The sequence below is a fragment of the Streptomyces sp. NPDC037242 genome (assembly GCF_055604165.1).
In genome coordinates, this window is record NZ_JBVJUY010000045.1 from 1 (window position 1) to 56088 (window position 56088).

Consider the following 56088-nt stretch of genomic DNA (forward strand, 5'->3'; position numbering starts at 1 on the left):
CGGGGCTCCTGGCCTCCGGCCGAGGGTTCCTGGCCTCCGGGTCCGGGGCTCCCGGCCTCCGGGTCCGGGGCTCCTGGCCTCCGGCCGAGGGTTCCTGGCCTCCGGGTCCGGGGCTCCTGGCCTCCGGCCGAGGGTTCCTGGCCTCCGGGTCCGGGGCTCCCGGCCTCCGGGTCCGGGGCTCCTGGCCTCCGGCCGAGGGTTCCTGGCCTCCGGGTCCGGGGCTCCCGGCCTCCGGGTCCGGGGCTCCTGGCCTCCGGCCGAGGGTTCCGGACCTCCGGGTCTGGGGCTCCTGACCTCGGGTCCAGGGTTCCGGACCTCCGGGCCGGGGCTCCAGGCCTCCGGGCCCAGGGCTCCGGAACTCCGCCCAGGGTTTCGGGCTCCCGCCCCGCGGCACACAGACCATCTCCCTACGGCCGGGCCCCGCTTACCCTCCCCCCTCCGCGGGGCCCGGCCCCCTTACCGACCACCACCCGTGCTCCCCCGGACGGCACCCGGCGGGGCCCGGAGCCCTACCGACCACCCCCGCTCCGCCGGACGGCACCCGGCGGGGCCGGGACCCCCCTTCGTTCGTCTTCCTCCGCCGCACTAGGAGAACCATGTTCGAGACCGTCCGCGAGGACCTCCGCACCACCCTCGACGAGATCCGCGCCGCAGGCCTGCACAAGCCCGAGCGCGTCATCGGCACCCCGCAGAACGCCGCCGTCGCCGTCACCGCGGGCGGCGCCCCCGGCGAGGTCCTCAACTTCTGCGCGAACAACTACCTCGGCCTCGCCGACCACCCCGAGGTCGTCGCGGCCGCGAAGGACGCCCTGGACCGCTGGGGCTACGGCATGGCCTCGGTCCGCTTCATCTGCGGCACCCAGGAGGTGCACAAGGAGCTGGAGGCGCGCCTGTCGGCCTTCCTCGGCCAGGAGGACACGATCCTCTACTCCTCCTGCTTCGACGCCAACGGCGGAGTCTTCGAGACCCTGCTCGGCGCCGAGGACGCGGTCATCTCCGACGCCCTCAACCACGCCTCGATCATCGACGGCATCCGCCTCTGCAAGGCCCGCCGCTTCCGCTACGCCAATCGCGACATGGCCGAGCTGGAGGCGCGCCTGAAGGAGGCCACCGAGGGCGGCGCCCGCCGCAAGCTGATCGTCACCGACGGCGTCTTCTCCATGGACGGCTACGTGGCCCCGCTCGCCGAGATCTGCGACCTGGCCGAGCGCTACGACGCCATGGTCATGGTCGACGACTCGCACGCCGTCGGCTTCGTCGGCCCCGGCGGCCGCGGCACCCCCGAGCTGCACGGGGTCATGGACCGCGTCGACATCATCACCGGCACCCTCGGCAAGGCCCTGGGCGGCGCCTCCGGCGGCTACGTCGCGGCGCGCACCGAGATCGTGGAACTGCTGCGCCAGCGCTCGCGCCCGTACCTCTTCTCGAACTCCCTCGCCCCGGTCATCGCGGCGGCCTCCCTCAAGGTCCTCGACCTGCTGGAGTCGGCCGGTGACCTGCGCGAGCAGCTCGCCGCCAACACCTCGCTCTTCCGTACGAAGATGACCGAGGCCGGCTTCGAGATCCTGCCCGGTGACCACGCCATCGCCCCCGTGATGATCGGCGACGCGGCCGAAGCGGCCAGGATGGCCGAGCTTCTGCTGGAGCGCGGGGTGTACGTGATCGGCTTCTCCTACCCGGTGGTGCCGATGGGCGCGGCCCGGATCCGCGTACAGCTCTCCGCGGCGCACTCGACGGCGGACGTCGAGCGTGCGGTGGCCGCCTTCGTGGACGCCCGCGCGGCTCTCGTCGCTGCTCAGGGCTGACATCATGGGGGTGTGATCGACCCCCGCCGGCTGCGCATCCTGCGGGCCGTGGCGGACCACCGTACGGTGACCGCCGCGGCCGCAGCCCTGTACCTGACCCCCTCCGCCGTCTCCCAGCAGCTCGCGGCGCTGGAACAGGAGACGGGGCACGCGCTCTTGACCCGCAGCGGCCGCGGCGTACGGCTCACGGCGGCCGGGGAGATCCTCCTCGGCCACGCCCACGAGGTGCTGGCCCAGCTGGAGCGCGCCGAGGCGGAGCTCGCCGCCTACGCGGGCGGCACGGCGGGCGAGGTGACGGTGGCGGCCTTCGCCACCGGCATCGCGGAGGTACTGGCGCCGGCCATCGCCCGGCTCGCCCACGACCACCCCGGGATCCGGCTGCGCGTACGGGACGCGGAGGGCGACCAGAGCCTGCCGCTGCTGCTGGACGGGGAGGCGGACCTCGCGCTGGCGGTGGAGTACCGGGGCGCGCCGGGCGCGGACGACGGACGGCTGTCGGTGCTCCCGCTGTACGCGGAGCCCTTCGACGCGGTGCTGCCCGTGAACCACCCGCTGGCGAGCCTGCCCGCCATCGAGCTGGCGGACCTCGCGGACGCGGAATGGGTGGGGCAGTACCCCGGGAACCCGTGTCACGACGTGATGCTGCTGGCCTGCGAACTGGCGGGGTTCCAGCCCCGGTTGGTGCACTCCTCCGATGACTTCCGGGCGGTCGTGGCGCTGGTCGGCGCGGGAGCCGGAGTCGCGCTCGTGCCCCGCTCGGCGCTGCGCGGCATGGACCTCAAGGAGGCCCTGGCCCGGCCGGTGACCGGTCCGGCGGCGACCCGGAGGGTCTTCGCGGCGACCCGCCGCGGCGCCGAGTCGCACCCGCTGATCGCCCCGGTCCTGGCGGCGCTGGCCCGCGAGGCGGACCGCCTGCCGACGTACTGACCCCGCCGCGGGCCCGGCACCCGGGCGGACGGGCGGGTCGGACGGCCGGGCCGGGCCTGCGGGTCAGACCCGCAGGACCTCCACGCCGGCCTGTTCGAAGGCTTCGGCGACCTCCGCCGACAGGCCGGTGTCGGTCACCAGCACGTCCACCGCCGAGGTGTCGCAGATCCGGGCGAAGGCGCGTACGCCGAGCTTGCTGGAGTCGGCCGCGATCACCACGCGGCGGGCCCGCTCGCACAGCAGGCGGTTCATCGCCGCCTCGTCCTCGTGGCGGGTGGCCGCCCCGTCGGCGGGGTCGAACGCGTCCACGCCGACGATCGACGTGTCCACCGTGAGCTGGCCGAGCACCCCCTGGGCCAGCGGACCGGTCAGCTCGTAGGACTGGGGCCGGGCCACACCCCCGGTCAGCACGATCTTGAACTGCGGTCTGATCACCAGCTCGCCCGCGATGTTGAGCGCGTTCGTCACCACCGTCAGGGCGGGCGAACCGGTGCTGAGGTCCGCGCGGGCGGCGAGGGCGCGGGCCACCTCGGTGGTCGTCGTGCCGCCGGTCAGGCCGATCACCTCGCCCGGCGTCACCAGGGCGGCCACCGCCTCGCTGATGCGCCGCTTCTCGGCCGCCCGCCGGGAGGTGCGGTAGCGCAGCGGGAGTTCGTACGAGACCCCGTGCAGCACCGCTCCGCCGCGGGTGCGGACCAGCAGCTGCTGTTCGGCGAGCTGGTCGAGGTCGCGGCGGATCGTCGCCGCGGACACCCCCAGTGCCTCCGCGGCCGGCTCCACCTCCAGCTCGCCCCGCTCCACCAGCAGGTCCAGCAGTGTCTGCCAGCGCTCCTTGCGGGTCATCGAGCCGCCCCCTTCGGTCTTCCGCCGCTCTTCCGAGTGTTCGGTTACGCCTGTCCTCCGAAGAGATTAACTCAGGCGATCAACCCGTGGATGCTTGAAGTTGCGTGAAACTGCCCGCTATCTTGCAGGAAAACGCACACAGAACTCACGCACCGCGCTAGGAGCCGCCATGAGCCACGTCGCGTACGAGTTGGGCACACAGCCCGAATGCTGGGAGCGGGCCGCCGAACTGGCCCCGGCCCGGCGGGCGGTGCTCCCGCAGCCGGGGGAGCGTACCGCGATCGTCGGGTGCGGGACCTCGTACTACATGGCCCAGGCGGCCGCCGTGTTGCGGGAGGAGGCCGGACAGGGCGACACCGACGCCTTCCCCGCCTCGGAGTTCCCCCGGCACCGGCGCTACGACCGGGTCGTGGCCCTGACCCGGTCCGGCACGACCACCGAAGTGCTGGACCTGCTCGCCGCCCTGCGCGACGCGGGCGTGCCCACCACCGCCGTCATCGGCGACCCCGCGACCCCGGTGATGACCCTGGCGGACGAGCTCGTCGTACTGGACTTCGCCGACGAGCAGTCCGTCGTACAGACCCGCTTCGCCACCACGGCCCTGACCCTGCTGCGCGCGCACGTCGGCCTGCATAGTGCCGGGGTCGTCGCCGACGCGCGGACCGCGCTGGCCCAGCCGCTGCCCGAGGGGCTGGAGAGCCGCGGTCAGTTCACCTTCCTCGGGCGGGGCTGGAGCGTCGGGCTCGCGAACGAGGCCGCGCTCAAGATGCGCGAGGCCTCCCTGTCCTGGGCCGAGTCCTATCCCGCCATGGAGTACCGGCACGGGCCGATCAGCGTCTCCGCCCCCGGTACGGCGACGTGGTCGCTCGGCGAGGCCCCCGAGGGGCTGGCCGAGCAGGTGCGGGGCACCGGGGCCCAGTGGGTGGCCGGGCGGCTCGACCCCCTCGCCGAGCTGGTACGGGTGCACCGGCTGGCCATCGCCGTAGCCGCCCACCAGGGGCTGGACCCGGACGCGCCGCGCAACCTCACCCGCTCGGTGATCCTCACCGCCGGAGAGGAGGCGGTCCGATGAGCCTCGTCGGCGCGGGCGCACTCGTCCTGGAGGCCGCCACCGCGGGCCGGGCCGTCGCCGCCTTCAACATCATCACGCTGGAGCACGCCGAGGCCGTCATCGCGGGCGCCGAGTCGGTGGGCCTGCCGGTGATCCTCCAACTCAGCGAGAACGCCGTGAAGTTCAGGGACGGACGGCTGCTTCCCATCTCCCGGGCCGCCGTCGCCTGCGCCGAAGCCGCGGCGGTACCGGTCGGCCTGCACCTCGACCACGTCAAGAGCACCGAACTGCTGAGGCAGGCCGTGGATGCGGGGTTCGGCTCGGTGATGTACGACGCCGCGCACCTCGCCTACGCCGAGAACCTGGAGGCCACGCGTTCGGCCGCCGACTGGGCACACGCCAACGGGCTGTGGATCGAGGCCGAGTTGGGGGAGGTGGGCGGCAAGAACGGCGAGGCCCCGCTCGACCCGCACGCGCCCGGTGCCCGTACCGACCCGGACGAGGCGCGGCGGTTCGTCGCCGACTCGGGGGTCGACGCCCTCGCCGTGGCGATCGGCAGCAGCCACGCCATGACCAGCCGGACCGCGGCCCTGGATCACGTACTGCTCGCCCGGCTGGCCAAGACGGTGGAGGTACCGCTCGTCCTGCACGGCTCCTCCGGCCTGCCGGACGCCGAGCTCGCGGCAGCCGTCGCGGGCGGCATCCGCAAGGTCAACATCGGCACCGCGCTGAACGTGGCCATGACCGGGGCCATCCGTGAGCACCTCACGCCGGCGGATCCGCGGCCCTACCTGGCGGCCGCCCGTACGGCGATGGCGGCCACGGCCGCGGCTATGATCAGCGCCCTGAACTGACCGGCACCGGGGGCGATCGTGGACATGCAGCGGGGACGTACGAGCCGGCGGAGGTTCCTGCTGGCCGCCGGACTCCCGCTGCTGGCCGTCGGCGGCGGTGTCACGTACCTCCTGTGGCCGGAGCCGACTGCGCAGACCCGGGTCCGCGCGGACGTGGAGCCGCTGAACGCGCGGTTCAGGCCGTACTTGGGCGAGTTGAGCGACGCGCACTGGCTCGGCTACGACCTCGACGAGGCCAAGTACGGCAACCGGAGCATCCCGAGCCAGGACTCCCGGATCCGGGTGGTCGGCATCGCCCGCCTCCAGCCGGGCGTCGCGGCGGGGATCCTGCGCGATCCCGAGTACGCCTTCGAGACCACCGCGCTGTCGGCACTGCCGGACCGGCTGGGGCCGCACGCCCCGGCCGGGGCGAGCTGGCAGCGGAGCTCCGCGTTCAACGCGCACGCGAACCGGTCGGACTCGTCCGGACAGGTCTCGGGGGAGTACGCCTTCGACGCGCCGCGCGAACTCGTCGCCTTCGACGTGCTGTTCCTCTCCACCTGAAACCAATCCCTTCCGGATTCTTGTAACAGGTTCTAGTCTGCCCTCCGCAACCACAGTCACCGGCTGGACCGCGAGACTCCCGGAGGGGCCGTGCACCTCGAATACACGCCTGAGCAGCAGCAGTTGCGCACCGAGCTGCGCGCCTACTTCGCCGAGCTGGTGCCCGCGGACGTCTACGCCCGGTACGAGGACCCGGCCGCGCAGAAGCGCTTCTACCGGGAGACCATCCGCCGGCTCGGCGCCGACGGCTGGCTCGGGGTCGGCTGGCCGAAGGAGTACGGCGGGCGCGGCATGTCGCCCATGGACCAGTTCATCTTCTTCGACGAGGCCGCGCAGGCCGTCGTACCGCTTCCGCTGATGGCGCTCAACACCGTCGGGCCGACCATCATGCAGTTCGGAACCGACGAGCAGAAGGCCCACTTCCTCCCCAGGATCCTCGCCGGGGAGATCGACTTCGCCATCGGGTACAGCGAGCCCGACGCGGGCACCGACCTCGCCGCCCTCAAGTGCAAGGCGGTGCGCGAGGGGGACGAGGAGAGCGGCACCTACGTCGTCAACGGACAGAAGATCTGGACGACCAACGGCGACACCGCCGACTGGGTCTGGCTCGCCGTCCGCACCGACCCGGACGCGCCCGCGCACAAGGGCATCACCATGCTCCTCGTGCCGACGAGTGACCCCGGCTACTCCTGCACCCTCATCAACACCCTCGCCTCGCACGACACGACGGCCAGCTACTACGAGAACATCCGCGTCCCCGCGAGCCGCCGCGTCGGCCAGGAGAACAAGGGCTGGCGCCTGATCACCAACCAGCTCAACCACGAGCGCGTCACCCTCGCCGCCCACGGCACCATGGCCATCCGCGCCCTGCACGACGTCCAGCGCTGGGCCGCCGAGACCAAGCTCGCCGACGGCCGGCGCGTCATCGACCTCTCCTGGGTCCGCGCCCGCCTCGCACGCACGCACGCCAGGCTCGACGCCATGAAGCTGCTCAACTGGCAGATGGTCAACGCCGTCCAGGACGGCACCCTCACCCCGCAGGACGCCTCCGCGGTCAAGGTCTACGGCTCCGAGGCGCGCCGGGACGCGTACGCCTGGCTGATGGAGGTGGTCGGCGCGGCCGGCTCCCTGAAGGACGGCTCCGCCGGCGCGGTCCTGCACGGCGAGCTGGAGCGCGGCTACCGCAGCGCGGTCATCTTCACCTTCGGCGGCGGCAACAACGAGATCCAGCGCGAGATCATCTCCTGGATCGGCCTGGGTATGCCCCGCGTCCGCCGCTGAACCACTGTGACTCACAACGATAGTCGGCACATAACAGCCGTTGTTGTCACCGGACATGCGTGCGAACGCCCGGTGGGCTCAGATACCCCCGTCCGCCCTTGCTGGCACCCCTTCTCGGCTGGCATCTGCGCGAACCTCGGGTGGTCAGTTCAGTGGCGGGGACGCCTCCTGTCCGTCTGATGACGGGAGGAGTCCCTCGCGAGCGCGGCTGACCGGTGCGACACCGTCGAGTCCATCACCGGCCTGAACGTCAGCGAAAGGAATCGCTCTGCAGCCGGCCTGGTCATCATGCGTACGGCCCGTGGGGTCTATGCGCTGAGTTACGGAGTGGGGCACCACATGCTGGATCCCAAGACTTCGGTACGCTCCGCGTGGTCTTCGGCATCCTGCTGAAGGACGGCGAGGATGTTGCCGTCGACTCTCTCTTCGCCTTCGCCTTCGCCTTCGCTCAAGTCTCGCTGCTACAAGCGGTGCGGAGGCTGCGCGCCATGAACGCGGACGTCGAGGTGATCGCCATCCGGCGCTGACCCGCAGGGCTTTGCTCGTCGCTGCGCTCCTCGTCGGTACGGGCTCTGCGTGGCATCGTCCCGGCACGGCTCGGCGGTCGGACTTCACGCCTCGGCCGGTGCGTCCAGTCGGCAGTGGACGTCGACGATGCCCTCGACGGAGTGGGTGAGGCGTTCGGCCACGGGGATCAGGTCGCCGTCGCGGACCTCGCCGGTCAGGGTGGCGATCCCCTGGAACACGGTGACCTTGACCGCCTCGTGGGAGAGGGGGAAGAGGCGGTCGACGACCGTTCGGCGGATCTCGGTGGCGAGTTCCTCGTCGGTGCGGAGGAAGACCTTGAGGAGGTCGGCGCGGCTGACGATGCCCTGGAGGGCGCCGTCGGCGTCGACGACCGGGAGGCGCTTGATGTGCCGGTCGGCCATGAGGCGGGCGGCCTGAGGCAGGGTGGCGTCGGGGCGGATCGTGACGGCCGGGGTGGTCATCATGTTCTCGGCGCGGGTGGAGCCCGCCTTGGCGGTGTCGCCCAGGCGGCGCATCTGTTCGATCAGGCCCGGGCGGTGCTCGTGGAACTCCTCCTTGGGGAGGAGATCCGCCTCGGAGACCACACCGACGACGTGGCCCTCGCCCTCGATGACGGGTAGGGCGGTGACCTTCCACCGTTCCATCGCGGTGGCGATGTCTTTGAAGCCGGTCGATGGGGTGACGGCGATGACCTTGGTGGTCATGACGTCGGCGACGGTGTACGGGGTGGAGGTCATGGCGGGGTCCTCAGCGTGCGTAGGCGAGCGGGGTGCCGCTGCCGTGAGGGGCGAACAGGTCAAGGAGCCGGGTACGGGCGGAGTCGAGCCGGTCGGCGATGACCGCGCCCACGGCAATGGAGACGGACCGGCCGACGGCCGAGTCCTCGTTGCACAGCTCCCGTACGGCCGCTGCGTCGAACTCCAGGGCGCGCACTTCGCGGGAGGCGGTGGCTCCCAGGTGCCAGCTGTAGGGAGGGAACATCCAGGACCAGCCGAGGAGCTCGCCGTAGCCGAGGGTTTCGACGACCACGTTCTTGTGCCCGGGGACGTGGGTGTCGAGATCCACGGTGCCGCACTGGATGATCCAGAACTTCTCGGCCCGCCGGCGTTCGTTGAAGATGCGCGTGCCGGCCGGGAAGGTCACCTGGTGGGAGTGGGCGAGCAGGGCTTCGCGGGCTTCGGGTGCCATCGCTTCGAGGATGGTGTGCATGGTGCTCATGGAGTGCCTCCAACCCTTCGCATCCACCCTGCTCGGAGGGCCGCCGTGCCCGGGAGGGCCGCGGGGTGCACACCGAGGGGACCGTCCGGCCCCGGTCAGCGGACCAGGACGGCCTCCCCGGACCTGGGTACGACGGCCGTCCATTTCAGCTCGTGGTCGATGCGGTCCCGCAGGGTTTCGGCTGCGGTCTCCTCGCCGTGGACCAGGTAGGTGGTGTGGGGGGCCGGGGCGTTGCGCAGCCAGTCGATGATCTGGTCGGCGTCGGCGTGTGCGGAGAAGTGCGGTACGTCGGCGACCTCGGCGCGTACGGGGACGTACTCGCCGAACATCTTGAGCGTGCGGGCGCCGTCCACGAGGTCGCGAGCCCGGGTGCCGGCGGCGGCGAAGCCGACGATGACCACGGCGTTGCGGGGGTCCGGCAGGGTCCGGTGGAGGTGGTGCAGGACGCGGCCGCCGGTGGCCATGCCGGCGGACGAGACGATGATCGCCGGGCCGGTGGCGTTGTTGATGTCGATCGACTCCTGGACGGTCCGGGCGGCCAGGAAGGGCTCCGGGCTGATCGCCGCCTCGCCCTGGGCGAGGATCTCGGGCCGTAGTTCGGGGGAGTGGCTGCGCAGGGCGTCGCGGTAGACGTCCAGGGCGGCCAGGGCCATGGGGCTGTCCACGTACACGGGCACGTGGCGGGGCAACGTGCCGTCGCTGCGCAGGGCGGCCAGCTCGTGCAGGACGACCTCGGTGCGGTCGATCGCGAAGGCGGGGATGACCACGGTCCCGCCGCGGGACAGCGTCCGCGTGATCACCGAGGCGAATTCGCGCTGGGCGCTTTCGTGGTCGTGGTGGCGGTTGCCGTACGTCGACTCCATCAGCAGGACGTCGGCGCCGGAGAACGGCTCGGGCGGCAGGAGGAGAGGGTGGCCGGGGCGGCCGAGGTCGCCGCTGACGGCGAGAGTGTGGCCGTCCTCCAGCGTCAGGTGCGCCCAGGCGGAGCCGAGGATGTGCCCGCCGTGGTGCAGCATCAGCTTCGTTCCGGCCATGATCTCGATCTCGCTGCCCACCGCGACCGGGTCGAAGTACTTGATCGTGTGGTCGACGTCGTCATCGTCGTACAGCGGCTTGGCGGGGCGGTGCTTGGACCAGCCGTGCTGGTTGGCGTGCTCGGCGGCCTCCATCTGGAGGCGGGCGCTGTCGCGGAGCACGATCTCGGCGAGGCGTGCGGTGTGGGCGCTGGTCAGGATCGGGCCGCGGAAGCCGTGCCGGACCAGTCGCGGCAGGTAGCCGCAGTGGTCCAGGTGGGCGTGGGTGACGACGACGGCGTGGATGTCCGAGGCATCGCAGGGCAGCTTGTCCCAGTTGCGACGGCGCAGGTCAGCGACACCCTGGAAGAGTCCGCAGTCGACGAGGATCCGGGCGTGGTCGCTCTCGACGAGGAACTTGCTGCCGGTGACCGTCCGGACTCCGCCGAGGAACCTCAGCAGGGCCGGGCGGGCGGAAGCAGGAGACGGGACTGACTGGGACATGGCAGCAGCCCTCCTTTCGGAACGGATGCCGGTCTCCACCGTCGCACCGGAACGCCCTGTCCGCTGGGGACCGACCGGTCCCGGGCAAGGGCCGACCGGCCCAAGCGGGACGGAGGGACATGGGCGCAGCCTGACGGTGACCCCCTCCCGCACAGCACACAGAGAGAAGGCCGCGCCATGAAGGCACTCGTCTTCCACGGGCCCGGGCAGACGTCCTGGCAGGACGTCCCGGACCCCGCGATCAAGGACGCCGCCGACGCGATCATCAGGGTCGACGCCGTCACTATCTGCGGCACCGACCTGCACATCATCAAGGGCGACGTCCCCGAAGTGACCCCCGGCCGGATCCTGGGCCACGAGGCCGTCGGGACCGTCGTCGAGACCGGCGGCGACGTCCGCAGCGTCCGCCCCGGCGACCGCGTCCTGATCTCCTGCATCTCCGCCTGCGGCCGCTGCCGCTTCTGCCGCGAAGGGCACTACGGACAGTGCCGCGGAGGCGGCGGCTGGGTCCTGGGCCACACCATCGACGGCACCCAGGCCGAATACGTACGCGTCCCCTTCGCCGACCTCTCCGTGCACCCGCTGCCCAGCGCCCTGGCCAGCCACGACGCGGTCCTGCTCGCCGACATCTTCCCGACCTCCTACGAGGTCGGCGTGCTCAACGGCAACGTGCGCCCCGGCGACACCGTCGTCGTGGTCGGAGCCGGCCCCATCGGCCTGGCCGCCATCGCCACCGCCCAGCTCTACAGCCCCGGGCGCATCATCGCCGTCGACCTCGCCGCTTCCCGGCTCGCTGCCGCGCGCGACCTCGGCGCCGATGCCACCGCGAGTGCGGACGAGGAGCCCGAGCGGCTGGTGGAGGACCTCACCGACGGGCTCGGGGCCGACGTGGTCATCGAGGCCGTCGGCGTGCCCGAGGCGTTCGAGATGTGCACCCGCATGGTCCGCCCCGGCGGACGGGTCGCCAACATCGGCGTCCACGGCAAGCCCGCCGTCCTCCACCTCGAAGACCTGTGGATCAAGGACGTCACCATCACCACCGGCCTCGTCGACACCCACTCCACCCCCATGCTGTTGCGCATGATGGCCGCCGGACGCCTCCCCGGCACCGCGATGGTCACCCACCGCTTCGAGCTGGACCAGATGGAAGAGGCGTACGACGTCTTCTCGCGCGCCGGCGAAACCGGCGCCCTCAAGGTCGTGCTCGGCGGACCGCAGCACGACACGCTCGCCGTACCGCCCCAGGAGCAGTGAGTGCCGTGAAGAGCACACCGAGCACCCACCCGCAGCCATCCGGCGAGATGGCCGGACACACCGACCTGGGCCGCCGTCTGGCGGCCCGCCGCGAAGCCCTCGGCCTGAGCCGCGACGAACTGGGCCAGAGGTGCGGCGCCGACGGCACGTACATCGCCTACCTCGAGGAGCACGCCGCCAGTCCTGCCATCGGCACCCTCGTCCGGGTGGCAGATGCCCTCGGCCTCACCGTCGACGACCTGACCGGAGCCAGCGCCCACCGCGTCGCCGGCCGAGCCACCGCCCGGCGCGACAGTACGCTCGTACCGCTGGACGAGACCGAATGCCGGCGGCTGCTGAACACCCACGGCGTCGGCCGCATCGCCATCTTCACCTCCGAAGGCCCGGCCGTCCTCCCCGTCAACTACCTCGTCGCAGGACCCGATATCGCCTTCCGCACCTCAGCAGAAGCCGTCACGGCCAGAGCCGCCGGAACCGAGGTCGCCTTCGAGATCGACAACATCGACGACGTGACCGCCACCGGTTGGAGCGTCCTGGCGGTGGGTGAACTGGCAGCCGTCACGGACCCGGACGAGATTCGCCACCTCGACACCACGGCCCGCTCCCAGCCCTGGGCCGGTGGTCCGCGCAGCCACTGGATGAAGCTCACCCCGGATCGGATCACCGGCCGCCGCGTGGTGCACGACTCATGAGCGACCTGCACGCGGTCGTCTTTGACACCGACGGAGTGCTCCTCGCCACGGCGGACCGCCACGCGGCCGCCTGGAAGGAGACCTTCGACGGCTGCCTCACCGAATGGCAGCCGTCGCCCCCCGGCGCACGACCACGCCCGTTCGACGCCGTCCGCGAATACCGGGACCTGGTCGACGGCAGGTCCCGCCTCGACGGCGTACGCGCCTTCCTCCGCGCCCGTCACATCGACCTCCCACCCGGAACGCCCGGGGATCCGCCCGGATGCACCAGCGTTCACGCGGTCGCCGCCCGCAAGGAGGCGGTCTTCTCCGCGATGCTGCGGACCGACGGCGTCCGCACCTTCGATGACGTACGGCCCGCGCTCCAGCGACTACGGGAGACGGAGGTGCGATGCGCAGCCGTCTCGGCTTCGAGGCACGCCCGCCCCCTCCTGGAGTCCGCGGGGCTCATCGGCTACTTCGACACCCTGGTGGACGGCCAGGACGCGGCCGCACTCGCCCTTCCGGGCAAACCCGACCCTGCCCTCTTCCTCGAAGCTGCCGGCCGTCTCGGCGCGACCCCCGCGCACACCGCCGTGGTGGAGGACGCACTCGCCGGCGTCGAAGCGGGACACCGAGGCCGTTTCCGGCTGGTGGTGGGACTCGACCGAGAGGACGACCCGCACATGAGGGACGCCCTGCGCGCGCACGGCGCCCATCTCGTCCTACCCGACCTCGCCGGCCTGCCCGCCGCACTCGAAGGCGACCGCCCGTGACCACGGCCTGGCGCTGGGAGTACCCCCACTACGACCCCAAGGCCGAGCGGCTGGTCGAGTCCCTGTGCACCCTGGGCAACGGCCGCTTCGCCACGCGCGGTTCAGCGCCCGAAAGCGTCGCCGACGACATCCACTACCCGGGCACGTACCTCGCCGGATGCTACGACCGGCTCGACTCCGCCGTCGGCGGACGCACGGTCTCCAACGAGGACATGGTCCGGCTGCCGGACTGGACCGCGCTGCGGTACCGCTGCCTGCCCGAGGGCGCACCGCCCAGCGACTGGCTCACACCCGACCACCCGACCCTGCGCCACAGCCGCGTGTCGCTGGACCTGCGTGCCGGAACGCTCACCCGCCGCATGCTCTTCCACGACGCCGACGGCCGCCGCCTGAGCGTCACCCACACCCGCCTCGTCCACATGGGAGTTCCGAACCTGGCCGCGCAGAACACGGTGTTCAGAGCGCACGGCTGGAGCGGCCGGATCGAGATCGAGTCCGTACTCGACGGTGACGTCACCAACGCGGGAGTCGACCGCTACCGCGCCCTGGCCGGGCTACATCTCGTCGAGCACCGGGCCGGAGTGGAGGCGGAGGGCACCGCCTGGATCGCCTGCACCACGACCACCTCCCGGGTGAAGATCGGGCTCGCGGTCCGGACAGCGGCACGTCCTCTGGCACCGGTGGGCCGGACATGCACAGCCACCACCGCCACGCAGACGTTCGTCCTGCCGATCAAGCGGACCGCCCCGGTCGTCGTGGTGAAGACAGCCGCCCTGTGTACCTCGCTCGACCGTCCCCCGGCCGATCCGCTGCGGCGGAGCATCGACTGCGCCACACACGCCCCGGACTTCCCTTCCTTGCTGAACTCTCACCGGGCGTCCTGGCAACGCCTCTGGAGCGAAGGTGAGTTGAAAGTACCCGGAGAGACGGGCAAGGTTCTGCGGCTGCACGCCTTCCACGTCCTGCAGACCCTCTCGCCGCACACCGCCGAGCTCGATGCCGGCGTCCCTGCCCGCGGCCTTCACGGCGAGGCGTACCGGGGCCACGTCTTCTGGGACGAGCTGTTCGTCCTGCCCTACCTGGCCCTCCACCTGCCCGAGACCGCTCGTGCCCTGCTGATGTACCGGCACCGACGGCTCCCCGCGGCCCGGGAGGCCGCTCGCCGGGCCGGGGTGAAGGGAGCCATGTTCCCCTGGCAGAGCGGCAGTTCCGGCACCGAGGAGACGCAGCGACTGCACCTCAATCCGCGCTCCGGCCGCTGGCTGCCGGACCACTCCCACCTCCAGCACCACGTGGGGTCGGCCATCGCCTGGAACGTGTGGCGGTACGGGCTGGCCACCGGCGACGCCGGGTTCATGCACGGCCCGGGCGCCGAACTCCTGCTGCACACGGCCCACTTCTGGGCGGACACGGCGACGTGGGACACCAACCTCGGCCGCTACCGGATCCGCGGCGTCGTCGGCCCGGACGAGTACCACGACGCCTACCCGGACGCCGCCGCCCCCGGCATCGACGACAACGCCTACACCAACGTCACCGCCGCCTGGGTGCTGGCCCGCGCCCTCGACCTGTACGGGGAACTTCCGGCAGCCCGACGCGCCGAGCTCCTCACGCAACTGGGCATCGGCCCCGACGACCTCACCGTCTGGGAGGACGTCTCGCACCGCCTGTACGTGCCGTTCCACCGCGATGTGATCAGCCAGTTCCACGGCTACGGGGACCTCGCCGAGCTCGACTGGGGCGGCTACCGCGCCCGCTACCACGACATCCGCCGCCTGGACCGCATCCTGGAAGCCGAAGGCGACACGCCCAACCGCTACCAGGCGTCCAAGCAGGCCGACACTCTCATGCTCGGCTACCTCTTCCGCCCCGCAGAGCTCGAGCAACTCTTCCTTCGGCTCGGACACCGCCTCGACGACGGCCTCTGGCGCAGGACGGTGGACCACTACCTGCGGCGCACCTGCCACGGCTCCACGCTGAGCAGCCTCGTCCACGGCTGGGTCCTCGCCCGGGAGCAGGGCGCGGACGCCTGGCGCTACTGCCAGGAAGCCCTGCTCAGTGACATCACCGACGTCCAGGGCGGCACCACCGGCGAGGGGATCCACCTCGGCGCGATGGGCGGCACCCTGGACCTCGTCGAGCGCGGCATCGTCGGACTTGAGCCCCACGGCGACGGCCTGCACATCGACCCGGTACGCCTCTCCGAAGTGCCCGGCTCCGCGTTCTCGATCTCCTACCTGGGGCACCGGGACATCCGCATCCGGTTCCGGCCCGGCCGGCTCGGCATCAGCGTCCCTCCGTCACTTCTGGGCCCGGTGCCCGTGGTCCTGCCCGGAGACCGGCACGAACGCATTTGCGCAGGCCAGGAGCGGTGGTTCCGGCTGCCCAAGGGCTGACCGGCAGTCGCTGCATGCTCGCGTGGCGCTGTGTTCGTAATGCGCACACTGTGGATGTATCAGCCGTCGGAAGGATGAGCGGAATGGACAGGCAGCAAGAGGCTCCGCGGATCGTGGTGGGCGTCGACGGATCGCCCTCGTCCCAGGCCGCGCTGCGCTGGGCGGTCCGGTACGCAGGGCTGGTGAGCGGGCGAGTGGAGGCGGTCGCGGCATGGGACCTGCCCGGTGCCGCATCATGGTCGGCTCCAGCGGTGGACACCACGTTCGACGAGGAGGAGGCCGAGCGGCGTCTGGTCGAGGAGGTCCGCGCGGTGCTCGGTGAGGACGGTGCCTCCTCGGTGCACCAGCGCCTGGTACGCGGCAATCCGGTAGACGTCCTGGTCGATGCGGCAGACGGCGCGGACATGCTGGTCGTGGGCAGCCGCGGTCGCGGCGGCTTCAGCCGAGCCCTGCTCGGCTCGGTGAGCCATCAGACGGCGCTCCACGCACCGTGCCCGATCACCATCGTCCGGGCGGACATCCCCGTCGAATAGCTCCACCTCGGGCTGGCGCATAGCCTCACGGAATGGTGCAGAGCAAGGCAGCTGTGCCGTGAAGGCCTCGGCTTCGCCCGCCCAGCACTCCCGCTCCGACAAGGGTCCCGAGCTGGGGCCAGAGCACGCCGCCTTCGGCCAGCGCACCTGCTGCTCCAACGCCGAGACCTCGCGCCGTGAGCGCAGCTGCGGTGGAGAGGCCGGAGCATCGGCCGACCCCGTGCCCGAGTCCGCGGTGTGCTCAGTACGGCCAGGACCAGTCCTCGACTTCCGGCAGGTCGGTTCCGTGCGCGCGGATCCAGCTGTGGTGTCGGATGCGCTGGTCGGTCATGGCCTGGCGCAGGCCTTCGGCGCGGGCGGCGAGGCCGGGGACGCGGTCGATGACGTCCATGACGAGTCGATAGCGGTCGAGGTCGTTGCGTACGACCATGTCGAAGGGGGTGGTCGTCGTGCCGGATTCCTTGTAGCCGCGGACGTGCAGGTTCGGGTGGCCGGTGCGGCGGTAGGCGAGGCGGTGGATCAGCCACGGATAGCCGTGGTACGCGAAGACCACCGGTTTGTCGGTGGTGAAGAGGGCGTCGTACTCGGTGTCGGTCATGCCGTGCGGGTGTTCCTCGTGGGGCATCAGGCGGGCGATGTCGACGACGTTGACGACGCGAACGGCCAGCCACGGAAGGTGTTCGCGGAGCAGGGCCGAGGCGGCCAGGACCTCCATGGTGGGCACGTCGCCGGCGCAGGCGAGTACGACGTCCGGCTCGCGGGAGCGGTCATCCGTACCGGCCCATTCCCAGATGCCGGCGCCGCGGGTGACGTGGACACGGGCCTCGTCGATGGACAGCCAGTCGAAGGAAGGCTGTTTCCCGGCGACGATCACGTTGACCTGGTCACGGCTGCGCAGGGCGTGGTCGGCCACGGCGAGGAGGGTGTTGGCGTCCGGCGGGAAGTAGGCGCGTACGACCTCGGGGCTCTTGTTGAGGACGTGGTCGACGAAGCCGGGGTCCTGGTGGGAGAAGCCGTTGTTGTCCTGGCGCCAGACGTGCGAGGTGAGCAGGTAGTTGAGGGAGGCGATGGGTGCGCGCCAGGGGAGGTCGCGCGAGGTCTTCAGCCATTTGATGTGCTGACCGACCATGGAGTCGACGATGTGGGCGAAGGCCTCGTAGGTGGAGAAGAGTCCGTGGCGGCCGGTGAGGAGGTAGCCCTCCAGCCAGCCCTGGCAGACGTGTTCGGACAGGATCTCCATGACGCGGCCGTCCCGGGAGAGGTTCCGGTCCGTGGTCTGCGTGAGGCCTTGCCAGGCTTTGCCGGTGGCGTCGTACAGGTCGTCCAGCCGGTTGGAGGCGGTCTCGTCCGGGCCGACGACCCTGAAGTCCCGGCGCTCGGCGGTGTCGCGCATGATCCGGGTGAGGAAGCGCCCGAGAACACGGGTCGGTTCGTGCAGGCTGCTGCCCGGCTTGTCGACGGGGACGGCGTACGCGTCGAGGGCGGGCAGCGGGAGAGGCCGCAGCAGCCGGCCGCCGTTCGCGTACGGGACGGCGCCCAGCCGCCGCTCGCCTTGCGGGACGCAGGCGAGAACCCGCTCGGAGGGCCGCCCGTCGGCGTCGAAGAGCTCTTGCGGCCGGTAGGAGCGCAGCCAGTCCTCCAGCTGCCGCAGGTGTGCGGGGTTCTCGCGCACACCGGGCAGCGGGACCTGGTGGGACCGCCAGGTGCCCTCGACCGGCTGGCCGTCGACGGTCGCGGGGCCGGTCCAGCCCTTCGGGGTGCGTAGGACGATCATCGGCCAGCGTGCGCACTCCCGGCCCGGATCGGTGCCCGCCGCGCGCGCCTCCTGCTGGATGGCGGCGATGCGGTCCAGGGCCTGGTCCATCGCGCGGGCCATCGCCCGGTGCACCGGCACGGGGTCGTTGCCGGTCACGTACAGAGGCTCGTGCCCGTACCCCCTGAGCAGGGCGTCGAGTTCGGCTTCGGGGATGCGTGACAGCACGGTCGGGTTGGCGATCTTGTATCCGTTGAGGTGCAGGATCGGCAAGACGGCGCCGTCGTGGACCGGGTCCAGGAACTTGTTGGAGTGCCAGGAGGCGGCCAGCGGCCCCGTCTCGGCCTCGCCGTCCCCGATGACGCAGGCGACCAGCAGGCCGGGGTGGTCGAAGGCGGCTCCGTAGGCGTGGGCCAGGGCGTAGCCGAGCTCGCCGCCCTCGTGGATGGAGCCGGGCGTCTCGGGGGCCACGTGGCTCGGCACGCCACCGGGAGAGGAGAACTGCCGGAACAGTTTGGCCATGCCGGCCGCGTCCCGCGTGATGTCCGGGTAGGTCTCGGTGTACGTGCCTTCCAGCCAGGAGTTGGCAAGGACGGCGGGGCCGCCGTGGCCCGGACCCCAGACGCACAGGGCGTCCAGCGACCGGCCCTTGATCACGCGGCCCAGGTGGGTGTGGACGAGGTTCAGGCCGGGAGAGGTGCCCCAGTGGCCGAGCAGTCGCGGCTTGATGTGCTCCGGCCGCAGCGGCTCCGTGAGAAGGGGGTTGTCCATGAGGTAGATCTGGCCGACTGCAAGGTAGTTGGCGGCGCGCCAGTGCGCGTCGAGTTCCGAGATGGGGTAGGAGGCCATGCCCGCTCCTGAGTGCGACGGTCCGGGACGTTCGTCGACTGAGCCGATTCCTCCACACTGCCCTCGCCGAGGCGGCGCCGCGAGGGGAGGACCGGCCCTGGGGGAGGGACTGTTGGCCCCTGTGTGCCACGGCGTCCAGCCGGGAGGGTGAGTTCAGCGGTGCCGGTCCCCCCGGCCGGCGCCGCTCCCTTGGCGACCGACCTCGATGCCCCGGCATCGGTACGGAGGACAGACTCGTGAAGCGCACCCTGGTTGTCGGAGTGGACGGATCCCCGCAGAGCCGGGCCGCGGCGGACTGGGCCGCACGAGAAGCCGTACTGCGTGAGCTGCCCCTGCTCGTGGTCCACGCCTGGTTCTGGGCGCCGCTCGCCGGCCCGGTCGTCCAGGACCGGGACACCGAAGCCAGGCGGGCCGATGACGTCCTGAAGGAGGTGGAGGGCGAGCTCACCCAGCGGTACCCGGGGCTGGATCTCACCGCGGAAGTGCTCGCTGAGGCGCCGGTGCCGGCCCTGCTGCACGCGGCCAAGGGTGCCGAGATGTTGGTCGTCGGCTCGCGCGGGTACGGAGCCCTGGTCGGTTTCCTGATGGGTTCCTACGGTCGGCAGGTGATCGCCGCCGCCGAGTGCCCCGTCGTCTCCGTACGCTCCGCGCACGGCAGGCCGGTGGCCGTACCGGAGGAGGGTGAGGTCGTCGTCGGGCAGCAGGGCGGCGTGGAGGAGTCCGCCGAAGTACTGCGCGTCGCCTTCGAGGCGGCCGCGGCACGGAAGGTACCGCTCCGTGCGGTCCGCGCCTGGAGCCTGCCCCCGGTCTACGGCTACAGCCCCGGGTCGATGTGGATCGCCGACCAGTTCGGTGGCCTGGAGCCGTACGAGAAGGCCGCGCTGGAGCAGGCGCTGGAGCCGTGGCGGCTGAAGTACCCGGCGGTCGAAGTCGTCGCCCACGTGGAGCAGGGCAGCGGTGGCCAGGTGCTGCTGAGCGCCGCGTCGGACGCGCAGCTGCTCGTCGTGGGCCGCCGGGTCCGCGAGTCGGCGGTGGGGGCGCACATCGGGTCCGTGGCCCATGCGGTCCTGCACCACGCGGTCTGTCCCGTCGCGGTGGTCCCGCACGCCTGATCCGCCCCGGGTCAGGCGGGAGGGTCGGGCACGCGGAGGTACGGCGTGCCCGGCCGCCTGCTATTCCGTGGTCGGGACGGGGTGCTGGCTCGGCGGGATCAGCGTGTGGCTGGCGATCACGGCGGCTTGGACGCGGCGCTCCACGCCCAGTTTGGTGAACAGGCGCGAGATGATGTTCTTGACGGTCTTCTCGGCGAGGTACATCCGTTTGCCGATTTCGCGGTTGGTGAGCCCCTCGCTGACCATGACGAGGATCTCCTTCTCCCGGTCGGTGAAGCCGGGCAGGCCCGGGACCTGGTCCTCCTTGGGCACGTCGCCGCGCATGCGGGCCATCAGCCGGGTCGTGGCTCCCGGATCGAGCATGGACTGGCCGGCCGCGACGGTGCGGACGGCGGTGACCAGGTCGGTTCCGGTGATCTGCTTCAGCACGTATCCGGAGGCGCCCGCCATCACGGCGTCCAGCAGGGCTTCCTCGTCGTCGAACGAGGTGAGCATCAGGCAGGCCAGCTCGGGCATCCGCGAGCGCAGCTCGCGGCACACGCTCACGCCGTCGCCGTCCTGGAGCCGTACGTCGAGGACCGCCACTTGAGGACGCAGCGCGGGGATGCGGATCAGCGCCTGTTCCGCCGTGCCCGCCTCACCGACGACGTTCAGGTCGGGCTCCGCGTCCAGCAGGTCGTGAACCCCTCGGCGTACGACCTCGTGGTCATCGAGGAGGAAGACCGTGATCGGCGTCCTGGTGGGGGAGGGGGCACCGCTGTCGGTCATGACGCAACTCCTTCGCCTGGGTTCGCCCTGGAAGGACGAACTCCCGCATCCTGCCTGCCGAAGGGGCCGACCGGACAGGGCCGATCGGCCCTCATCCGACCCTTCCCGCGCGATGGAGCACCCAGGAGCAGGGACCTTCGGCCCTGCGCGCGGGGCATGTGGACCTTCCCGGGGCCGGACCGCGTGCGATGAGCTGGTGCCGCATGGGGAGGGGCGCGGCTCGACCGCAGAGCCGCACGCAGCGTGGAGGTTCCATGACGACTACCTTGATCGATCTGAAGACCGCGGTGAGGAGCGACGGCGACGTGTGCGTCACCTTGGCCGGAGAACTCGACTTCCACACGGCGCGGCAGGTGGAACCCCGACTCGCCGCCCTCGCCGCATACGGTCACCGCAGCCTCGTCCTCGACCTGTCCGGGATCTCCTTCTGCGACAGCGCGGGCATCGACCTCTTCCTGCGCGTGCACCACCGCTGCTACTCGGCAGGAACCCGGCTCCGCCTGTGCGGCGTGCCGCCTCTGGTGGCCAAGTCGATGCGGGTGCTCGGCGCCGACCGCGAGCTCCGGCCCGTGGTGGCTTGACCAGGGCGGTGTCCGAAACCGGTGCCCGGTTCGGGACCGTTGGGCCCTGGTTCTCGTGGTGATCGAGAGAGAGGCTGGTGACTCGGAAGCCCCAAGGCCCGATCGATACCGGATGAAGGTGCGCAGCATGGACCAGGCCGGCGGCATACGGCGCACCGACGGTCAGGCCGGCGACGTGACGGCCACCCGGCGCATGCGCGAGCTCGACAGGGCCGAGGCGCTCAGGCTCGTGGCGACGGTGCCCCTGGGGCGCATCGTCTTCACGCAGCAGGCGCTGCCCGCCGTGCGCCCGGTCAACCATCTCGTCGAGGGCGGGGACATCATCGTGCGGATCCACGACGACGGGGCACGCGCCTTCCTCGCGGCCCCGGCCGATGTCCCCGGAATGGTCGGCGCCTACGAAGCGGACGCCGTCGATTCCGTCACGCACCTCGGCTGGAGCGTCGTCGTCACCGGCTACGCCTGCCCGGTGACCGACGCCGATGAAGCGGCCCGCTTCGCTTCCCTGCTGCGCCCCCGGGTGGGACGCCCCATGACCCGCGCCCTGCGGATCCGCCCCGACCTCGTCGCCGGATTCCGGCTGGAGGCGGAGCGGACGCTGCCGGAGCCGACTGCCCGGGGATGATCGTGTCGGGGCCGTCAGCTCCCGGTGGGGAGCGGCGCCCGCCAGACGAGTCGGCTGCCACCCTCGTCGGGGGTGTCCACGATGAAGGACCCGCCCAGGCTCCGCGCCCGGTCGTCGAGGTTGAGCAGGCCGCTCCTGCGGCCCTGGGGCGGGATGCCCCTGCCGTTGTCGGAGACCGTCAGTACGACCTCGCCCGGTTCCGCCTTGAGGGCCACGGCGACCCTGGTCGCCCCCGCGTGGCGTGCGGCGTTGCTCAGGAGCTCGCCCAGCACCGCCATGACGTGGTCGGCCACCTCGGACGGGACGTCCGTGTCGAGCAGGCCCTCCATGTTCAGGCGCGGCGGATGGCCGAGGGTGGTGGCCGCGTCGCCGACCGCCCGGGCAGCGCGAGCCCGCAGACCCTGTCCGCTCTCACGGTCCTTGGTGCGCAGACCGAAGATCGTCGATCGGATGATCTTGATCGTCTCGTCCAGGTCATCGACCGCACGGCTGACGCGCTCGGCGGCCCCTTCGTGCTCGACGAGCCGTGCCGCGCTCTGAAGGGTCATGCCCGTGGCGAAGAGCCGCTGGATGGCCAAGTCGTGCAAGTCCCGTGCGATCCGGTCCCGCTCCTCCAGCAGCGCTATCTGCTCCGCGTCCCGGCGCCGCTCCGCCAGTTCCAAGGCGATGGCCGCCTGACCCGCAAAGGCGACGAGTGGCTCCAACTCGTTCTCGCCGAAGACGGGCTCGCCGGCTGCGCGCACGAGCAGGAGTACACCCCTGCTCTCTCCGCCGGCGGTGCCCAGCGGGACCGCGACGGCGGGGCCCAGCCCGCCCTCAGTCTGGGCATCGTCCGGGTAGCGGTCGTCGTCCGAGGCGTGCACGACCGTGACGGGTTGCCCGGTCCGGTGGGCTGTCCCGGAGAGAGTTCCCGCGATGGGGACGACAAATCCCCGCCTGGCCTTGCCGTCCGCACCCGCCGCGAACTCCACGAACAATCCCTCGGCGCCGGGAACCGGCACGCAGATGTCCGCGATCCGGGCCCCCGTGATCTCCTGGGCCCGAAGAGCGATGAGCTCCAGCACCGCCGGACGGGAACTGCCCGACAGCAGGCTTTCAGTGATTTCCGCGTTGGCCTTCAGCCACCGCTGCTGGCGCTGGGACCCCTCGTAGAGCCGGGCGTTGTCGATCGCCACGCCCGCCGCCACCGAGAGGGTGGAGATCACCGTCTCGTCCTCGGTGTCGAAATCGAACCCGCCCCGCTTGTCGGTCAGATAGAGGTTCCCGAACACCTCGTCCCGCACCCGGATCGGCACACCGAGGAACGTGCGCATGGGCGGGTGGTGCGGCGGAAACCCGTACGACGAGGAGTGCGCGCCGAGATCGGTGAGGCGCAAGGGCTCCGGGTGACGGATGACCTCTCCGAGCAGACCGTGGCCGGCCGGCAGGGGACCGATCTCGGCGATGGCCGCCTCGTCGAGCCCCACGGTCAGGAACTGCGACAACGTGCGGCCGTCAGGGCCGATGACCCCCAACGCCCCGTACTCGGCGTCGACGAGCAGTGCCGCGGCCTCCACGATCCGCCGCAGCACCTGGGCCAGATCCAGCTCCCGGCCCACCGAGACGACGGCCTCCAGCAGGCTGTGCACCCGATCGCGGGTGCCGCGTACGGCGTCGATGCGCACTTGGAGCTCGTCGAGCAGCTCGTCCAGCCGCATCCGAGGCACTTGCGTCAACGGATCCCCCACACTCACGTGATTCCCCTTCGCTGCCCGCCCCGTCCGGAGCCAGCGTATCGACAGCCCGGCCTTGCGGGGCGGGGAGCGGGAACGCCGGCAGGACGACGGGATCGCGACACTCCGAGGCGTGAGCGGCGTCGTTGCGCACGGCCGCCGGCCGTGACTGACTTGATCGCAGAACCGGACGGCAGAGGGGCGGAGACGGCCATGGGCCTTAAGAAGGCGGTCTACGAGAGAGAACTGCTGCGGCTCCAGACGGAGCTGGTCAAGCTCCAGGAGTGGACGCGCGCGGAAGGCGCCCGCCTGGTCGTCGTCTTCGAGGGGCGCGACGCCGCGGGCAAGGGGGGCACGATCAAGCGCGCCGCCGAACACCTCAATCCCCGTGTCGCACGCATCGCGGCGCTGCCCACGCCGACTGAGCGGGAGCGTACCCAGTGGTACTTCCAGCGGTACGTCGAGCATCTGCCCGCCGCCGGCGAGATCGTCCTGTTCGACCGCAGCTGGTACAACCGCGCCGGGGTCGAGCACGTCATGGGCTTCTGCACGCCCGCGGAACACCAGCTCTTCCTGCGGCAGTGTCCGGTCTTCGAGCGGATGCTGGTGGAGGACGGGATCCTGCTCCGCAAGTACTGGTTCTCCGTCAGCGATGCAGTGCAGGAAGAGCGGTTCCGCGCCCGTGCGGAGGACCCGTTGCGCCGGTGGAAGCTCTCCCCGATGGATCTGGAGTCCCTCACGCGCTGGGAGGCGTACTCGAGGGCCAAGGACGAGATGCTCGTCCACACGGACACGCCGGATGCCAGGTGGTACGTGGTCGAGAGCGACGACAAGCGCAGCGCGCGGATCAACATGATGGCCCACCTGCTGTCCACGGTTCCCTACGCGGACGTGGCCGTACCCTCGGTGACCTTGCCGCCGAGGCCCCGCTCAACGGGCTACGAGCGTCCGTCCAAGGAGTTGCAGACAGCCGTACCCGACCATGCCGCCACCCTCGGGAGGACTGAACCGCAGTAGGCGCCGGTGGGTCTACTCCCGGATTTCCAGGACCTCGGTCAACGGGCGGCGGGGCGTGTCGGGCCCTGCGGGACCGTAGCCGAGGCGGAAGACCATCTGTACGTGTCCCATGGCCGCGACCGGGTCGCGGACCGTCCAGCGCAACTCCGTCCATTCCAGGGGATGGGACGTCATCGACGTGGCGAGGCCGTCGGCCGTGGCCTGCAGAAGGACCCGCTCCATTGCCTGGCCGGCGCGCAGCCAGTCTGCCCTCGTGTCCCCCGAGGTGCTCAGCAGGGCCAGCTGCGGCCGCTTCTCGAACACGGCCCAACCGCGATCCGGTATCGGGTTGGCCCAGCCGAAGTCGCGTACAGGGGTGCGGCCGCCGGAACCCTTCGGTCCGAATGCGGCGGAGGGAATGCCATCACCACGCGTGCCCGCAGCATCCTGCGTGTGGGAGGTCCAGGCCGCGGTTTCCGCTTGGGCAAGCGGATCGATCTCCTCGCGATGTTCTGCGTCCCGTACCAGCCCCAGCACGGTGTCGATGTGCCAGGTGTCCGGAACGGTCAGCATGCAGCCTTCCAGGTGGGCAGCAGCCCACAGACCGTCCAGGAGCGCGGTCGGTACCGGCTCCTCGCTGAAGGGGTACCGGCTGGTGTGCCGACGCCGGACGGCGTCGTGCAGGGAGGCCAGCTCGCGGTCCGCCCCCGCGGTTTCGTCGATGGTCACCGTGGCGAGCAGCCACGGTTCAGCGTCGTCGGGCAAAAGCTGCACGCGGACGGGGAGACCGATCCAGGATGCGGACACGCGCAGGTTGAACAGTGCCGCGGCGCAACCGAGGTGGAGGCTGCGGTGAACCGGGTCGGTTCGGGTCATGGCACGTTCCGGATCGCCGTACAGGGAAAGTGCACCGGCGCCGACATGGAAGACGAACCTCCACGGCTGGGCGTTGTGCATGGACGGGGCAGTGACGGCGTCGCCGACGAGCCGGACGACGGTGTCGGGGTCGAAGTGTGTTGCGGTCACGGGACTGTTCCTGTCTGTGCGGCCTCAGTCGTGTGCCACGACGGCGACCGGTGAGGTGGCGTGATGCATCACCGCGTGGGTGATGGGACCGATGCGGGCACCGACTGCCGGACGGCGGATGCGCCGGCCGACCACGACGAGTGCCGCGCCGGACGCGGCGTCCAGGATCTGGATGGCGGGTTGGCCGATGACGATGCGTGCGTCGACGGCGAGTTGTGGGTACTTCCGCTCCCAGGGGCTCAGCAGCTCGCGGAGCGTGCTGTCGAGTCCGTCGGCCATCTCCTGCTCGACACCGGGATCGAGGGCCGGAGCGTAGGAGAAGACCGGTGGGAGCGACCAGCCGTGTACGACGACGAGGGAGCAGGACCGCCGGTCCGCTTCCTCGCAGGCGAAAGCGAGGAGCCGGTCGCAGTCGCTGCGCAGGTCCACTCCGAGCACCACCGGTCCGGCATCGTCCGCGTGGCCGGGCGGACGCTCTTCGCCGTCGATCGAGCGCACGAGCACGACGGGTGTCTCGGTCTCGGGGATCGTCGCCGAGCCGGTCGAGCCCACGATGAACCCGGCGACGGTGCCGAGACCTCGTGAGCCGAGGACGAGCAGGTCCGCCTCGGCTGCGGCGGAGGCGAGGACCTTGGAGGCCGCGAGGCCTTTCGTGCCGCGGGTGCTGATGCCGAGCGTGGGGTGGTCGCGCAGCAGCCGGTCCCGCGTGAGCGAAAGGAGGTCCTCGGCCCACTGGGGACGCGGTTCGGGGAGCGGAGCGGCGAAGGGCCCGTACTGTGCCCAGTCCTCCGCGTGGACGAGCTCCAGAGCCGCGCCCCGTAGTTCGGCCTCGTCGGCGGCCCAGTCGGCTGCGGTCCTGCCGGCGCCCGATCCGTCCAGACCTACCGTGATCAGGTTCGACATGTTGTTCCTCCCGGGGTCGTACGGTCGGCTTCTCTCAGCCTCTTCCGCTTGCCGTGTCGCTGGGAAGGTCCGAGCGGCCCAACCGGGGACCGTTCGGCCCTCCTCGCCCGGTCAGCTCTGTTCGACCTCGGGGCAGGTGAGTCTGTCGTCGACGTCCACGACCCCGTCGACGCTCTGGCAAAGACGCACCACCACGGTCCGCAACCCGGGCTCCGGCACGGTGCCACTGAGCGTCACGAAGCCGTCGTCGACTTCGACGGTGATGGCCGACGGAGCGAGGTGGAGCGTCCGGGTGAGGACGTCCTCGAGGATCTCTTCCTGAATCGCGTGATCGCGGCGGAGGAAGAGCTGGATCAGGTCGCTGCGACTGAGGACGCCGACCAGGCGGCCTTCCTCGTCGACCACCGGCAGCCGCTTGACCCGGTGCCGCTGCATGATGCGGGCCGCGCGGACCACGCTCCACTCGGGTCGGGCTGTGACAGCCGGGCTCGTCATCAGTTCCTGGGCTGTTGCCGCACCACCGGTTCTCCGCCGGCGGAGAAGGTCGGCTTCGGAGACGACGCCGACCGGATGCCCGGTTTCGTCGATCACGGGCATGGCGGTGATGTCGAACTCCTTCAGGAGCCTGGCGATCTCCTTGAACGCGGTCGTGCGCCGGACGGTGACGGCGGTGTGCGTCATCAGGTCCGCGACGCTGCGGTGCCTCATGGCGGTGATGCCCTCATGCGGAGAGGAGGACGGTGAAGTCCGCCTTGACGTCGACCACGCCCGGGACGGTGCTGGCAGCGCGTACGACGACGTCTTCCATCGCGGGGTCCGGCAGAGACCCGTTGAGGTAGGCGATGCCGTTGGCGACGTGGACGTGCACCTCGACGGGACCGTGCGCGTGGACGTGCGCCTCACCGGGAACCTGCGGGAGCAGCTGGTACATGATCAGTTCGCGGATCTCGGTGCCGATGTCCTCGTCCGGGCGCAGGAAGACCTTGAGCAGGTCGCCGCGGCTGACGACGCCGACGAGGCGACCGTCGGCGTCGACCACGGGAAGGCGCTTGAGGTGCCCGCGGGCCATCAGACGCGCCGCGGTGGGGATGGTGGCGTCCTTCGTCACGGTCACGGCCGGGCGGGTCATCAGCTGCTCGGCTGTGGTGTCGTGGGCCGTGTCGGTGTCCTGGGGCTTGAGCAGCAGGTCGGCTTCGGAGACGACGCCGACCACCTGTCCGTCCCGGGCCAGGACGGGGAGCGCGCTGACGTTCCACATCCGCAGCGCTTCCACGATGTCCTTGAACGCGGTTCCTTCGTCGACGGAGATCACGGCGTGTGTCATGACGTCCTCGACGTTGCGCAGGTGCTTCATGGTCTTCCTCCTCGATGCAGCAACAGCTACTCGTGATGGTCCGAACGGCGACCCGTCCGCGGGTAGGGCTGTCCGGAGCCCGAGAAGGTCCGGCCGGCTCTGGTGGGCTCCGCCTCGGGGTGGTTCCATGGAAGTGCGGAAAGGGTCCTTGCGAGGATGCGGAGAAGCGGCCGAGCGCCGTGCACCGCACAATCGGGATCCGCGAGAAGCGGGCGGACTCTTTCCGCCCTTGCTGTCTGCCTCGCACGGCCGTTCACCGGTTTCCGGTCGTTCACTCGTGGGCGATGACGGCCACGGGGGCTGCTGCGTGGTGCAGGACGGCGTGGGCGGCCGAGCCCAGGTGTGCGCCGAGGGGAGAGCGGCGCACATGGCGCCCCACGACGACGAGTCCCGCACCCTGCGAGGCCCGGACGAGATGTCCGCCCGCCGATCCCATGAAGACGTTCTGGCTGACGTTCACGTCGGGGAACTTGTGCTGCCAGGGCAGCAGCATGTCGTCCACCATGTGTGTGACGCTCGTGCCGATGTCCCGTTCGTTGTCCGGGTCGAAGAAGGGGACGTAGCTGTAGGCGGCCGGCATCTTCCAGCCGTGGACAGCCCGCAGCGGGCAGTTGCGCCGGGCCGCCTCTTCGAAGGCGAAGGCGAGTACCCGGTCGCAGGCCTCGTGAATGTCGACCCCCACGACGACCTCGGCCGCGAATCCGGCGCCCGGGCCGTCCGGGTCGTCGGCGACGCGAACGAGCACGACCGGCGTGTCGGTCCCGACCACTGTGGACATCGCCACCGAGCCGACGATGAATCCGACCAGGCCGCCCAGCCCGCGCGATCCCAGAACCAGCAGCCCGGCGTCGGCGGCCTCGGCCGCGAGTGCGGCGGCCGGCCGTGCTGTCAGGCAACGGGTCGTGATCTCCAGCTGCGGGTGGCGCCCGTGCAGCTCCTGAGCGGCTTCGGCCAGGGCCTGATCCGCCCAGCGATCTACGTCCTGGCGGCCCACGCCGGGGAACACCGGGTCCAGGGGCCAGTCAACGGCGTGCACGAGACGCAGGGGCACCTGCCTCAGGACGGCTTCCCGCGCGGCCCAGCGTGCTGCTGCCCGGCTCTCTTCGGAGCCGTCGACTCCGACGGTCACGTGGTTCATGGCTCTGACTCCCTTCGTGCGGTCCGGCGCTCATCACCACGGCATTGCGCGCCGGGCATGGTCCGCGTGGGTTGCCGTGTCGTCGGTGCGGGCGGTGACGCGAGATGCCACCGCGACGACCCCGTCGAGCCGTTCGACGAGGCTGAGAAGTGCGGGGAGCTGACTCCGGCGCTCGACCTGGCCGTCCAGGGTGACGACGCCGTCCACCACGTGAACGTCGACGTCACCGGCCGGCACACCGAGCACGTCCGTGAGGACGTCGTCGGTGACACGCCGGCGTATCTCGGAGTCCGGGCGCAGGAACACGCGCAGCAGGTCCCGGCGGGTGACGATGCCGACGAGCCGGTCCTCCACGTCCACGACGGGGAGGCGTTCGATGCTCCGGCGGGTCATCAGCCGCGCGGCGTCAGCCGCTGTCTCTTCGGCATGGACGGTGACCGCGGGCGCGGACATGACCCCGCCCGCGGACGGCGGCCCAGCTGCCGAGCTGCTCTGCTCGGCGGGATGGGAGCCCGACATCGTGTGGGCGAGGAGGTCTGTCTGCGAGACGACGCCCACCACACGATCCTCGTCGTCCAGGACAGGGACTCCGGAGACGTCGTACTGGGCGAGGAGCTTCGCGACGTCCTTGAAGGCGGTACCCGGGGCCACGGAGACGACCTCGTCGGTCATCAGGTCCGCCACCTTGAGGTGCTTCATGAGGCCCTCCTGCTCCGCCGTGTCACGCGAGGCTGATGTCCGGTGTGGGGTGTGCCCCCACCATCCACCGGTGACCGCTGGTGAGCGAGGGCCGAACGGCCCCGTTCAGGGGCCCGTAGGGGTCCGGGGTGCCAGGTCGCGACGTTGGGGACCTTTGGTCCCGTCTGCGGCCCCGGACGGCCCTCTTCCCGGAGCGTCGACGCTGCCAGCGTGAGGGGTGTCCCTCATCGGCTTCTCGGTTGGGAGAAATCGTGGAAAGTACGTTCCGCACCCCGGACACCAGCTCGGTCACGGTCGGCGTGGACGGCTCGGAATCGGCGCTCGTCGCTGCTCTGTGGGCGGCCAAGGAAGCCGTCCGCCGAGGCCGTCCCCTGCACATCGTCTACGGCGCCGACACCGACGGCAGGGCCTTGTACCTGTCGGCGGAGACCATCGAACGGGTCCGCGCCAACGGCCGGGCGCTCCTGGACGACACGGCGAAGGCCGTGTCGGCCGAGTATCCCGGGCTGAACGTGACCACCGAGTTCAGCCGTGCGGGCGCCGTCGACAGCCTGCACCGCGCCGCCGGGCTCCACGGCACGGTCGTGCTGGGCAACCGCGGCCTGGGCGGTTTCAACTCCCTCATGCTCGGCTCGGTCGGGCTGGGCACCGCGGCCATCGCCATGACGCCCGTCATCGTCGTCCGCGGCATCGACGGGGCCGAGGAGACCGGCACGGTCCTCGCGGCGATCCGCGATGAGCGCGACCTCCTGATCGCCCGGTACGCCGCCAAGGAAGCCGAGCTGCACAAGGCCTCCTTGCGGCTGCTGCACGTGTGGAACGTGCTCCAGTCCGTAGGTGAGGTGGTCAGCATGCTCGACGGCGTGGACGAGATCGCAGGCGGGCACGCAGAGACCCTGCGGGCCGTCGCGGACGTGGTCCGCGGCGAGTTCCCCGATCTGGAGGTGAAGGCCGAGGCGGAGAAGAGCATCTCCGTGGCCGGTGTCCTGGTCGAGGCGTCCCGGCACGCCGACCTGCTCGTCATGGGCGGGCGCCGGGTCCCAGGGTCCCTCGGACTCGCCCCCAACCTGGGCAAGGCCACGCACAGCCTGCTGCACCACGCCCACTGCCCCGTCCTCCTCATCCCCCGGACCGGCAGCGACTTCGGGAGCCAGTCATGACCATCCACCCCGCAGGAAGCCATGACATCGTCGTGGGCATCGACCCGGCCAGGGACTGGCACCTTGCCCTGGCCTGGGCCGCCGACGAGGCACAACGGCGACGGGTCCCGCTGCGCCTGGTGCTCGCGGTACCGCCCCAGCACGACACCCAGCCCGTCGATGACACCCCCGGCCAGACGGCCCTGAGGCAGGCCGGCTCCGACAGGCTCGAACAGGCGTGCAACTGGGTGCGTGACCGCCACCCCGAAGTGAGCGTCACCGGCGAGCTGCGCGGCGGCTTCCCCGTCCCGGTCCTGGGCGGCGCGGCACGAGAAGCCCGCATGATCGTCCTCGGCTCCCGGCACCTGAGCCGCACCGCCGAGTTCTTCAGTGCCGGCTCGCTCGTGGTCCCCATCACCGCTCAGGCCCATTGCCCCGTCGTCGTCGTGGGCGACGCCGAGCACATCAGCCAGCAGCCGCCCTACGTCGTCGCGGGTATCGACGGCAGCGCGTCCGCCACTGCCGCGCTGGCCTTCGCTTTCGACGAGGCCGACCTTCGGGGGGCAGCGCTGCGGGTCGCCTGCGTGTGGCAGCCGCCGCTCATCATGCACGACGACGAGGAGGTGGCGCTGCAGGCCCAGCGCACCTTGCTCTCCGAAGCCACCGCCGGCCTGTCGCAGAAGTACCCGGACGTCCGTGTGACGCATGAGGTCCTCACCGGCCACCCGGTCGAGGAACTGGCCCGCGCCGCCGAGCACGCGCTGGCCGTCGTCGTGGGCCGCAGGGGCCGCGGCGGATACACCGGCATGAGGATCGGATCCGTGGTCCACGGCCTGCTGCACCGTGCGCACTGCCCGGTGATCACCGTCCCCGCCGGCTGAGCCCGCCATGACCAGTCGCGCGATCGACATGCCGTCCCTCGGATCCTCGGACCCGGCGGGGCTGACGCAGTCCGAGGCCGAAAGCCGACTCGCCCGGTACGGGCGCAACGAAGTGGCACCTCCGCGACCCACACCCCTGCACCGTCGGGTGCTGGCGCAGTTGCGCGATCCGCTGATCATGGTGCTGCTCGGTGCCGCCCTGCTGACCATCGCGATCGGTGACCACCCGGACGCCGTCGTCATCGGCCTGGTGGTCCTCTTCAACACGACCGTGGGAGTGGCCCAGGAGGTCCGGGCGGACCACGCGGTCGCCGCCCTCTCCGCGCTCTCGGCCCCGCACGCCCGAGTGCGGCGCGACGGTGCCGCCCACGAGGTGCCGGCAGCGCTGGTGGTGCCCGGTGACAGCCTGCTCCTGGGCGAGGGAGACATCGTCGCCGCGGATGCAGACCTCACCGAGGCGTCGGCCCTCCTGCTGGACGAGTCCATGCTCACCGGCGAATCGGAACCCGTCGCCAAAACTGCCGGTGACACGGTCGGCGCCGGCACCGTCGTGGTGCGCGGTCGGGGTACCGCGATCGCCACGGCCACCGGATCCTCCAGTGCCCTCGGCCGGATCGCGGCGCTCCTCGGCGGGGAACACGAGCCGACCCCGCTCCAGCGCCGCCTCGCTTCCCTCGGCCGCGTTCTGGCCACAGCCACCCTCGCCCTGTGCGTGCTCTTCTTCGCCCTGGGCCTCGTACGCGGCCTCGGCGTGAGCACGATGGCGGTCACCGCCATCAGCCTGGCCGTCGCCGCGGTACCCGAATCCCTGCCCGCCGTGGTCACCCTGGCCCTCGCCCTCGGGGCCCGCCGCATGGCGGCCCGGGGAGCCCTGGTCCGACGCCTGCCGGCGGTCGAGACACTCGGCTCGGTGAGCGTGCTGGCCACGGACAAGACCGGCACCCTCACCGAGGGCCGCATGGTCGTCCAGCACGTGTGGACGCCGTCCGGAGCCGCCGACGTGTCCGGCAGCGGATACGAACCCCACGGAGCCCTGACCCGTTCCGGACGCTCCCTGACACCCGAGCAGCTCCGCCCACTGCAGGTGCTCCTCACCACGGCAGCCCTGTGCAACGACGCGAGCCTGAAACCGCCCCAGAGTGGATCCGACATGTGGGCCGCCGTGGGTGATCCCATGGAGGCCGCACTGCTGGCAGCCGCCGCCAAGGCCGGCTGCCCCGACCCTGCCGAGCTGCACCGGGACTGCCCCCGGATCGGAGAAGCCCCCTTTGACAGCCTGCGTAAACGGATGACCACCCTCCACCACCTGCCGGACGGCAACGTTCTGGTCTGCCTCAAAGGGGCGCCCGAGGCCGTCCTGGTTCCCATGGTGCTCGCCGAGCCGCCCGAGGTCCTGGACCAGGCCCGCCAACAGGCCGCCGAGCTGGCCTCGCACGGATTCAGGGTCCTGGCGGTGGCAGGCACCGAACGGCTCCAGTGGAATCCGCCCGCCACCGAGGCGGAACGCGGACTGGGCCTTCTCGGCCTGATCGCCATCAGCGATCCGCCGAAAGCGGCGGCCGCGGCCACCGTGGCAGCCTGCCGCGCCGCCGGCATCACCCCGATCATGATCACCGGCGACCACCCCGCGACGGCCCACGCCATCGCCGTACGCATCGGCCTCGTAGAGGACGGGCCGGCCGATGCGGTGGTCACCGGACCAGAGCTGGCCGCAGCACCGGACACCGACCTGACCGCGGTCCGGGTCTTCGCCCGGACCGATCCACAGCAGAAGCTGGACATCGTCCACGCCTGGCGGGCCCGCGGCGCAGTGACCGCCATGACCGGGGACGGCGTCAACGACGGCCCCGCCCTCCGCCAGGCCGACATCGGCGTCGCCATGGGCGCCCGCGGCACGGAGGTGGCCCGCCAGGCCGCCGACCTCGTCCTCACCGACGACGAGCTCTCCACCGTGGTCACGGCCGTCGAGGAAGGCCGCCGCGTCTACGACAACATCCGGCGCTTCCTCGTCTACGCCATGGCCGGCGGAGCCGCCGAGATCCTCGTGATGCTGGCAGGCCCCCTGCTCGGCCTGGCCCTGCCGCTGCGGGCGGGGCAGATCCTGTGGATCAACCTCCTCACCCACGGCCTGACCGGCGTGGCCATGGGCGCGGAACCCGCCGCACCGGAAGCCATGCGGCGCCCGCCCCGGCCGCCCGGGCAGCACATCCTGGCCGCAGGAGTGTGGCAGCGCCTGCTCGTCCTCGCCGCGGCCGTGACGGCGTTGAGCCTGATCGCCGGCATGGGCGCGCGAGCCATGGACCTGCCCTGGCAGAGCGTGCTCTTCCTGTCTCTGCTCGGTGCCCAGCTGGGCGTGGCCATGGGTCTGCGGGCCCGGCTGCTCACCACCCAGAACCTCTTCCTCCCCGCCTCCGTGGCGGTTTCCGCCCTCCTGGCGATGGCTGCCCTGCACGTTCCCGCTCTGCAGTCGCTGCTGGACACCGAGCCGGTCGGCTGGGCCGGCGCAGGGCTCTCCACCGCGGCAGCCCTCGCAGCATTCGTCACCGCCCGCCTCCTGCGCAGCGCATTCCACGGAAAGGCACGACCATGAACGCACATTCACCTGCCGACGGGCACGGGATCCACGCCGAGGTGGGCGACCAGATCGTCGTCGGCGGCCCCACCATCGGAAAGCCCGGCCGTGACGGCGAAGTCATCGCCCTGCACCATGACGACGGCACCCCGCCGTACGACGTGCGCTGGTCCGACACCGGTCGTACCAGCGTGTTCTTCCCCGGCCCGGACGCCCACGTCCGGCACCTGCACGACGACGGCACGCCGCGGCACGAGCAGAGGCCGAACGGCGCAATGGCCTCCCACTGAGTGGGAAGGCCGGGCCCTCGGGCCGGGGATACCGTGGAAGTGGTGGCCTTCTCGCCATCATTTCCGGCCGGAGGCGGGCATGAGCACAGGGGAACAGCCCACCGGCAGCGGTGTTCCTCGACTGCGGCTAGACGAACTGCTGGACGAGCTGCAGGTACGGATCGACGAGGTCAGAGGCACGCGGGACCGGCTGAACGGTCTGCTTGAGGCTGTCATGTCCGTGGGCCGGGAGCTGGACCTGCCGCAGGTCCTGCAAGGCATCGTCGAGGCCGCCGTGGTGCTCGTGGACGCCGAGTACGGGGCCCTCGGAGTCATCGGGAACGACAAGAAGCTGGCCGAGTTCCTGCCCGTCGGCATCAGCGACAGCCTCCGCGCACAGATCGGAGACCTGCCCTCCGGCCACGGCATCCTCGGCGAGCTGATCCGCCATCCCGAACCGCTGCGACTGTCGGAGCTGTCCGAGCACCCTGCCTCGTACGGGTTCCCGGACCACCACCCGCCGATGCACTCCTTCCTCGGTGTCCCGATCCGGGTCCGCGAGGACGTCTTCGGCAACCTCTACCTGACTGAGAAGCGCGGCGGAGCCGAATTCGACGCGGAGGACGAATCGGTCCTTTCCACCCTCGCCGTCGCGGCAGGCATCGCCATCGAAAATGCCCGGCTCTTCGAGGAGGTCCGGTTGCGCGAGCGCTGGCTGGAGGCCAGCTCCGACATCACCAGCGCCCTGCTCTCCGGAGCGCCCGAGGAGGAGGTCCTTGAGGGCATGCTGGAACGGGCCAAGGACATCACCAGCGCCGACATGGTCGTCTTCTACCTGCTCGGCTCCGCCGGTGAACTGCGGGGCTCCCTCGCGCTCGGGGAGGGGGCCGAGGCGCACCGCGGGATCGTCCTGCCCAGCACCCAGGGCACTCTCGCCGAGGCCGCCCTGGCGCGCAACGGCCTCATCACCGTCCCCGACGTGGCGATCGATGAGCGCGTCACCGTGCAACCCGAGCGGTGGGCGGGCTTCGGCCCGGCCGTGGCCGTCACCGTCGGCACCAAGGAGAAGCTCAGCGGCGTCCTCATGCTCGCCCGGCGGCACGGTCGCCCCGTGTTCGCCCCCACGGAGGTCGCCCCGCTTCCGGGGTTCGCGGGCCAGGCCGCTCTCGCGTTGGAGCTTGCCGACCGGCGCCGCGACACCGAGCAGATGAGCCTGCTGGAGGACCACGACCGCATCGCTCGCGACCTGCACGACCTGGCCATCCAGCGCCTCTTCGCCACCGGCATGACCCTCCAGAGCGCCCAGCGCTTCGTCGACCACCCCCAGGCGTCCGAACGCCTCGCCCGCGCCGTGGACGACCTCGACGCCACCATCAAGATCATCCGATCGACCATCTTCGGGCTCCGCGAGCACGACGCCCCCGGGGAGGCGTCCAAGCTGCGCTCCCGCGCTGTCCAGGCCCTGGACGAGGCGGCTGCAGCCCTCGGCTTCGCGCCGGCCCTCAGAATGGAGGGTCTGATCGACACCGACGTACCGTCGGCCGTCGCCGACGAGGTCCTCGCCGTGGTGGGGGAGGCTCTCACCAACGTCGCCCGCCATGCCGAGGCCACGCGCGTCGAGGTCTCGATCGTTGCGGCCGACGGGAACCTGACCCTCACGGTGACGGACAGCGGCGTCGGCCTGCCCGAGGGCGGTCGGCGCAGCGGACTGCGGAACCTGGCAGAGCGTGCCGAAAGGCTCAGCGGCCGGATGGACGTCGCAGCGCGGGGCGACGGTGAACCGGGCACTCGCCTGGAGTGGCAGGTGCCCCTGGTCCCGCCCCCGTCGTGACCGTCGCCGACGTTCTTACTGCTTCGCAGTCCCGGCGTCGTGCTCGTGTACCTGGGCGGCGATGACGGCGGCCTGGACCCGCCGCTCCACGCCGAGCTTGCCCAGCAGCCGTGAGATGTGGTTCTTGACCGTCTTCTCGGACAGGTAGAGCTGTTTGGCGATCTGCCGGTTGGTGAGACCCTCACCGATGAGCTCCAGCACTGCCCGTTCGCGTTCCGACAGAGCCGCCAGGCGGGCATCTTCCGGTTCCTTGGCGCTCTCAGGGTCCCGCAGCGAGCGCATCAGACGGGCGGTGGTGGCTGGATCCAGCATGGACTGCCCGGTGGCCACCGTCCGGACCGCGGAGACCAGGTCGGAACCCTTGATCTGCTTCAGCACGTACCCGGCGGCGCCCGCCATGATCGCGTCCAGCAGTGCGTCCTCGTCATCGAACGACGTCAGCATCAGACAGGCCAGGCCGGGCATGCGAGAGCGCAGCTCGCGGCAGACGGTGATGCCGTCGCTGTCGGGAAGCCGTACGTCGAGCACGGCCACGTCCGGGCGCAGTGCCGGCCCGCGGGCCAGTGCCTGTTCGGCCGTGCCCGCCTCGCCCACGACGCTGATGTCCGGCTCGGCGTCCAGGAGGTCTCGCAGCCCGCGACGGACCACTTCGTGGTCGTCGAGGAGGAACACCTTGATCGGCGCCTCGGCGGATGCCTTCGGATCATCGGACATGATCGCCCCTGGTTCGGTCCCCATGACGCTTCCCATCCGCATTGTCTCAGGAAGGCGTGCAACGCACCCCGTGGCCGTGCGAAGGCGCTAGGCAGCGACGGCGCCGTTCAGCTCCATCCGGACGTCCACGACACCCTCGACCGCTCGGATCGCCCGCGCGAGCAGGGGGACCAGGGCCCGGTCCCGCAGCGGGCCGCGCAGGGTGACGACGCCGTCTCGTACGGCGAAGTCCACGTTCACGCCGGGTGTCAGCTCGGTGAGCACGCTCTGGCGGATCTCCTCCTCGAGCTCCTCGTCGGGCCGCAGGAACACCTTCAGGAGGTCGCTGCGGCTGACCACACCCTCCAGCATGCCGAGCGCGTTCACCACGGGCAGGCGCTTGACGTGCTTGTGCGCCATGATCCGGGCGGCTTCGGCGACGGGCGCGTCGGGATGCACCGTGATCGCCGGGCTCGACATGAGCTCCTCGGCCAGCACGCCGGCGGCCTTCGACGCCTCCTCCATCTGACCGGGCAGAGAGGGATCCGTCCGCCGGAACTCCTCTTTCGGTAGCAGGTCCGCCTCGGAGACCAAGCCGACGACCCGGCCCTCGCCTTCCAGGACGGGGACCGCGCTGACCTTCCACTGGTGCATCAGCTCGACGATCTCCTTGTAGGACGCCTCGCGGCCGATGGCGACGGCGGTGTGCGTCATGACGTCACTGACGGTGTAGCGGGATGCGGGCATGACCGGCTCCTTCGCCGTGCGGACGATCAGAGGAAGCTGCCGCTGCCGTAGGGCGCGTACAGATCGAGAAGGCGCACGCGGGCGGCCTGCAGCCGGTTGGCGAGGACCTGCCCGACCCAGTGGCCCAGAGCCGAGCCGAAGGCGGCGTCGGTGTCCATCAGCGCCCGTACGCGCTCCGCGTCGAACTCGTATGCGCGGACGGGCGTCATCGCTTCGGCGCCCAGACGCCAGGAGTACGGCTTGAAGAGCCACGAGCAGCCGACCAGCTGGCCGGCGCCGAGGCTCTCGATGACGGCGGGGCGCCGCCCGGGTACGTGGACGTCCAGGGTCACGGTGCCGGACCGGACGATCCAGAACCGGTCGGCGTGGCCACCTTCGCGGAAGAGATGGGTCCCTTCGTCGAAGTTGACCTCTTGGGCCAGTTCCATCAGACGGGAACGGCAGTCGGCGGGCAGCGCCTCGGAGATACGGGTGGGTGAAGGGGTGCTCATGAACGGCCTCCTGTTCGAGTCCGTCTTCAGTCTTGGCGTTCCCGCCGGTCCCGGGCATGGGCCCTGTGGCCCCGTCTGTGGGCCGACCGGCCCATGCCCAGGGTTGGTGCAGCCGGAGATCCTGGCAACAGACGGCCGACAAGCGGTCATCGACCCGTCCACCCGGCAGGTGCGCGATGTACTGGAATGGCCATGGCATGGGGGCCTGGGGATGGTTCGCCGTGTCCCTCACCACGCTGATCGTCTGGACCCTGATCGTCGCGGCGACCGTCCTCGTGATCCGCGCCATCAGGCGAGACGGTGCGGACGGGCGCACGGCACCCGCGCCGTACCCAGCCGCCGACGACGGGGTCGAGAGACTTCTCGCGGAACGATTCGCCAGAGGCGAGATCGACGACGAGGAATACAGCCGGCGGCTCGCGGTGCTGCGAAGCCATGCCCCAGGGCCCATGCCCCTTTGAGGAGCCGACAGCGGGCAAGGGCACCTGCGTCCCGCCCGCTTGACCAAGGATGCACATGATGAAGAGCGACCCGGCCTCTACGACCACCAGCTCGCCTGCCGTCAGCATGCCGGGACGACAGATGGAAGAACTCAGCGCGGACGAGGCGCTGCAGTTGCTGGGCACCGTCGAACTGGGCCGGATCGTGTTCACCCGTCACGCGCTGCCCGCCGTGCGTCCGGTCAACCACCTTCTCGTCGCCGGCGACATCATTGTCCAGGTCCAGGACGGCTCGACGCTGGCAGCCTTGCTCGCGGCACAGGGGGGTGCGGGCGTGGTCGTCGCGTACGAAGCCGACGCCATCGATCAAGGAGAACGCCTGGGGTGGAGCGTGGTCGCCACCGGCTACGCCACCGCCGTCACCGCCCCCGACGAGGTCGAACGCTACGCGCATCTCCTGCAGCCTTGGGTCGAGGGCACCGCATCGGGAGCGATCCGGATCAGGCCCGACATCGTCACCGGCTTCCGTCTGCGAAAGAGCAGCACGTAGCGGTCGGCCACTCGCGCGCTTCACCTCCTTGCAGCGCTCTGCCCGGCACGATGTGACCACAGCCCGCTTGGAGTTCCGGAGGTGCCATGCCGAAGCACGGACGGCGCACTGCGATCCCGCCCGCCTTCCGCGGCTACCGGACGAGCTGGCTACGGGGCGACGTCCTGGCCGGGATCACGGTCGCCGCCTACCTGGTGCCGCAGGTCATGGCTTACGCGGGTGTGGCCGGCCTGCCGCCGGTCGTCGGCCTGTGGGCCGTCCTGCCGGCCATGCTCCTCTACGCCCTGAGCGGCACCTCGCGCCTGCTGTCCGTCGGACCGGAGTCGACCACCGCACTCATGACCGCTGTGGCCGTCGGGCCTCTCGCAGCTGGCGACCCCACGCGCTACGCGGCGCTCGCGGCGGCTCTGGCCCTCGTCGTCGGCCTGCTCTGTCTGGTCGCTTGGGCCGTCCGGCTGGGCTTCCTGGCCGACCTTCTCTCCAGGCCCGTGCTCATCGGCTACCTGGCCGGAGTCGCCTTCATCATGATCGTGGATCAGCTGCCCCGCCTGACTAGGACCAGTGGCAGCGGATCGGGGTTCTTCCCCCAGCTGCTCTCGTTCCTCCGCCACATCGGCGACCTGCACTGGCCCACGACCCTAATTGCCGCGGGCTGCCTGCTCCTGCTGTTCACCCTGCCTCTCCTGAAGCGGGCTCTGCCCGGACCACTCCTCGTCCTCGTCCTGGCCACGGCGGTGGTGGCGGTCTTCGGGCTGGACGAGGACAGGGGAATCGCCGTCATCGGCGCGGTACCGACCGGCTTGCCGGGTTTCGCCCTGCCCCGGCTGGCTGACCTCGCCGACCTGGTCCTGCCGGCTCTCGGCGTGCTGCTGGTCGGCTACACCGACGTCGTCCTGACCGCACGCGCCTTCGCCCGGCACGACGACCCGCACCCCCTGGACCCCAACCGCGAGCTGCTCGCCCTCGGCGCGGCGAACATCGGCGCCGGAGTCCTGCACGGCTTTCCGGTCAGCAGCAGTGCCAGCCGAACCGCCATCGCGGATTCCTCGGAAGCCCATACCCAGGCGTACTCGCTGGTCGGCGCCGCCTGCGTGTCCGCTGTGCTGCTCTTCCTCGGCCCACTGCTCGCCCACACCCCCTCCGCCGCCCTCGGCGCCATCGTCGTCTACGCCGCCGTACGCCTAGTCGAGGTCGGTGAGTTCCACAGGCTGGCAGCCTTCCGCCGCCGCGAATTCCTGCTCGCCCTCGGCTGCGGTCTCGGCGTCCTCACCTTCGGCATGCTGTACGGCGTGCTCCTCGCCGTGGCGCTCTCCGTCGCCGAACTGCTCATGAGGGTCGCCCGTCCCCACGATGCGGTCGAGGGCATGGTGCCCGGTCTGGCCGGCATGCACGACATCGACGACTACCCGACCGCCCGCACCATTCCCGGCCTCCTCATCTACCGCTACGACTCACCGTTGTTCTTCGCCAACGCCGAGGACTTCCGCCGCCGGGCGCTGGCCTCGGTCGCGGCCCAGGACGAGTCCGTGCACTGGTTCGTCCTGAACACCGAGGCCAACGTCGAGGTCGACATCACCGCCCTCGACGCCGTCGAGGCCCTGCGCTCCGAACTCGCCCAACAGGAGATCGTGTTCGCCCTCGCCCGCGTCAAGCAGGACCTGCGCCACGCCCTCGACGCCTACGGCCTGACAGCAAAGGTCGGCCCGGAGCGCATCTTCCCCACGCTTCCCACAGCCGTTGCCGCTTACCGGGACTGGCAACGCGCCACAGGCCGCGCTCCAGCCCTCTGAGCATGCCCGTGACCGAGTAAGCGGACGCTGAGCACGGGAGGATCAGCATCGGACCTGCCTCGGAGGCGCTGCGGCCCTTTCCGATTCCAGGAGCGCCAGCATGGCTTGTCCACGCACTTGCTGTCCGTCTTGAGCGCTCCGTAGCCGCTTTGAGCGGAGGAGCTGAGTGCACCCGGAGCCACATCAGTCCGGAGCTGCTTCAGATGCTGGCGCCAGCGGTGTAGGAGGAGCGGCTGACAGAGGGCGTCATCGCGGTCGGCCTGCGTACTGGCATCGCGCAGCACACGGAGCCGGAACTCGCCCTCGCTCATGCCGTGGACGTGCAGGGCATCCCCATGGAGGGGAGCGTGAATCAGACCACGTGCCGTGGCACGCTCGATGGCGCCGTGTCTGGTCCGGACGGCCGATGACGCTTCCGGTGGCAACCCCGCGGCGGATCCGCAGGTCGTGCTGGCCGCGTCATTTCGAGGGAATGACCCGGCGGCGGTCTGGGAAGGAGTCGGGAGTGACGCAGTGGCGGGAGGGCGCATCTTGCGGCTGCCGGAGGGGGGAAGTCGCGTCTTCGTCAGCACAGCGGCCGGAGGGCCTGAGTGTCTGTACCGATGTGCCAAGAACCCTCGGTGGACAGCTCCGCATCGTGCCGAAGCTGGTTGGCGTAAGTGCTGGTTGATCGGATGGGCTGGGGACATCCAGCGGCTGTGGTCACAACCGCACGGTGGCCCCAAAACGGCGGACGCGCCTTCAGGATGCGGGCCGTACGGTCCGCATCCTGGCGTAGGCGTACACGCATCCGGCGAGCGCGAGGTCCGACAGCAGCATGAAGCCGATCGAGTACGAGTCCTTCGCGCTGTAGATCGCACCCATCACCAGCGGGGGCACGAAGCCGCCGAGGCCGCCCATCGCTCCGACGATGCCCGTCACACTGCCCACCTGCGGCTGTGGCGTCACCTGCGAGACCAGGGCGAAGACGCTGCCGCTCGCGGTCCCGAGCCCGGCCGCCATCAGCAGCAGGGCGAGCGTGCCGACCGGGTCCATCGCCGGATCGAATGCCTGCACGATCGCGAGGAGGGCCACCAGGCCCAGGGCCCCGGCCGTGACCAGCGCCGGGTGGATCCGGTCCGACAGCCAGCCGCCGACCGGCCGGAAGACCACCGTGACCAGGGCGAAGCCCGCCGCCTTGGTACCGGCGTCGGTCGCCGACAGGCCGTACCAGGTCTTCAGGTACGTCGGCAGGTACACCCCGAACGCGACGATCCCGCCGAACCCGATCGCGTACAGCGCGGCCAGCTCCCACGTCACCCGCAGGCGCCCCGCCCCGCGCAGCCGCGAGGCGAGCGAGGCCGTCGGTACGGGCCGGTCGGGCCGGTCCCTGAGCAGCAGGGCCGCCAGGGCGGCGTACCCGGCGAGCGCCAGTGCCACCACGAGGAAGGGCAGGTCGGGGTCGTGTTTCGCGATGCGCGGCGTGACGTACCCGGACAGGGCGACACCGCCCATGCCCATGCCGAAGACACCGAGCGCGAACCCCCGCCGGGCGGGCGGGAACCAGGAGTTGACCAGCGGGATCCCGATCGCGAACGTCGTGCCGCCCAGACCCAGCAGGAAGCCGACCGCGAGCGTCAGACCGTAGCTGTCGCGCGCGGGGATCAGCAGCAGCACGGGCACGATGGTGAGCGCGGACACCACCGGGAACATCAGCCTCGCCCCGTAGCGGTCCGTCAGCGCACCCACCGGGATCCGCCCCAGCGACCCGACCAGCACCGGCACCGCGACCAGCAGCGACTGCTGGAACGAGCTGAGGCGGAGCCGGTCCTTGTAGTCGCCGGCGAGCGGCGCGATCAGGTCCCACGCCCAGAAGGTGAGCGTGAAGCCGAGCGTCGCCAGGAGCAGATTGCGGTACGCGGCGGATGAGGGCCGTGACGTAGACGGGGCGTCCATCCCGCCAGTCAAGACGCCCCGGACCGTCCGGTCGCGCAGGACTGCGCCGAATGGAGTGCGGGCGGAGTTCTTCGAGTACCGCCTGTTGTGAGTACGGTCTGCTCATGCAGAACATTGGGCTGGAGCAGCAGCGCGGGCACGTGCTCCTCATAGCGGGGGACGCCGCCGTGCGGCGCCGCACCGTGCAGGTGGCGCCGAGCGCCAACTTGGCGGCGCTGGGGGTGGTGCCGGTCCAGGCACTCCTGAACTGCGATGTCGCGTGCGACACGACGTACCTCGACGGCGCTCGGGACCCGAACCTCGTGCTGATGCGGCTGCGCACCGCCGCGGCCACGCCGGGTCCGCTGCTCGTGTACCTGTCGGGCCGGCTCACCGTGGACCGCCGGGGCGGCAAGCTCCACCTCGCGCTGGCCGGGACGACGGCCGGCTCGGTGCGCTACACCGCGCTCCCGTGGGAGTGGCTCGGTACCGAACTGCGCGGACGGCCCGCCGGGCTGACCACCGTGCTGCTCGACCTGGCCGCGGACAAGGCGGCGTGGCCGCTGCTCCAGGAATACGGCAGCCTGCCCGCGTCCCCCTCCGCCGAGGTCTACGGAGTGGTCTGCCCGCCCGGCTTCGAAGGCGGCGGCAACGTCGTCAGCAGGTACACCCGCCACTGGATCGAGCAGCTCCGCAGCAACCCCGCCCGGCCGGCCAACCTCCAACTGCACGCCCTGGCGGCGGGAGCCGCATCGCTGCCGCCGGGCACCCTCGTCCTGCCGACGGCACGTGAGCTCGGGGCCCCGGCCGCTGCGTGGCAGGCCGCGCCGCCCGTGGCCGTACCCGCGCCCGTGCCGCCCGTGCCCGCGGCCGCGGCCGAGCCCGCGACCCCGTCGGCCCAGCCGGACGCCGGCGCCGGGGCCAGTCCGGCCGCCCGGAACCCGCGTCCCCACATCCACGACCTGGCCAGCTCCGGCCGGCACGCCGAGGCCGCCGACCTCGCCGAGGCGTGGGAGCAGTACGTACTGCAGACCCACGGGTACGCCTCGCCGGAAGCGGTCGACTGGCTGGAGATCCGCGCCGACCTCGCCCGCATGGCGGGCGACTTCCGGCTCGCGACCCAGCTGTGGACCCGTGTCGGCCGGATCAGGCTGGCCGACCGGTCGCCGGAAGCTCCGGACACACCTGAAATGCGCGCGGCGGCGGCGGGCGCCCTCTACTGCTGGAGCCAGCTCAAGGAACCCACCGCGGCCATCGAGGCCGGACCCGTACTCATCGGGCTCCTGCGGGACCTCCCGTCCCTTGAGCCGGGGCACCTCCAACTGGCCCAGCACCGGCTGGAACTCCTGCACGGCACGTTGAGCCGCCACTGACGGGGGCGACGGGGGCCTACCAGCGCGTGGTCTCCCCGATGAAGTCGGGGATGTCGACGGCGGTGCCGCGGCGGCGGGCCTCGGCCAGGACGTGGTGGCCCACGGCCAGGTCGAGGATGCCGAGTCCGAAGGGGGAGAAGACGGTCGCCCGGGCCGGGTCCAGGGCGACCTCGCCCTGGAGCAGGGCGCCCAGCGTCCCGTTGATGAACTCGCGTCCACCGGTGAGCTGTTCGGTCAGGTGGGGCGAGGTCTGGGCCTTGAGGCAGTGGTCGATGTCGTCCACCACGTTGTTCGTCTTCAGGAGCAGTTCGGGGGCCAGGTCCCGCAGCGAAACGTTCAGGATCACCTGCCCGGCGCGCAGCGGGGTGTCGCCGCTCACGTAGGGCGTGGCGGCCGTCGTGGCGAAGACGACCAGGTCCCGGGTGAGCGCCTCGTCCAGGCTTCCCGAGGTGACCGGAACGCCGAGGCGCCCGGTGGCGTGCGCGCCGAGGTGGCCCGCGCTGACGGCGTCCAGGTCGTGGACCAGGACCTCCGCGATGCGGATGCCGTGGGCGGCGAGGTAGTCGAGGACGGTACGGGCGATCACGCCGGCGCCGATGAAGGAGACCCGTACGGGCTCCTCGGAGCCGAGCAGTTCGGCCGCCGCGACGGCAGCGGAGGCCGCCGTTCGGGCGGCGCTGATGCTCGCGGCCTCCAGGCAGGCCAGCGGGTAGCCGGTGGCGTAGTCGTTCAGGAGCAGGGTGGCCGAGGCGCGCGGCAGGCCGTGGCGGATGTTGTCGGGGAAGCTGGCGATCCACTTCATGCCGATGGTGTCGACGTTGCCCCCGAGGTAGGAGGGCAACGCGATGACCCGCGCGTTGGGCTTGTCGGGGAAGCGCAGGAAGTAGCTGTCGGGGTTCACCGACTGCCCCTGCTCGTGGGCCACATAGGTCTCGGCAATGATGCGGAGCACGTCCTTGTGCGAGTCGCTGAGGATCTCGGACACCGCCGCGCCGGGAACGACGCTGAAGTTCGCCATGGTTGTGGTTCCTGATTCCTGTTCGAGGGTGACGGAGACGTGCGGGGCTCCGGTGCAACGGCCGTCGCCCCACGAGCCGGAGTACATCCGGCCGATGTATGCGGCTCCCATATCCGGGGATACTCCAGCCCTATGGAAGACCTCGTCACCGCCCGGCTCGTGCTCCACCCGATGAGCGCCCGCGAAGCGGCAGCCCTGACGCGGGGCACACCGGGCGCGAATCCCGGCTGGGCCCCGGGATACCCCGCGCGGGCCGACACCACCGGGGCGCTGCGCCATCTGGAGACCTGCGAGGCCCACGGCGACCCGGCGCCGTTCGGGGCGTACGAGATCCGCCGCCGCGAGGACGGCCGGGCCATCGGCGGCCTCGGCTTCCACGGGCCCCCGGACCAGGACGGCACGCTCACCGTCGGGTACGGGCTGGTCCCGGAGGTGCGGGGCCTCGGGTACGCCACGGAGGCGCTGCGCGCCCTGCTGCTCCTCGCCCGTGCGTACGGGATCACCCGGGTCGAGGGGGACACGGACCACGGCAACACCGCCTCGCAGCGCGTGATGACGGCGGCCGGGATGAGACTGGTGGGAGAGGACGAGCGTCTGAAGTACTACGCGGTGGACTGGCCGGATCCGGCCGTCGACGCAGAGGACGGCGAGGACACAAGGGAAACAGGGGGATCATGAGCGCGACGAAGCCGGACAGCGGGCCCGACGGTCCCGGCGCCCCTGGCGACTCTGGCGTGCCCGACCCCGGGCTCTACGGCCCCGACTCCGTCACCTGGCAGTGCCACGGAGACCCGATGATGTGGATCGCCGGAGTCCGTGCCCTCTACCTCCAGGCCCTGCACCCCCGCGCCGTCCGCGGAGTCATGGAGAACTCCGACTTCCGCAACGACGCCTGGGGCCGGCTGCTGCGCACCGCCGACTTCGTCGGCACCATCACCTACGGCACCACCGAGGCCGCAGAACGCGCCGGTGCCCGGGTCCGCAAGATCCACCGGATGCTGTCCGCGACCGACCCCGCGACCGGTGAGCGCTTCCCCGTGGACGACCCGGAACTGCTGCTCTGGATCCACTGCGCCCAGATCGACAGCTTCCTGCACGTCCTGCGCCGCTCAGGCGTCCGCCTCACCCCCGCCCAGGCCGACCGCTACGTCGCCGAGAACCGGACCAACGCCCGTCTCGTCGGACTCGACCCCTCGGAGGTGCCAGCCGACACCGCGCAGCTCGCCGCGTACTTCGCCGAGGTGCGGCCCCTGCTCGCCGCCGGCGCCGATGCCCGGGCCGTGGACGACTTCCTGCGCAGCCCGCCCACCCGCGCCCTGCTCGTCCCTGGCCGAAACCTGCTGTGGCGTCCCCTCGCCGACCTCGCGTACGGATCACTCCCGGCGTACGCGCACCAGCTGTACGGGCGACCCGCACCGGCCCCGCGCAGCGTCACGCGGCGCCTGCGTCTCACCGGGCACCTGTTGCGCGCCATTCCCGCAGGTCTGCGCTGGCAGCTGCCGCCAGGTCACATCTTGAAAGCGATGCGTCGCATGGGCCCCACCAGCCGCCCCTCGCCGTACACACTGCGTACATCAGCGGCCATACTGGACGGGCCGGGGAGGGCTTAGGGCGACACACGGGGGCGACTTCAAGACATGGCGGAGTCCAGACTGATCCAGGGCCGGTACCGGTCGCTCGATCTGATCGGTCGCGGCGGCATGGGCGAGGTGTGGCGGGCCCGGGACGAGTCGCTCGGCCGGCAGGTCGCCGTCAAATGCCTCAAGCCCGTCGGGCACGATCAGGACGCCCACTTCACCCAGGTCCTGCGCGAACGCTTCCGCCGCGAGGCCCGCGTCGCGGCCTCCCTCCAGCACCGCGGTGTCACCGTCGTCCACGACTTCGGCGACGACAGCGCCTCCGGCGGCCCCCTCTACCTCGTCATGGAGCTCCTGGAGGGCCGCAACCTCAGCCAGCTCCTGGAGGACAACGAAACGCGCCCGCTCCCCGTGGACGTGGTCGTCGACATCGCCGAGCAGATGGCCGCCGCCCTCGGCTACACGCACGACCAGGGCGTGGTCCACCGTGACCTGAAACCGGCCAACATCATGCGGCTCACCGACGGCACGGTGAAGATCTGCGACTTCGGCATCGCCCGCCTCGCCCACGACATCGGCTTCACCGCCAAGCTCACCGGCGGTGGCATGGCCATGGGCACCCCGCACTACATGTCGCCGGAGCAGATCGCCGGCGGCGAGGTCGACCACCGCAGCGACCTCTACTCCCTCGGCTGCGTGCTGTACGAGATCGCCACCGGAGCCCCGCCCTTCGACCTCGGCGACTCCTGGTCGGTACTCGTCGGCCACCGGGACACCGCGCCCGTGCCGCCGCGCGAGCACCGCTCGGAGCTGCCCGGCTACTTCGACGAGATGGTCCTGGAACTGCTCGCCAAGCGCCCCGAGGACCGCCCCGGCGACGCCCGCCACCTGCACCGGCGGCTCGTCGAGGCCAGGCTCGGCCCGGGCGGGATGCCCGGCCCCCTGGCCCCGCTGCCCGAGTGGGCCCGCGGCATGACCGCGGGACGCAAGGCCGGCATCGACGCCCGCCCCGCGAGCGGGGAGTGGGCCGTGCTCACCGGCTCCTGGACCGCGGCCCGGCCGAGCGGGGCGCAGCGCGTCGCGCAGCCCGCCCCCGCCGAGGACCCGCGCCTGACCACCGCGTACGGGGTCCCGCGCGGGCCGGGCTCCGCGGCGCCCACCGTGGCGTCCGGTGCGGGTGGGCCGGGTGCGGGTGCGTCCGGCGCGGGCGGGTTCGGCTCCGCCCCGGCCGGCGCCGATCCGACCGGCGCCGCCGCCGCGCTCGCCGCCGGCCACACGCGGGCCTTCGCCCTCAGCCGCGCCGGCCGCCCCGAGGAGGCGCTGGCCGAGTACACGGCCGTGGCCGAGGGGCGCGCCCGGGTGCTCGGCCCGGACCACGCCGACACCCTCGCCGCGCGCCAGGAGGCGGCGTACGAGACGGCCAGGCTCGGCCGCCACCAGGAGGCGTACCAGACCTACCGCGCGGTGCTCGCCGCCCGGGAGCGCACCGCGGGCCCGCGCCACCCCGACACGCTGCGCTGCCGCCACAACGTGGCCTGCGCGCTCGGCGCCCTCGGCCGGTTCGGCGAGGCGCACCGCACCGCGGCCGAGGTCGCCGTCGACCGGGCGGCCGTCCTGGGAGCGGAGCACGCGGACACCCTGCTGACCCGCTACGAAGTGGCGTACGCGCTCGGCCGGCTGGAGCGCTGGGAGGAGGCCCTCGACGGCTTCCGGGACGTCGCCGCGATCCGGGAGCGGGTGCTCGGCCGCGACCATCCGGACACCCTGGCCGCGCGGTACGAGGTCGGCATCGCCCTCGGCCGCACCGGGCGCAGCGCGCAGGCCCTCGACCTGTTCCGGGCCCTGGTCCGCGACCGCACCCGGGCGTACGGGGCCGCCGACGCGGAGACGCTGCGCGCCCGGCACGTCCTCGGCGTCAACCTGGGCCGGCTGGAGCGCTGGGAGGAAGCGGTCGCCGAGGCCCGGGAGGTCGGCGCGGCGCGCGCCAAGGTGCTCGGCGCCGAACACCCCGACACCCTGGCCAGCCGCCGCGAACTCGCCGTCGGACTCGGCCGGCTGGGGCGATGGGAGGAGGCGCTGCCGGTCTACCGGGAGCTCTCCGGCATCCGCGAGCGGGCCCTCGGCGACGAGCACCCCGACACGGCGCTGGCCCACGCCGACGAGGCGTACTGTCTGGAACGGCTTGGGCAGGTGTGTTACCAAGAGCCATGACGACCTCGCGGGGCTTCGGACGTGACGTGTACGACGATGTGATCGTGGGGGGCGGACACAACGGCCTGGTCGCCGCCGCCTACCTGGCCCGGGCGGGCCGCTCGGTCCTGGTCCTCGAACGGCTCGGGCACACCGGCGGAGCCGCGGTCTCCACCCGCCCCTTCGCGGGCGTCGACGCCCGGCTCTCGCGCTACTCCTACCTCGTCTCGCTGCTCCCGGCGAAGATCGTGCGCGACCTCGGGCTCGAATTCGCCGTGCGGGCCCGCACGGTCTCCTCGTACACCCCTGTGGAACGCGGCGGCCGGGCCGGCGGACTGCTCGTGGGCGGCGGCGAGGCGCGCACCCGGGAGTCCTTCGCCCGTCTCACCGGCTCGGACCGGGAGTACGAGAGCTGGCGCGCCTTCTACGGGACGACCGGCCGGGTCGCGCGCAACGTCTTCCCCACCCTGACCGAGCCGCTGCCCACCCGCCAGGAGCTACGGGCCCGGGTCGACGACGAGGCGGCCTGGCGGATGCTCTTCGAGGAGCCGCTGGGGCAGGCGGTGGAGCGGACCTTCGCCGACGACCTGGTCCGGGGCGTAGTCCTCACCGACGGGCTGATCGGCACCTTCGCCGACGCGCACGACCCCGGACTCGCGCAGAACCGGTGCTTCCTCTACCACGTCATCGGCGGCGGGACCGGGGACTGGAACGTCCCGGTCGGCGGCATGGGCGCGCTGACGGATGCCCTGGCGGCCGCGGCCCGGGCCGCCGGGGCGGAGATCGCCACCGGGCACGAGGCGCTGCGGATCGACACGGACGGCACCACCCCGGCCGAGGTGACCTTCCGTACGGCGACGGGGGAGGGGCGGGTGGTCGGGCGCACCGTGCTGGTCAACGCCTCGCCGCGGGCGCTGGCCGAACTCCTCGGGGAGGAGGCGGCGCCGTCCCCGGTCGAAGGGGCCCAGCTGAAGGTCAACATGCTGCTGCGGCGGCTGCCCCGGCTGCGGGACGCGGCCGTGGACCCGCACGAGGCCTTCGGCGGCACCTTCCACATCGCGGAGGGCTACGAGCAGCTCGCGCGGGCCTACGCCGAGGCCGCCACCGGCGAACTCCCCTCCGTACCGCCCTCGGAGATCTACTGCCACTCGCTGACGGACCGCACGATCCTCGGCCCCGAACTGGCGGAGCAGGGCTACCAGACGCTCACGCTCTTCGGACTGCACACGCCGGCCCGGCTGTTCGCGCACGACAACCAGGGGGCGAGGGAGGTGCTGCTGACCGCCACCCTCGCCCAGCTCGACGCGCACCTGGCCGAGCCGATCACCGACTGCCTGGCCTTCGACGCCGACGGCCGCCCCTGCATCGAGGCGAAGACCCCGCTCGACCTGGAGCGCGAGCTGCGGCTGCCCGGCGGGCACATCTTCCACCGGGACCTGTCCTGGCCCTACGGGGACCAGGACACGGGCCGGTGGGGCGTGGAGACCGCGCACCGCAACGTCCTGCTGTGCGGCGCCGGCGCGGTGCGCGGCGGCGGCGTCAGCGGGGTCCCCGGGCACAACGCGGCGATGGCGGTGCTGGGGCGCTGACGCGCTGTGTCCGCCAGCTACGCGTGGGGCTCGATGACCACGATCGGGATCTCGCGGTCGGTCTTGCTCTGGTACTCGTCGTACGCGGGCCAGTGGCCGACCATCAGCGGCCAGTACTCGGCGCGCTCGGCGGACGTCGCCGTACGGGCCGTGGCCTGGAGGATCTCGGGGCCGACCTGGATGCGGACCTCGGGGTGCGCGCTCAGGTTGCGGTACCAGAGCGGGTCCTCGGGGGCGCCGCCCTTGGAGGCGACGATGAAGTAGCGCCCCTTGTCCTCACCGTAGATGAGCGGGGTCCGGACGGGCTTCCCGGAGACGCGCCCCAGGGTGGTCAGGAGCAGGGTCTGGGTGTCCCGCCAGAACTGCCCTTCGGTGCCGCCCGAGTTGACGTAGAGCTCGACGTGGTCGAGAGTCCAGCCCGGCTTCGGGTCGATGGGGTTGTCCCAGTCGATGTCGGTGGTCATGTGCCGAACCTGCCTTCGGTGTGTTGAAAGGTAAACAAACCTCACCAACGATCGACAACACCGCGGGACACGCTTTTATGCCGCCGCTAGTCCGCAGAGCGGGTCCAGCCGGTGGCCTCGATGCGGGCGGCGTCGGCGGGGCGGTCCTCGGCGAACAGGAGGCGGGCCGGTTCCGCCACGCGTACGACGTCGACGTAGCTTCCCCGCCCCACGTAGCGGCCCGTCGAGGAGTGCCGGAAGCGGAGGCGGACCTCGCGGCCGGCCCAGTCGGCGAGCGGGGCCTCCAGACGGTGCCAGATGCGGCCGGACCATCCGGAGACGGAGCCGAGTGGCCACTGCTCCGCGGCGCCGCCGGTGGTGCGCACGGTGCTGAACGGCAGCGGCTGCCAGGTCTCCCCGTCGGGTGACGCCTCCAGGTGGAGCGCGCCCTCGCCGGGCACCGTGTCCCACCACACCGCGCAGCGCAGCCGGGCGGCGGGCCCGGCCGGGGTGAGCGGGGGCAGGGTGAGGGTGCCGCTGCCGCCGACGTCCATGCCGGAGTACCAGGCCGGGCCGCCGTGCCTCGTACGGACCGGGACGGCCCGGGCGAAGCGGTTGCCGACGGCGACGCGGGGCGCGCTGCCGGCGCGCCAGGTCCGTACGGGGTGGACGGAGTTCCCGAGCAGGATCAGGAAGGAGTCGGTGGAGGGGTCCAGTACGAGGGAGGTGCCGGTGAATCCGGTGTGGCCGGCGGAGTGCGGGGTGGCCATCGCGCCCATGTACCAGTGCTGGTAGAGCTCGAAGCCGAGGCCGTGGTCGTCGCCGGGGAACGCGGTGTTGTAGTCGGTGAAGAGCAGTTCCACGGAGGCGGGGCGCAGGATGCGCTTGCCGGCGTAGACGCCGCCGTCGAGGAGGGCGCGGGCGAGGACGGCCAGGTCCCAGGCGGTGCCGAAGACGCCGGCGTGGCCGGCGACCCCGCCGAGGGCGTAGGCGTTCTCGTCGTGGACCTCGCCCCAGACCAGTCCGCGGTCCAGGCCGGACCAGGGCGGTCGCTGTACCTCGGTGGCGGCGGTGACGCGGCGCCATGAGAGCGGTGGGTTGAAACGAGTGCGGTGCATCCCTAGCGGAGCGGTGATCTCGTCGTGGAGCAGGACATCCAAAGTGTGGCCGGTGATCCGTTCCAGGAGCAGTTGGAGCGCGATGAGATTGAGGTCGGAGTACCGGTACACGGTCCCGGGAACCTCCTGGGGTTTCACCGACCACAGCAGCCTCAACCGACCCTCGCGGGTGGGCTCCTGGTAGAAGGGCGCCCAGGAGCGCAGTCCCGAGGTGTGCGTGAGCAGTTGCCGGACCGTGACGGCCTCCTTGCCGCCTCCGACGAACTCCGGCAGGTAGCGGCACACCGGAGCCTCCAGCTCCAGCCGGCCCCGCTCCATCTGCTGCACCGCCAGCAGGGAGGTGAACAGCTTGGTCAGCGAGGCCAGGTCGAAGACCGTGTCCTCGGCCATCGCGATCCGCTCCGCCGCGGGGAACTCCCGGACCCGGTCGGTCCGCCCGTCGTAGTCCGCGTACCGCACGGCTTCGCCCATGGCGCGGTGCAGGGCGACGGTCCGGCCCCGCCCGGCGAGGACCACGGCGCCCGCGTAGTAGGGGTGTTCGGGGGAGGGGCCGAGGAACCGCCGGGCCTCGTCCGCCACCCCCTCCAGGTGCTTCTCCAGCAGCCCGGCCCGGCGCGCGGACCCGTACCGCAGGCGCAGCCCCTGAAGCGCACGCCGCTCGGCCGGGTTCCCCGCGGCCCCGGCGCTCCCGGGCAGCGCGGTATGCAGCACAAGCACCCCGCCAAGCGCAAGCAACCGCGCCCCAAGCCGCCGCCTACTCAACCCGCCACTCGCCCGCGCATCCGCATCCGCATCCGCATCCGCATCCGCATCCGCGTTTGCTCCCGCTCCCGCTCCCGCGTCTGCCTCTGCGTCCGCTCCCGCGTCCGCCCCTGCGTCTGCGCCCGCGCCCGCACCCGCCCCTGCGTCTGTGTCTGTGTCTGCGCCCGCCCCCGCACCCGCGTCCGCCCGTGCACCCACGCCCGTGCCCACGTCCGCACCCGCATCTGCACCCGTGCCCGCGCCTGCCTCCGGACCCGCGCCCGCGCCCGCTCCCGCGCCCGCGCCCGCTCCCGCGCCCGCGTCCGCGTCCGGCCCCGCGCCCGCGTCCGCCCGTGCACCCACGCCCGTGCCCACGTCCGCACCCGCATCTGCACCCGTGCCCGCGCCTGCCTCCGGACCCGCGCCCGCGCCCGGACCCGCGCCCGCGCCCGGACCCGTGCCCGCGCCCGGACCCGCCCCCGTGTTCGCACCCTCGCCCGCGTAAGCGACCGCGCCCGCCCGCGCACCTGCACCCGTGCCCGCGGCCGCACCCGTCGAGCCTTCGGCGCCCGCGCCCGCGCCCGCACCCGCCCGCGCACGCGTGCTCGCACCCGCCGATCCCTCGGCGGCCGCGGCTGCCGAGGGATCGGCCCCCGTGACTGCTTGCATCTCCGGCCCTCCTGTTCGAGTCGGCACGCGGCGCGGTTTCCCGGGGCTGCGCTCCGGGCCCCGTTGCTCGCCTACCGGCGGGGCCGGCACGCGCGTCCGGGCGTCGACTGCGCCGCACGTTAGTGGGTATCTGCCCGCCCCAGAGGCGGGCCCCGCACCGAGCGGCCCGTAAAGAATCTGACACTGCATCAGAAAATCTCTTCCCTCGAATGCAGGGCTGCGGCATCCTGCCGCCCATGGAGACGGAGCTGAGCAAGAAACTGGGAGTCGAGCACGCCATCTTCGGCTTCACGCCCTTCCCGGCGGTCGCCGCTGCCATCACCCGCGCGGGCGGTTTCGGGGTACTCGGCGCGGTGCGCTACACCGCCCCCGACGACCTCAAGCGCGACCTCGACTGGATGCAGGAGCACACCGACGGCAAGCCCTACGGCCTCGATGTCGTCATGCCCGCCAAGAAGGCCGTCGACGGCATCAGCGAGGCCGACATCGAGGCCATGATCCCGGCCGCGCACCGCGACTTCGTCCGCGACACCCTCGCCAAGCACCACGTGCCCGAGCTCGCCGAGGGCGAGGCCTCCGGCTGGCGGATCACCGGCTGGATGGAGCAGGTCGCCCGCAACCAGCTCGACGTCGCCTTCGACTACCCCATCAAACTCCTGGCGAACGCCCTCGGTTCCCCGCCCGCCGACGTCATCGCGCGCGCCCACGACCACGGCGTCCTCGTCGCCGCCCTCGCCGGCAGCGCCAAGCACGCCCGCCGCCACGCAGAAGCCGGCATCGACATCGTCGTCGCCCAGGGCTACGAGGCCGGCGGCCACACCGGCGACATCGCCACCATGGTCCTGGTCCCCGAGATCGCCGAGGCCGTCGCCCCGCTCCCCGTCCTCGCCGCCGGCGGCATCGGCAGCGGCGAGCAGATCGCCGCCGGACTCGCCCTCGGAGCCCAGGGCGCCTGGCTCGGATCCCTCTGGCTCACCACCACCGAGGCCGACCTCCACTCCCGCGCCCTCACCGAGAAGCTCCTCGCCGCCGGCTCCGGCGACACCGTCCGCTCCCGCGCCCTCACCGGCAAGCCCGCCCGCCAGTTGCGCACCGAGTGGACCGACGCCTGGGACGACCCGGAGGGGCCCGGCGCCCTCCCCATGCCCCTGCAGGGCCTGCTCGTCGCCGAGGCCGTCTCCCGGATCCAGAAGTACGAGGTCCAGCCGCTGCTCGGCACGCCCGTCGGCCAGATCGTCGGCCGGATGAACACCGAACGCAGCGTCCAGGCCGTCTTTGACGACCTCACCAGCGGGTTCGAGCGAGCCATCGACCGCATCACCCGTATCGCCGGCCGGGCCTGAGAGGCGTGAACACGATGACCGAACGACCCAACGGATTCTGGGCGCAGGCCACCGCCGACCCCGGGCGCACCGTCCTGGTCACCCCCGAGGGCGAGGAGTGGAGCGCGGGCCGCCTCCACGCCGACGTCAACCGCCTCGTCCACGGCCTGCGCGCCGCCGGACTGGAGCAGGGCGACGTCTTCGCCGTCGTCCTCCCCAACGGCGTGGAGTTCTTCACCGCCTACCTCGCCGCCGCGCAGGCGGGCTTCTACCTCGTCCCCGTCAACCACCACCTCGTCGGCCCCGAGATCGCCTGGATCGTCGCCGACTCCGGAGCCAAGGTCCTCATCGCCCACGAGCGGTTCGGCGAAGCGGCCGCCGCCGCGGCCGACGAGGCCGGCCTGGCCGCGAGCCACCGCTACGCCGTCGGCGCCGTCGCGGGCTTCCGTGCGTACGGCGAACTCCTCGACGGGCAGCCCGGAACGGCCCCCGAGGGGCGCACCCTCGGCTGGGTCATGAACTACACCTCCGGCACCACGGGCCGGCCGCGCGGCATCCGCCGCCCGCTGCCCGGCAAGCTCCCGGAGGAGACGTACCTCGGCGGCTTCCTCGGCATCTTCGGCATCCGCCCCTTCGACGACAACGTCCACCTGGTCTGCTCGCCGCTCTACCACACGGCCGTCCTGCAGTTCGCGGGCGCCGCCCTGCACATCGGCCACCCGCTCGTGCTGATGGACAAGTGGACCCCGCAGGAGATGCTGCGCCTGATCGACGATCACGCGTGTACCCACACCCACATGGTGCCGACGCAGTTCCACCGGCTGCTCGCGCTCCCACAGGAGACCAAGGACGCGTACGACGTCTCCTCCATGCGGCACGCCATCCACGGCGCCGCGCCCTGCCCGGACCACGTCAAGCGGGCGATGATCGACTGGTGGGGCGGCTGCGTGGAGGAGTACTACGCGGCGAGCGAGGGCGGCGGTGCCTTCGCGACGGCCGAGGACTGGCTCAAGAAGCC

At 71.7% G+C, this 56088-nt stretch carries 50 protein-coding genes and 2 pseudogenes (1 of these 52 only partly in view); 32 read left to right on the forward strand and 20 right to left on the reverse strand.

All coding sequences use genetic code 11. The features are described 5' to 3' along the window. Positions 1-596 precede the first annotated feature (596 nt). On the forward strand, positions 597-1805 hold the full coding sequence (locus ACZ7GJ_RS35175) for a glycine C-acetyltransferase (protein WP_470757633.1): 1209 nt from the start codon (positions 597-599) through the stop codon (positions 1803-1805). Between the two features lie 12 nt (positions 1806-1817). Next, positions 1818-2732 carry a LysR family transcriptional regulator gene (locus ACZ7GJ_RS35180; protein WP_365916199.1) on the forward strand — a complete coding sequence of 305 codons (915 nt, stop codon included), beginning with the start codon at positions 1818-1820 and terminating at the stop codon, positions 2730-2732. A gap of 63 nt (positions 2733-2795) precedes the next feature. On the opposite strand, the gene ACZ7GJ_RS35185 is transcribed toward ACZ7GJ_RS35180, so the two are convergent. After that, on the reverse strand, positions 2796-3575 hold the full coding sequence (locus tag ACZ7GJ_RS35185) for a DeoR/GlpR family DNA-binding transcription regulator (protein WP_470757635.1): 780 nt from the start codon (positions 3573-3575) through the stop codon (positions 2796-2798). A 169-nt stretch (positions 3576-3744) separates the two neighbouring features. On the opposite strand from ACZ7GJ_RS35185, the gene ACZ7GJ_RS35190 reads away from it, so the two are divergent. From ACZ7GJ_RS35190 to ACZ7GJ_RS35215, 6 genes and pseudogenes are all read left to right on the forward strand, one after another. After that, the gene (locus ACZ7GJ_RS35190; RefSeq protein WP_470757637.1) at positions 3745-4647 is read left to right on the forward strand and encodes an SIS domain-containing protein; all 903 of its coding nucleotides are present in this window, start codon (positions 3745-3747) and stop codon (positions 4645-4647) included. Further along, positions 4644-5480: a class II fructose-bisphosphate aldolase gene (locus tag ACZ7GJ_RS35195; protein ID WP_470757639.1), complete on the forward strand. Its 837-nt coding sequence runs from the start codon at positions 4644-4646 to the stop codon at positions 5478-5480. The genes ACZ7GJ_RS35190 and ACZ7GJ_RS35195 overlap by 4 nt, the downstream gene beginning before the upstream one ends. Positions 5481-5498: 18 nt before the next feature. Then, positions 5499-6023, forward strand: a complete 525-nt coding sequence (locus ACZ7GJ_RS35200; protein ID WP_470757641.1) for a hypothetical protein — start codon at positions 5499-5501, stop codon at positions 6021-6023. 90 nt (positions 6024-6113) lie between these two features. Continuing rightward, on the forward strand, positions 6114-7304 hold the full coding sequence (locus tag ACZ7GJ_RS35205) for an acyl-CoA dehydrogenase family protein (RefSeq protein WP_470757643.1): 1191 nt from the start codon (positions 6114-6116) through the stop codon (positions 7302-7304). A 228-nt stretch (positions 7305-7532) separates the two neighbouring features. Beyond that, a pseudogene (locus ACZ7GJ_RS35210) lies at positions 7533-7697 on the forward strand (hypothetical protein); the annotation flags it as partial. Continuing rightward, a pseudogene (locus ACZ7GJ_RS35215) lies at positions 7661-7831 on the forward strand (DUF6119 family protein); the annotation flags it as partial. The pseudogenes ACZ7GJ_RS35210 and ACZ7GJ_RS35215, both read left to right, overlap by 37 nt. Before the next feature lie 84 nt (positions 7832-7915). Here the strand turns inward: ACZ7GJ_RS35215 and ACZ7GJ_RS35220 are convergent. From ACZ7GJ_RS35220 to ACZ7GJ_RS35230, 3 genes are all read right to left on the reverse strand, one after another. Continuing rightward, entirely contained in the window at positions 7916-8569 is a 654-nt protein-coding gene (locus tag ACZ7GJ_RS35220) for a CBS domain-containing protein (protein ID WP_470757645.1), read from the reverse strand. Between the two features lie 10 nt (positions 8570-8579). Next, on the reverse strand, positions 8580-9050 hold the full coding sequence (locus tag ACZ7GJ_RS35225; RefSeq protein WP_470757646.1) for a cyclic nucleotide-binding domain-containing protein: 471 nt from the start codon (positions 9048-9050) through the stop codon (positions 8580-8582). A 95-nt stretch (positions 9051-9145) separates the two neighbouring features. Beyond that, positions 9146-10567 carry an MBL fold metallo-hydrolase RNA specificity domain-containing protein gene (locus ACZ7GJ_RS35230; RefSeq protein WP_470757648.1) on the reverse strand — a complete coding sequence of 474 codons (1422 nt, stop codon included), beginning with the start codon at positions 10565-10567 and terminating at the stop codon, positions 9146-9148. Between the two features lie 177 nt (positions 10568-10744). Here ACZ7GJ_RS35230 and ACZ7GJ_RS35235 point away from each other — a divergent pair, with 177 nt between their 5' ends. The 5 genes from ACZ7GJ_RS35235 to ACZ7GJ_RS35255 all read left to right on the forward strand — a co-directional run bounded on the left by ACZ7GJ_RS35235 (position 10745) and on the right by ACZ7GJ_RS35255 (position 16197). Then, the gene (locus tag ACZ7GJ_RS35235) at positions 10745-11821 is read left to right on the forward strand and encodes a zinc-dependent alcohol dehydrogenase family protein (RefSeq protein WP_470757650.1); all 1077 of its coding nucleotides are present in this window, start codon (positions 10745-10747) and stop codon (positions 11819-11821) included. Positions 11822-11826: 5 nt separating this feature from the next. Further along, positions 11827-12513, forward strand: coding sequence for a helix-turn-helix domain-containing protein (locus ACZ7GJ_RS35240; RefSeq protein WP_470757652.1), 687 nt, complete (start codon positions 11827-11829; stop codon positions 12511-12513). Then, positions 12510-13268, forward strand: a complete 759-nt coding sequence (locus ACZ7GJ_RS35245; RefSeq protein ID WP_470757654.1) for an HAD family hydrolase — start codon at positions 12510-12512, stop codon at positions 13266-13268. The genes ACZ7GJ_RS35240 and ACZ7GJ_RS35245 overlap by 4 nt, the downstream gene beginning before the upstream one ends. Beyond that, entirely contained in the window at positions 13265-15664 is a 2400-nt protein-coding gene (locus ACZ7GJ_RS35250; RefSeq protein ID WP_470757656.1) for a glycoside hydrolase family 65 protein, read from the forward strand. The genes ACZ7GJ_RS35245 and ACZ7GJ_RS35250 overlap by 4 nt, the downstream gene beginning before the upstream one ends. A gap of 83 nt (positions 15665-15747) precedes the next feature. After that, positions 15748-16197 carry a universal stress protein gene (locus ACZ7GJ_RS35255; protein ID WP_470757658.1) on the forward strand — a complete coding sequence of 150 codons (450 nt, stop codon included), beginning with the start codon at positions 15748-15750 and terminating at the stop codon, positions 16195-16197. Between the two features lie 241 nt (positions 16198-16438). On the opposite strand, the gene ACZ7GJ_RS35260 is transcribed toward ACZ7GJ_RS35255, so the two are convergent. Further along, the gene (locus ACZ7GJ_RS35260; protein ID WP_470757660.1) at positions 16439-18799 is read right to left on the reverse strand and encodes a phosphoketolase family protein; all 2361 of its coding nucleotides are present in this window, start codon (positions 18797-18799) and stop codon (positions 16439-16441) included. A gap of 236 nt (positions 18800-19035) precedes the next feature. Between ACZ7GJ_RS35260 and ACZ7GJ_RS35265 the strand changes: the two genes are divergently transcribed. After that, on the forward strand, positions 19036-19911 hold the full coding sequence (locus tag ACZ7GJ_RS35265; protein ID WP_470757662.1) for a universal stress protein: 876 nt from the start codon (positions 19036-19038) through the stop codon (positions 19909-19911). A 60-nt stretch (positions 19912-19971) separates the two neighbouring features. Here ACZ7GJ_RS35265 and ACZ7GJ_RS35270 read toward each other — a convergent pair whose 3' ends face one another. After that, the gene (locus ACZ7GJ_RS35270; RefSeq protein ID WP_470757664.1) at positions 19972-20679 is read right to left on the reverse strand and encodes a response regulator; all 708 of its coding nucleotides are present in this window, start codon (positions 20677-20679) and stop codon (positions 19972-19974) included. Between the two features lie 254 nt (positions 20680-20933). Between ACZ7GJ_RS35270 and ACZ7GJ_RS35275 the strand changes: the two genes are divergently transcribed. Further along, positions 20934-21260, forward strand: a complete 327-nt coding sequence (locus ACZ7GJ_RS35275) for an STAS domain-containing protein (protein WP_470757666.1) — start codon at positions 20934-20936, stop codon at positions 21258-21260. Positions 21261-21387: 127 nt separating this feature from the next. Continuing rightward, positions 21388-21885 carry a pyridoxamine 5'-phosphate oxidase family protein gene (locus tag ACZ7GJ_RS35280; protein WP_470757668.1) on the forward strand — a complete coding sequence of 166 codons (498 nt, stop codon included), beginning with the start codon at positions 21388-21390 and terminating at the stop codon, positions 21883-21885. A 14-nt stretch (positions 21886-21899) separates the two neighbouring features. Here ACZ7GJ_RS35280 and ACZ7GJ_RS35285 read toward each other — a convergent pair whose 3' ends face one another. After that, positions 21900-23582, reverse strand: coding sequence for a sensor histidine kinase (locus tag ACZ7GJ_RS35285; protein ID WP_470757727.1), 1683 nt, complete (start codon positions 23580-23582; stop codon positions 21900-21902). A gap of 228 nt (positions 23583-23810) precedes the next feature. On the opposite strand from ACZ7GJ_RS35285, the gene ppk2 reads away from it, so the two are divergent. Then, on the forward strand, positions 23811-24614 hold the full coding sequence (ppk2, locus tag ACZ7GJ_RS35290) for a polyphosphate kinase 2 (protein ID WP_470757670.1): 804 nt from the start codon (positions 23811-23813) through the stop codon (positions 24612-24614). 12 nt (positions 24615-24626) lie between these two features. On the opposite strand, the gene ACZ7GJ_RS35295 is transcribed toward ppk2, so the two are convergent. From ACZ7GJ_RS35295 to ACZ7GJ_RS35320, 6 genes are all read right to left on the reverse strand, one after another. Further along, positions 24627-25619 (reverse strand): Acg family FMN-binding oxidoreductase, encoded by a 993-nt coding sequence (locus ACZ7GJ_RS35295; RefSeq protein WP_470757672.1) that lies wholly within the window; start codon positions 25617-25619, stop codon positions 24627-24629. Between the two features lie 24 nt (positions 25620-25643). Continuing rightward, entirely contained in the window at positions 25644-26522 is an 879-nt protein-coding gene (locus tag ACZ7GJ_RS35300) for a universal stress protein (RefSeq protein WP_470757674.1), read from the reverse strand. 111 nt (positions 26523-26633) lie between these two features. Beyond that, complete coding sequence (locus ACZ7GJ_RS35305; protein ID WP_470757676.1) at positions 26634-27230, reverse strand: CBS domain-containing protein; 597 nt, start codon at positions 27228-27230, stop codon at positions 26634-26636. A gap of 13 nt (positions 27231-27243) precedes the next feature. After that, positions 27244-27876: a CBS domain-containing protein gene (locus ACZ7GJ_RS35310; RefSeq protein WP_470757678.1), complete on the reverse strand. Its 633-nt coding sequence runs from the start codon at positions 27874-27876 to the stop codon at positions 27244-27246. Positions 27877-28147: 271 nt separating this feature from the next. Beyond that, entirely contained in the window at positions 28148-29014 is an 867-nt protein-coding gene (locus ACZ7GJ_RS35315) for a universal stress protein (protein WP_470757680.1), read from the reverse strand. 33 nt (positions 29015-29047) lie between these two features. Then, on the reverse strand, positions 29048-29713 hold the full coding sequence (locus ACZ7GJ_RS35320) for a CBS domain-containing protein (protein ID WP_470757682.1): 666 nt from the start codon (positions 29711-29713) through the stop codon (positions 29048-29050). A 251-nt stretch (positions 29714-29964) separates the two neighbouring features. Between ACZ7GJ_RS35320 and ACZ7GJ_RS35325 the strand changes: the two genes are divergently transcribed. The 5 genes from ACZ7GJ_RS35325 to ACZ7GJ_RS35345 all read left to right on the forward strand — a co-directional run bounded on the left by ACZ7GJ_RS35325 (position 29965) and on the right by ACZ7GJ_RS35345 (position 36405). After that, a complete protein-coding gene (locus ACZ7GJ_RS35325) occupies positions 29965-30873 on the forward strand; it encodes a universal stress protein (protein ID WP_470757684.1) in 909 nt (302 codons plus the stop codon). Beyond that, on the forward strand, positions 30870-31733 hold the full coding sequence (locus ACZ7GJ_RS35330; protein ID WP_470757686.1) for a universal stress protein: 864 nt from the start codon (positions 30870-30872) through the stop codon (positions 31731-31733). The genes ACZ7GJ_RS35325 and ACZ7GJ_RS35330 overlap by 4 nt, the downstream gene beginning before the upstream one ends. Positions 31734-31740: 7 nt before the next feature. Continuing rightward, positions 31741-34323 carry a cation-translocating P-type ATPase gene (locus tag ACZ7GJ_RS35335; RefSeq protein ID WP_470757688.1) on the forward strand — a complete coding sequence of 861 codons (2583 nt, stop codon included), beginning with the start codon at positions 31741-31743 and terminating at the stop codon, positions 34321-34323. After that, on the forward strand, positions 34320-34595 hold the full coding sequence (locus ACZ7GJ_RS35340; protein WP_470757690.1) for a DUF1918 domain-containing protein: 276 nt from the start codon (positions 34320-34322) through the stop codon (positions 34593-34595). Before ACZ7GJ_RS35335 ends, ACZ7GJ_RS35340 begins: the two co-directional genes overlap by 4 nt. Positions 34596-34674: 79 nt before the next feature. Then, on the forward strand, positions 34675-36405 hold the full coding sequence (locus ACZ7GJ_RS35345) for a sensor histidine kinase (RefSeq protein WP_470757692.1): 1731 nt from the start codon (positions 34675-34677) through the stop codon (positions 36403-36405). A gap of 15 nt (positions 36406-36420) precedes the next feature. On the opposite strand, the gene ACZ7GJ_RS35350 is transcribed toward ACZ7GJ_RS35345, so the two are convergent. The 3 genes from ACZ7GJ_RS35350 to ACZ7GJ_RS35360 form a co-directional block, all read right to left on the reverse strand. Continuing rightward, complete coding sequence (locus ACZ7GJ_RS35350; protein WP_470757694.1) at positions 36421-37119, reverse strand: response regulator; 699 nt, start codon at positions 37117-37119, stop codon at positions 36421-36423. An 87-nt stretch (positions 37120-37206) separates the two neighbouring features. Next, a complete protein-coding gene (locus ACZ7GJ_RS35355) occupies positions 37207-37845 on the reverse strand; it encodes a CBS domain-containing protein (protein ID WP_470757696.1) in 639 nt (212 codons plus the stop codon). 26 nt (positions 37846-37871) lie between these two features. Beyond that, positions 37872-38336 carry a Crp/Fnr family transcriptional regulator gene (locus ACZ7GJ_RS35360; protein WP_470757698.1) on the reverse strand — a complete coding sequence of 155 codons (465 nt, stop codon included), beginning with the start codon at positions 38334-38336 and terminating at the stop codon, positions 37872-37874. Between the two features lie 221 nt (positions 38337-38557). Between ACZ7GJ_RS35360 and ACZ7GJ_RS35365 the strand changes: the two genes are divergently transcribed. The 3 genes from ACZ7GJ_RS35365 (at position 38558) to ACZ7GJ_RS35375 (ending at position 41116) form a co-directional block, all read left to right on the forward strand. Further along, positions 38558-38797 carry an SHOCT domain-containing protein gene (locus ACZ7GJ_RS35365; RefSeq protein ID WP_470757700.1) on the forward strand — a complete coding sequence of 80 codons (240 nt, stop codon included), beginning with the start codon at positions 38558-38560 and terminating at the stop codon, positions 38795-38797. A 55-nt stretch (positions 38798-38852) separates the two neighbouring features. Beyond that, the gene (locus tag ACZ7GJ_RS35370; protein ID WP_470757702.1) at positions 38853-39326 is read left to right on the forward strand and encodes a pyridoxamine 5'-phosphate oxidase family protein; all 474 of its coding nucleotides are present in this window, start codon (positions 38853-38855) and stop codon (positions 39324-39326) included. 86 nt (positions 39327-39412) lie between these two features. Continuing rightward, positions 39413-41116, forward strand: coding sequence for a SulP family inorganic anion transporter (locus tag ACZ7GJ_RS35375; RefSeq protein ID WP_470757704.1), 1704 nt, complete (start codon positions 39413-39415; stop codon positions 41114-41116). 741 nt (positions 41117-41857) lie between these two features. On the opposite strand, the gene ACZ7GJ_RS35380 is transcribed toward ACZ7GJ_RS35375, so the two are convergent. Then, positions 41858-43051, reverse strand: a complete 1194-nt coding sequence (locus ACZ7GJ_RS35380; RefSeq protein ID WP_470757706.1) for an MFS transporter — start codon at positions 43049-43051, stop codon at positions 41858-41860. A 104-nt stretch (positions 43052-43155) separates the two neighbouring features. On the opposite strand from ACZ7GJ_RS35380, the gene ACZ7GJ_RS35385 reads away from it, so the two are divergent. Further along, on the forward strand, positions 43156-44403 hold the full coding sequence (locus ACZ7GJ_RS35385) for a hypothetical protein (RefSeq protein WP_470757708.1): 1248 nt from the start codon (positions 43156-43158) through the stop codon (positions 44401-44403). Between the two features lie 16 nt (positions 44404-44419). Here the strand turns inward: ACZ7GJ_RS35385 and sbnB are convergent, their stop codons facing one another. Then, positions 44420-45421: a 2,3-diaminopropionate biosynthesis protein SbnB gene (gene sbnB / locus ACZ7GJ_RS35390; RefSeq protein WP_470757729.1), complete on the reverse strand. Its 1002-nt coding sequence runs from the start codon at positions 45419-45421 to the stop codon at positions 44420-44422. A 132-nt stretch (positions 45422-45553) separates the two neighbouring features. Here sbnB and ACZ7GJ_RS35395 point away from each other — a divergent pair, with 132 nt between their 5' ends. From ACZ7GJ_RS35395 to ACZ7GJ_RS35410, 4 genes are read left to right on the forward strand one after another with little or no spacing between them, the layout of a single operon-like run. After that, positions 45554-46099, forward strand: a complete 546-nt coding sequence (locus ACZ7GJ_RS35395; RefSeq protein WP_470757710.1) for a GNAT family N-acetyltransferase — start codon at positions 45554-45556, stop codon at positions 46097-46099. Next, positions 46096-47031 carry an oxygenase MpaB family protein gene (locus ACZ7GJ_RS35400; RefSeq protein WP_470757711.1) on the forward strand — a complete coding sequence of 312 codons (936 nt, stop codon included), beginning with the start codon at positions 46096-46098 and terminating at the stop codon, positions 47029-47031. Before ACZ7GJ_RS35395 ends, ACZ7GJ_RS35400 begins: the two co-directional genes overlap by 4 nt. A 27-nt stretch (positions 47032-47058) precedes the next feature. Next, positions 47059-49209 (forward strand): serine/threonine-protein kinase, encoded by a 2151-nt coding sequence (locus ACZ7GJ_RS35405; protein ID WP_470757713.1) that lies wholly within the window; start codon positions 47059-47061, stop codon positions 49207-49209. Beyond that, positions 49206-50777, forward strand: coding sequence for a phytoene desaturase family protein (locus ACZ7GJ_RS35410; RefSeq protein WP_470757715.1), 1572 nt, complete (start codon positions 49206-49208; stop codon positions 50775-50777). Before ACZ7GJ_RS35405 ends, ACZ7GJ_RS35410 begins: the two co-directional genes overlap by 4 nt. 17 nt (positions 50778-50794) lie before the next feature. Here the strand turns inward: ACZ7GJ_RS35410 and ACZ7GJ_RS35415 are convergent, their stop codons facing one another. Further along, positions 50795-51241: a nitroreductase family deazaflavin-dependent oxidoreductase gene (locus ACZ7GJ_RS35415; protein WP_470757717.1), complete on the reverse strand. Its 447-nt coding sequence runs from the start codon at positions 51239-51241 to the stop codon at positions 50795-50797. 86 nt (positions 51242-51327) lie between these two features. Then, a complete protein-coding gene (locus ACZ7GJ_RS35420; protein ID WP_470757719.1) occupies positions 51328-53055 on the reverse strand; it encodes a serine hydrolase domain-containing protein in 1728 nt (575 codons plus the stop codon). A 929-nt stretch (positions 53056-53984) separates the two neighbouring features. On the opposite strand from ACZ7GJ_RS35420, the gene ACZ7GJ_RS35425 reads away from it, so the two are divergent. Then, complete coding sequence (locus ACZ7GJ_RS35425) at positions 53985-55091, forward strand: NAD(P)H-dependent flavin oxidoreductase (protein WP_470757721.1); 1107 nt, start codon at positions 53985-53987, stop codon at positions 55089-55091. Between the two features lie 14 nt (positions 55092-55105). Then, positions 55106-56088, forward strand: partial view of an acyl-CoA synthetase gene (locus ACZ7GJ_RS35430; protein ID WP_470757723.1) — the 5' portion only. It continues 568 nt past the right edge of the window; the window shows 983 of its 1551 coding nt (coding positions 1-983); the start codon lies at positions 55106-55108; its stop codon lies off the right edge, out of view.

Excerpts from the sequence above, each read along its gene's own strand:
- ACZ7GJ_RS35285 (WP_470757727.1), bottom strand. The coding sequence starts at position 23,582 with ATGCGGCTGGACGAGCTGCTCGACGAGCTCCAAGTGCGCATCGACGCC.
- ACZ7GJ_RS35320 (WP_470757682.1), bottom strand. The coding sequence starts at position 29,713 with ATGAAGCACCTCAAGGTGGCGGACCTGATGACCGACGAGGTCGTCTCC.
- ACZ7GJ_RS35245 (WP_470757654.1), top strand. The coding sequence starts at position 12,510 with ATGAGCGACCTGCACGCGGTCGTCTTTGACACCGACGGAGTGCTCCTC.
- ACZ7GJ_RS35275 (WP_470757666.1), top strand. The coding sequence starts at position 20,934 with ATGACGACTACCTTGATCGATCTGAAGACCGCGGTGAGGAGCGACGGC.
- ACZ7GJ_RS35195 (WP_470757639.1), top strand. The coding sequence starts at position 4,644 with ATGAGCCTCGTCGGCGCGGGCGCACTCGTCCTGGAGGCCGCCACCGCG.
- ACZ7GJ_RS35370 (WP_470757702.1), top strand. The coding sequence starts at position 38,853 with ATGATGAAGAGCGACCCGGCCTCTACGACCACCAGCTCGCCTGCCGTC.
- ACZ7GJ_RS35375 (WP_470757704.1), top strand. The coding sequence starts at position 39,413 with ATGCCGAAGCACGGACGGCGCACTGCGATCCCGCCCGCCTTCCGCGGC.
- ACZ7GJ_RS35400 (WP_470757711.1), top strand. The coding sequence starts at position 46,096 with ATGAGCGCGACGAAGCCGGACAGCGGGCCCGACGGTCCCGGCGCCCCT.
- ACZ7GJ_RS35410 (WP_470757715.1), top strand. The coding sequence starts at position 49,206 with ATGACGACCTCGCGGGGCTTCGGACGTGACGTGTACGACGATGTGATC.
- ACZ7GJ_RS35305 (WP_470757676.1), bottom strand. The coding sequence starts at position 27,230 with ATGAGGCACCGCAGCGTCGCGGACCTGATGACGCACACCGCCGTCACC.
- ACZ7GJ_RS35185 (WP_470757635.1), bottom strand. The coding sequence starts at position 3,575 with ATGACCCGCAAGGAGCGCTGGCAGACACTGCTGGACCTGCTGGTGGAG.
- ACZ7GJ_RS35340 (WP_470757690.1), top strand. The coding sequence starts at position 34,320 with ATGAACGCACATTCACCTGCCGACGGGCACGGGATCCACGCCGAGGTG.
- ACZ7GJ_RS35310 (WP_470757678.1), bottom strand. The coding sequence starts at position 27,876 with ATGAAGCACCTGCGCAACGTCGAGGACGTCATGACACACGCCGTGATC.
- ACZ7GJ_RS35190 (WP_470757637.1), top strand. The coding sequence starts at position 3,745 with ATGAGCCACGTCGCGTACGAGTTGGGCACACAGCCCGAATGCTGGGAG.
- ACZ7GJ_RS35315 (WP_470757680.1), bottom strand. The coding sequence starts at position 29,014 with ATGAACCACGTGACCGTCGGAGTCGACGGCTCCGAAGAGAGCCGGGCA.
- ACZ7GJ_RS35335 (WP_470757688.1), top strand. The coding sequence starts at position 31,741 with ATGACCAGTCGCGCGATCGACATGCCGTCCCTCGGATCCTCGGACCCG.
- ACZ7GJ_RS35230 (WP_470757648.1), bottom strand. The coding sequence starts at position 10,567 with ATGTCCCAGTCAGTCCCGTCTCCTGCTTCCGCCCGCCCGGCCCTGCTG.
- ACZ7GJ_RS35225 (WP_470757646.1), bottom strand. The coding sequence starts at position 9,050 with ATGAGCACCATGCACACCATCCTCGAAGCGATGGCACCCGAAGCCCGC.
- ACZ7GJ_RS35360 (WP_470757698.1), bottom strand. The coding sequence starts at position 38,336 with ATGAGCACCCCTTCACCCACCCGTATCTCCGAGGCGCTGCCCGCCGAC.
- ppk2 (WP_470757670.1), top strand. The coding sequence starts at position 23,811 with ATGGGCCTTAAGAAGGCGGTCTACGAGAGAGAACTGCTGCGGCTCCAG.
- ACZ7GJ_RS35345 (WP_470757692.1), top strand. The coding sequence starts at position 34,675 with ATGAGCACAGGGGAACAGCCCACCGGCAGCGGTGTTCCTCGACTGCGG.
- ACZ7GJ_RS35425 (WP_470757721.1), top strand. The coding sequence starts at position 53,985 with ATGGAGACGGAGCTGAGCAAGAAACTGGGAGTCGAGCACGCCATCTTC.
- ACZ7GJ_RS35220 (WP_470757645.1), bottom strand. The coding sequence starts at position 8,569 with ATGACCTCCACCCCGTACACCGTCGCCGACGTCATGACCACCAAGGTC.
- ACZ7GJ_RS35330 (WP_470757686.1), top strand. The coding sequence starts at position 30,870 with ATGACCATCCACCCCGCAGGAAGCCATGACATCGTCGTGGGCATCGAC.
- ACZ7GJ_RS35350 (WP_470757694.1), bottom strand. The coding sequence starts at position 37,119 with ATGTCCGATGATCCGAAGGCATCCGCCGAGGCGCCGATCAAGGTGTTC.
- ACZ7GJ_RS35235 (WP_470757650.1), top strand. The coding sequence starts at position 10,745 with ATGAAGGCACTCGTCTTCCACGGGCCCGGGCAGACGTCCTGGCAGGAC.
- ACZ7GJ_RS35380 (WP_470757706.1), bottom strand. The coding sequence starts at position 43,051 with ATGGACGCCCCGTCTACGTCACGGCCCTCATCCGCCGCGTACCGCAAT.
- ACZ7GJ_RS35270 (WP_470757664.1), bottom strand. The coding sequence starts at position 20,679 with ATGACCGACAGCGGTGCCCCCTCCCCCACCAGGACGCCGATCACGGTC.
- sbnB (WP_470757729.1), bottom strand. The coding sequence starts at position 45,421 with ATGGCGAACTTCAGCGTCGTTCCCGGCGCGGCGGTGTCCGAGATCCTC.
- ACZ7GJ_RS35255 (WP_470757658.1), top strand. The coding sequence starts at position 15,748 with ATGGACAGGCAGCAAGAGGCTCCGCGGATCGTGGTGGGCGTCGACGGA.
- ACZ7GJ_RS35175 (WP_470757633.1), top strand. The coding sequence starts at position 597 with ATGTTCGAGACCGTCCGCGAGGACCTCCGCACCACCCTCGACGAGATC.
- ACZ7GJ_RS35395 (WP_470757710.1), top strand. The coding sequence starts at position 45,554 with ATGGAAGACCTCGTCACCGCCCGGCTCGTGCTCCACCCGATGAGCGCC.
- ACZ7GJ_RS35385 (WP_470757708.1), top strand. The coding sequence starts at position 43,156 with ATGCAGAACATTGGGCTGGAGCAGCAGCGCGGGCACGTGCTCCTCATA.
- ACZ7GJ_RS35415 (WP_470757717.1), bottom strand. The coding sequence starts at position 51,241 with ATGACCACCGACATCGACTGGGACAACCCCATCGACCCGAAGCCGGGC.
- ACZ7GJ_RS35405 (WP_470757713.1), top strand. The coding sequence starts at position 47,059 with ATGGCGGAGTCCAGACTGATCCAGGGCCGGTACCGGTCGCTCGATCTG.
- ACZ7GJ_RS35260 (WP_470757660.1), bottom strand. The coding sequence starts at position 18,799 with ATGGCCTCCTACCCCATCTCGGAACTCGACGCGCACTGGCGCGCCGCC.
- ACZ7GJ_RS35355 (WP_470757696.1), bottom strand. The coding sequence starts at position 37,845 with ATGCCCGCATCCCGCTACACCGTCAGTGACGTCATGACGCACACCGCC.
- ACZ7GJ_RS35280 (WP_470757668.1), top strand. The coding sequence starts at position 21,388 with ATGGACCAGGCCGGCGGCATACGGCGCACCGACGGTCAGGCCGGCGAC.
- ACZ7GJ_RS35300 (WP_470757674.1), bottom strand. The coding sequence starts at position 26,522 with ATGTCGAACCTGATCACGGTAGGTCTGGACGGATCGGGCGCCGGCAGG.